The following is a 56,832-nucleotide window of genomic DNA, read 5'->3' as shown; positions in this document are numbered from 1 at the left end:
GGCCATGTAGGCCTGGGCGTTTTCATACTGCTGCATGCGCCCGGTGCGGATCAGCACCACGTCGCCCTGCTGCAGCGCCACGCCCTGCTTGTCCAGCGCCTCGCGCAAGTCCTTGCGCGTCACGCGATAGTTGTCGGGCAGCATGTCCAGCCCCTTGGCCGCAGCCACATCGATCAGCACACCGCGGGCGACGATCGGGGGCAGCTTCTCCGCGCCGGTGACTTTCCAGCCGCGATCGCCCAACTGCTCGGCCGCGGAATAGCCGTTCCAGATCTTGCCGTTCAGACCGAAGTGGTTCAGCGCATCGATATGCGTGCCCATGTGCGCGTACATGGAAACCGCCGAGCCGCTGTAGCTGACATGCCGGTTCATCGCCTCGCCCACCTGCATGGAGTCGGCCACCAGGTTGCCATGCGGGGTATGGGTCATCCACATCTGATAGGGCGGATCGCCGGCGGCCTGCCAGCTAGGCATGCCGATGAAGTAGTCGACCGCGAGGTCGTAGGCCTGCGTGCCGGAAACGCGCGCCATGATGGCCGCGCGCGAGGCCGGGGTGATCAGGTTGAGGCGGCCGATCTCGTCCTTGGGGCCCCAGGGGCTGACGCCCACCTGGGGCGCCGCGCCGGCGGTACCGCTCAGTAGCGCGAACAGCAGCGGCAGGGAAAAAGCGGCCAGGCGGCGCGTGGCGCCGGCGGCAGGGGTAAGGCGGAAGGACATGGGGGACTCCTGACAGGATTGGCGGTTTCCACAGCAACGTGGAACGCATGTCACCATCCTATTAGGGATCTAATAGTAGATAATCTGCCAATTCAGACAAACATATTCAACCAGCTGGAAAATATATGGATCTGCTCGCGGCGATGCGCACCTTCCGGCGCGTGGTGGAACGCGATAGCTTCAGCCAGGCCGCCGCCGATCTCGGGCAGTCGACCGCCGCGGTCAGCAAGCAGGTGCGCCAGCTTGAGGCGCGTCTGGGCGCGCTGCTGATCCAGCGCACCACGCGCCGCATGCGCCTGTCGGAAACCGGCCGCGCCTACTTTGCCGAGTGCTGCAGGCTGCTCGACGAGCTGGATGCGCTGGAGCGGGCCACGGCCGCTGGCACGGACGAGATCAGCGGGCGCCTGCGCGTGAACGCGCCGCTGTCGTTCGGGCTCAAGGTGCTCTCGCCCCTGCTGGTGACGTTCATGGCGCGCTATCCGCAAGTACAGGTCGAGCTGACGCTGGACGACCGCTTGCTGGACGTGGTTTCGGAGGGCTTCGACGTCTCGCTGCGCATCCGCTCGGCATTGACGGATTCGTCCCTCATCGCGCGGCGGCTGGGCGAGGTGGAGCAAACCATCTGCGCAGCCCCCGCCTACCTGGCGGCGCGCGGCACGCCGCGCACCGTGGAGGACCTGCGCGGCCACGACTGCCTGGCCTACCAGTTGGCCGACTATCCCGGCAGCTGGCATCTGGAAGGGCCGCAAGGCACAACCAGCATTGACATGCCGGCGCGCTTCTCGGCCAACAACAGCCTGCTGCTCAGCGATATGCTGCTGGCCGGGCTGGGTATCGGCGCGCTGCCCTCGTTCATTGCGCTGCCCTTGCTTGCGCGTGGCGAGCTGGTCAGGGTGCTGCCCGAACACGCGCTGGCCAGCCGGAGCATCTATGCGCTCTACGCCAGCCACCGGCACCTGCAACGCAAGGTGGGCGCGTTCGTGGCATTCCTGGCCGAGGCTTTGCAAGGCCCGCGGGACGCCGCGGCGCAAGCTGCGCCGGACGGACGCTAGCTCAACGACGCCGCCACCATCGCCCGCAACTGGGGCTTGAGGACTTTGCCAAGCGCGCTCTTGGGCAGGCTATCCACCAGCACCACCCGCTGCGGCAGCTTGAACCGCGCGATCGACAGCGCCAGCCGCGACCACCTCGATGCAACCGTCGGCATTGCGATGCGCAAGATCGCCTGAACGGAACCAGCCCTCGCGAAAATCCGGATGGTCCGGCTGGCGCCAGTAGCCCTGCATCAGGTTAGCGCCGGCGAGCCAAAGCTCGCCCACTTCGCCGTCGGCGACCGCAATGCCTTGCGCATCGGCCAAGCGTACCTGTACCTCCGGCTGGGGCCAGCCAGCATAGCCGGGCCGGGCCATCGCCTGGTCCAGGCGCAGCACGACCGATACGGGACCGGTCTCGGTGGCGCCGTAGACCTGCCCGAGCGGGACGCCGCGCGCATGGAAGGCATCGATGTAGGCGCGGGGAATGGGCGAGGAACCAGCCATCACGCCACGCAGCGAAGAGAGATCCGCGCTTGGCCAGCCGGGATGCTCCAGCACGGCGCGCAGCGTGGCTGGCACCATCAGCGACAGCGTGGGCTGCGTTTGCGCGCACGCATCGAGCCAGGCATCCGGCGCGAAGCGCTGGTGCAACGTCACCTGCGCCCCGGCCAGCAATGCCGGCAGCGTCTGGATGCACAGGCCGCCCACATGGAACAGCGGCAGCACGGACAGGACATGGTCCTCCCGCGTCATGCGGTGCGCCCACCAGCTCGCGCGCGCGTTGGCCAGCAAGCCGGCCTGTGTATGCAGCGCGCCCTTGGGGTAGCCGGTGGAGCCCGAGGTGTAGACCAGCAGCAGCGGCGCCTGGTCAGGCGGCTGCAAGGGCCGCGCCAACGGTGTGTCCAGCGGCGCCGGCCGGTCGATCAGGCTATCGATCGGCGCCCACGCGGCGGGCTCCGGCAAGGCGGCCGCCACCGCCGCCGCAGCCGACGCGTGCGGCGCATCGTGAAACAGTACGCGAATGCCCGCATGCGCGGCGATGGCGCTCAGCTCCGCCACAGCCAGCCGAAAGTTCAGCGGCACGAAGATGGCCCCGAGCCTTGCGCACGCGAACAGCATGGCGAGCTGCAGATCGTGGTTCAGGCACAGCGTGGCCACGCGATCGCCCGGCTGCACGCCCCAGGTGCCGGCCAGGTGCGCGCAGACTCTTTCCACGCGGCGCCACAGCTTGCCATAGCCAATGGTATGGCCGAGGCTATGCAGCGCCGGGCGCTGTGGCGCGGCGCTGACATGCGCATGCAGCGTGCGCAGCAGCGCGCCCGGCTCCGGCGTGCCGGCAAACAGCCGGTTGGCGCGCTTGCTCATTCGTCGCGCTCGCCCGACTCGTACAGGGTCTCGCGGCCCATGCGGTCCAGGATCAGCTCGGCAGTCCAGGGCAGCATCAGCGCGCCGCAGCGCGAATCACGATAGAGCCGCTCCAGCGGCAGGTCCTTGAGCATGGACTGGCCGCCGCAAGTGCGGATCGCCAGCCGGGCGAGTGGGCGGCGTACAGCCGCATGCGCGCATCCTTCCCCGGACTGGCGCAGGCTTCATGAATCACGCGCCAGAAGATCGAGCGCATGTTCTCCAGCTGGATGCGCATCTGCGCCACCGCGATCTGCTTGGTGGGATACATGCGGCGCTTCACCGGCGGCTGGCCTGGCACTTCGCCGCGCAGGTACTGCACGGTGAAGTCGTACGCGGCCTGCGCCACGCCGAGATAGGTCGGCGAGAGCGTGAAGAACATGGCCGGCCAGGTCTGTGCCGCCTTGTAATAGACACCGCGCGGCATCAGCTGCTCCTGGTCGGAGACGAACACGTCCTTGAGCAGCAGCGTGCGCGACACCGTGCCGCGCATCCCCATCGGATCCCACTCGCCGGTCACGGTGAGGCCTTCGGCCTTGCCCGGCACCGCGATATAGAGCGTGTCGCGCATATCGGGCGAATGGTCCGCGCACTCCTCCGTGCAGAGGATGCCGTAGTAATCCGCCGCGCCCGACAGCGACGCAAAGATCTTGCGGCCATTGAGGACCCAGCCGCCTTCCACCTTGCGTGCGCTGGTGCCGAAGGGCGCGCGCCCGGCCGCGGCGGCCGAGCCCTCCGAGAAGGGCTGGGCGTAGATCGCGCCGTCCTTCACCACGCGCGCAAAGTGCAGCTCGCGCCGGGCCTCGTGCTCGGCGCGCTGCGCGGGCGTCATGGCGATGCCGTCGGCCAGCATGCCGATCCACATGGTGGAGCAGATGTGCATGTTGTAGGTCAGCGCAGTGGCGCCACAGTAGCGGCCGATCTCCGCGCCCACCATGCAATACGTGGCAAAGTCCGCACCCTCTGCGCCAAACTCGCGCGGCACGCACAAGGCCAGCAGGCCAGCCTCGCGCAGATCATCATAGTTGGCAAAGGGGAAGCTGGCCTCGCGGTCCCACTGCGCCGCGCGCGGGGCAAAGCGCTCGCGGCCGAGCCGGTTGGCGAGCGTCAGCAGGCGCTCCTGCGCTTCGGTGAAATCGGCGCTGCCGACGGCGGGGATGAAGTCCAGTGGCATGATCGTGTCTCCCGGGCATCGGCCACGCGCGTGGCAATGCCTCGATGTTCTTGTGGATTCAGTGCAGCGGGAAATGCCGTCCCAGGAAGCCGAGCACGGCGGCGTTGAAATCCGCGGGGCGCTCCATGCAAGCCAGGTGGCCCACCGCGGCCAGGCACAGGTACTCGGCGCCAGCGATCTTCTGCGCCATGCGCTCCATCACGGCGGGCGCTGCGTTGGCGTCGTGCTCGCCGGCCAGCGCGAGCACCGGCACGGTGATGCGCGCCAGCGCTTCGCGCCGGTCAAAGCGCACCAGCGCCTGCAGGGCGGCGCGATAGGTGTCGGGCGGCACGGCCGCCATCACGCTGGCAGCGAACGCCACCGCGCCAGGCTCGGCCTGCGGCGCGACCATGGCGCGCACCAGCCCGCTGGCCAGCTCCGCCATGGTCTTGCCGGCATCGAGCGGCGCCGTGCGCGCGGCCACGAAATCGCGTTGCCACTGGCCATCGGCCTTGCCGAATGCGGGCGACGTACCGGACAGCACCATTGCGTCGATCAGTCCTGGCATGGCTGCGTAAGCTTCCTGCGCGACCATGCCGCCCATGCTGTGGCCTAGCAGGACCACACGCCGGCCCGCATCGCGCTCAGCCTGCAGCACCGGCTGCAAGGCGCGCGCCAGCCCGGCGAAATCATAGGGATCGATCATGGCGCTGTCGCCGTAGCCAGGCATGTCCCAGGCCACCGCGCGATAGCCCGCTTGCACCAGCGCAGCGATCTGCGCCGGCCACGCGGCCTTGCCGCCGCCGATGCCATGCAGCATCAGGACGGCCACGGGACCGATACCCTGCGCGATGGTGGACATGCCGTTGGCATGGGTCCGGGTCGTGCCGGGTTTCACGTTCTCGTTCATGCGTTTGCCTTGTTGTTGGAATGGGCCACTTCGGGCGTGGCCGGGCCGGCGAGCCGGCCCTCGTCCACCTCGCCCACGCCATCGAGCGTGATCGTGCAGTTGCGCAGCGGCAGGTCGAAGTGGCCCAGCGTGTGGCGGCCGGCGACCTCGTTGGCGCCGGTGGAGTAGAGGAAGTTGCCGGCAAAGGCGCGCAGCTCCGTGCCGTTGCAGTCGCGCTTGTCGTAGAACGTCATCGCATCCCAGCGGGCCTGCGGGTTCAAACCCCAGCCCACGTGCGACACCGCGTAGGCGTCGCGCGTGCCTTCGCGGTCGGCCCACGCCGCGTAGTAGCCGCGCATCATGTCGGCGTCCATGCCCTGCCCTTCGATGCCGACCATGTAGTCATCCTCGATATGGCAGACGATGGTGTCGCGCAGGTAGGTCTTGAAGGTCAGGTTGACGTCGCCCGGTGCGAGCACCAGCGTGCCGTTGACCTGCCCGCCGGCGGGGAAGGCCAGGCACAGGCCGCCCGGCCAGTGCGCGACCTGGCCCGGCTTGTTGCAGTAGCCCCAGACGCCGCCTGCGCGCGCGCTGGCGAGCCCAACGCGCAGCTCGGTGCCGGCGGCCGAATGCACGCGCATCTCGCCTGCGCCGCGCAACCGTTTCATGGCCGCGCGCACGCTGCCCTCCAGTGCTGGATCGGGCAGGCAGCGCTCCAGGATCTCGGGATGTTCGTTGCTGACCATCAGCAGGCGCGGCACGATGCCGTCGGCGCCTTTGAGGATCAGCGGGAGTTCGGGTGCATGCAGCAGGCCCTCCACGGTGCAATCGATCACCAGGTGGCAGCGCTGCAAGGCGGCCACCACCGGGGCGAGCTGCTGCAAGGCATCGCTGGCGCCGGTGGAGCGCACGGGCGCGGGCGCGGTTAGCGCCGGCGACGGCACCTGGATACGTACGGGCGTGGCGCCCAGCGATTGCACCGCCAGTTCCGCCAACTCCACATTGACGCGTCGGGATTGGGACTCCGTTACAATCCCAACCACTTCCTTGGCGGACAAGGCGCACAGTTCAAGGGTGCGCCGAAAAGCCGCCAGCCAGCGGTGCTCGATTTGCTCGATGAGCATAGGTCTCCTCCTGGTGCGATCTGCTGCGGTCCTGGCAGGGTCCCGGGGGAATGGCCTTGGTGCGCCAGCCCACCGATGCCTCCCGCCGGACGCATTAGCTTTGTGCTTGTGATTCTTGTCGCTGGCGCAAATAATATATGAAATTTCATGGATCCCAGTGGAACCCGCGCTATGGGCATGCCTGAGGCCACGCCAAGCATCATCGGCAAGGCCGCTTCTCCCGATTTCGATACGCTGCACTTCCGGCGCACGCTGTCCCAGTTCGCCACCGGCGTAACGGTGATCACCACCCGCGCGGGTCCTGGCTCGCCGCCTGGCGCGCCGTTCGTGGGCATTACCGCCAGCTCGTTCAACTCGGTCTCGCTCGATCCGCCGCTGGTGCTGTGGAGCATGGCCACGCGCGCCAACAGCCTGCCGATGTTCCGCGACGGCTCGCACTACATCATCAATGTGCTGTCGGCCTCGCAACTGGACCTGTGCCAGCGCTTCGCCACGCTCAAAGGCGACCGCTTCGCGGGCGTCGACTACCGCCTGTCCGAGAACGGCCTGCCGATCCTGGCCAACGCGCTGGCCTGGTTCGAATGCCATAACCGCAGCCGCTACGACGAAGGCGACCACGTCATCTTCGTGGGCGAGGTGGAGCGCTGCGGCGTGCACGACAACGCGGGCAACCCGCTGGTGTTCCACGACGGCCGCTTTGCCACCACCGATCCGCTGACGGACTGAAGTCCGGGCGCCACAGCCATGAAGGATTCGCCCAAGCCGGCCCCGGCGGCCCCAGCCCCAGACGCTTTTGTGGACGGCTACCTGCCCTACCTGCTGGCGCGCGCCAGCCACCTGGTGTCAGGCGAGTTCCACCGGCAGGTCGAGGCAGCCGGGTTCTCCGTGCCCGAATGGCGCGTGCTGGCCACGCTGGCCGACCGGCCCGACTGCACCATCGGCGCGCTGGCCGATATCACGCTCACCAAGCAGCCCACCCTGACCAAGCTGATCGACCGCATGGCCGCCGACGGCCTCGTCACGCGGCGCAACGGCGCCCTGGACCGTCGCCATGCGCTGGTGTCGATCACCGCGCGCGGCCGCAGCCGCGCCCGCGCCCTGCTGGACCGGGCCGCTGCTCACGAGCAACAAGTGCTGGACGACTTTGGCGTCACGCAGGGCGACCAGCTCAAGGACACCTTGCGCCGCCTGATCGCGCTGCACGCGCCGCGCTGAGCGCCGGCACCGTTCAGGCCCGCGGCGGCTCGCCCTTGATGACCGCCAGCGGCGAGCCATCCGTCTTGATCCTCTGCAGCACGATATTGGAGCGGATATCCATCACGCCGGGCGTGCGGTAGAGCCGGTTGACGATGAAATCCGAGTAGTGCTTCAGGTTGCGCGCCTGCACCGTCAGGATGTAATTGCTGTCGCCCGTGATGATGTAGGCCGACACCACTTCGGGCCAGGATTGCACCGCCGCGTTGAAGGTATCGTGCCAGCCCTCGGTTTCGGGACGCATGGACACCTGCACGATCGCCTCCAGTTCCAGGCCGAGCCGCTCAGCGTCGAACCATGCCCGGTAGCCGCCGATCACACCGTCCTCCTCCAGCAAACGCACACGCCGCAAGCAGGCCGAAGGCGACAGCGCCACGCGGTCCGCAAGGTCCTGGTTGCTGATGCGCCCGTTCTCCTGGAGGCAGGTCAGGATGCGCAAATCGATGGGATCAAGGTTCATTTCGCAGATTCTTCCATGATTCTATTCATAAATGAAATTCTATGCGAAATCCATCGGAATCAACTGGTCATTTCGCAAGCCTCTTGCCCGTAATATTGACTATCATGCCGTCATCCGCTCCACGATGAGCCTTGGAACGCCACCCCAGGCGTCAGCCCCCGATGACGAACCGCCCCGCCCCCGATACCTACGATAGGCCGCGCCAGCTCTGGGACATCAGCCCCGCGCTCTCGCCGGACACGCCGGTCTGGCCGGGCGACACGCCATTCCGGCACGAGCGCAACTGGCAGATCGGCGAGCATTGCCCGGTCAATGTCGGGCGCATCACCTTGTCCCCGCACACCGGCGCCCATGCCGACGCCCCGCTGCACTACGCCGCGGACGGCGCGCCCATTGGCGCGGTGGACCTGGCGCCCTACCTCGGCCCGTGCCGGGTGATCCATTGCATCGGCGCTGCCCCGCTGGTCGAGCCCGGCCATATCGAACATGCCCTGGCAGGCACGCCACCACGCGTTCTGCTGCGCACTTACCAGCAGGCGCCACTGGCCCGGTGGGATCCGGATTTCTGCGCGGTCGCGCCCGAGACGATCGCCCTGCTCGCCGAGCACGGCGTGATGCTGGTCGGCATCGATACGCCCTCGCTGGATCCGCAGGAGTCCAAGACCATGGACGCGCACAACATGGTGCACCGGCATCGCCTGGCCATCCTCGAAGGACTTGTGCTCGACGCCGTGGCCGAGGCGGACTACGAACTGATTGCCCTGCCCCTGCGCTTTGCCGGACTCGATGCGAGCCCGGTGCGCGCGGTACTGCGCAGCCTGACCTGAACGACCCGAACCCAACCTCCCCCCAGGAAACCTCTCACACATGACCGCACTGACTCGCGAGCACTGCCTCGCCCTCGACCAGCAAGATCCGCTGCGCCACCTGCGCGACCAGTTCGCGCTGCCGCAAGGCGTGATCTACCTCGATGGCAACTCGCTGGGCGCCCGCCCGCGCAGCGCCGCGGCACGCGCCGCCGCGGTCGTGAGCGAGGAATGGGGCACGGGGCTGATCCGCAGCTGGAACACGGCCGGCTGGTTCGAACTGCCGCAACGCCTGGGCAATATGCTGGCACCGCTGATTGGCGCCGGCGAGGACGAAGTCGTGGTGACCGACACCACCTCCTCCAACCTGTTCAAGGTGCTGGCGGCAGCGCTGCGCGTGCAGCAAACCCGCGACCCCAAGCGCAAGGTGATCGTGTCGGAGGCCAGCAACTTCCCCACCGACCTCTACATCGCCCAAGGACTGGCCGACCTGTTGCAGCAAGGCTATTCGCTGCGCTTGGTGAATGCCCCCGAGGAAATCGATGCGGCGGTTGACGCCGACACCGCCGTGCTGATGCTGACCCACGTCAACTACAAGACCGGCGAAATGCTCGACATGGCCGGCGTGACCGAGATGGCGCACGCCCGCGGCGCGCTCACGGTGTGGGACCTGGCCCACTCGGCCGGCGCCGTGCCCGTGGCGCTCAAGGCATCGGGCGCGGACTACGCGGTCGGCTGCACTTACAAATACCTCAACGGCGGCCCCGGTTCGCCCGCCTTCCTGTGGGTTGCGCCCTCGCTGCGCGACGCCTTCTGGCAACCGCTGTCCGGCTGGTGGGGCCACGCCGCGCCGTTCGCGATGGAACCCGGCTACCGCCCGCGCGAAGGCGTGGCGCGTTTCCTGTGCGGCACCCAGCCCATCACCTCGCTGGCCATGGTTGAATGCGGGCTCGATATCTACGCCCAGACCGACATGGCGGCGCTGCGGGCCAAGTCGCTGATGCTGACCGACCTCTTTATCGCGCTGGTGGAAGCACGCTGCGCGGCGCATCCGCTCGAACTGGTGACGCCGCGCGCCCATGCGCGCCGCGGCAGCCATGTGAGCTTTGCCCATCCGGACGGCTTTGCCGTGGTGCAGGCCCTGATCGAGCGCGGCGTGATCGGCGACTACCGCGAGCCGCGCATCGCGCGCTTTGGCTTCACCCCGCTCTACACCAGCTTCACCGAAGTCTGGGATGCAGTGGAAATCCTGCGCGACGTGCTCGATAGCGGCACTCACAAAGCCGAGCGTCACCAGACCCGCGGCCTGGTGACCTGAAGGAGCATGCCATGAGCAACCACAAGGGATGCCCGATGTCGGGCACGGGCGCCACCGGGACCAGCGAGGCCAGCGAGGCCAGCTGGCACGACGCCCAGATGGATTTCGCCAAGGACATGAGCTACGGCGATTACCTGGCGCTGGACCAGATTCTCAACGCCCAGCATCCGCTCTCGCCCGAGCACAACGAGATGCTGTTCATCGTGCAGCACCAGACCAGCGAGCTGTGGATGAAGCTGGCGCTGCACGAGCTGCGCGCCGCGCGCGAATGCGTGCGCCAGGACCAGCTGCCGCCAGCCTTCAAGATGCTCACGCGCGTCTCGCGCATCATGGAGCAACTGGTGCAGGCGTGGAGCGTGCTGGCCACCATGACGCCGCCGGAGTACTCGGCGATGCGGCCTTACCTGGGGATGTCGTCGGGCTTCCAGTCCTTCCAGTACCGCGAGATCGAGTTCATCCTGGGCAACAAGAACGCGGCCATGCTGCGCCCGCATGCGCACCAGCCGCAGCACCTAGCGCTGGTGGAAGAAGCCCTGCGCACGCCCTCGCTTTACGACGAAGCCATCCGCCTGATGGCGCGGCGCGGCTTTGCCATCGATGCGGCCTGCACCGAGCGGGACTGGACCCAGCCGGCCGGCGAGAACGCCTCGGTGGAGGCTGCATGGCTGGAGAGCGACGGGTCCGACAGCCGCGCCGCCAGCGCGCGCAAGGCCGGCGCCAGCTTGTCGTGGAACACCGCTTCCTCGACCGAGCCATAGGACGCACTACAACTCAGCATGTGCAGCTCCTTCTCCCCCACCGGACGGAATGCCACCGCGCATGCGTGGATGGCCGGGTGCCAGTCGCGGAACGACGCCGCATAGCCCAGGGTAGACGCCTGGGCCACCGTGGCGCGCATGGCTGCCTCCTGGGTTTTCCATTGCTCGGGATAGGCCAGGGCAAACTCCGCCAGCACCCGGTCGCGCTTGGCCGCCGGCAAGGCCGCGAGGTAAGCGCGGCCCATGGAGCTCGATACCAGCGAAAGCCGCGACCCCACTCCCAGCCCCAGCATCACGCCCGCATCGTTGCGGATCGATTCAAGATAGATCACCTCCATGCGCTCGCGCTTGCCCAGCGAGACCGACACCCCGTAAGCCTGGGCGAACGCCAGCATGTGCGGGCGCGCCAGCGTCACGACATTGGACGCGGACAGGTAGGAATAGCCTAGCGCCAGCACGCCAGCATCGAGTGCGTACTTGCCCAGGCTATCGTCGTAGCGCAGGTAGCCCAGTTGCACCAGCGTGCCGGCCAGCCGGCTCACGGTGGCTTTGGGAAAGCCCGTGCGGCGCACGAAATCCTGGTTGCCCAGCATCGACTCCCCAGTGCGAAAGCAACGCAGCAGCTCAAGGCCGCGCGCCAGCGCGGCAACAAAATTGGGATCGCTTTCGCGCGGTGTGGCGCTGGCGGCATCCGCCGCAGGCGTGGCTTGCGATTCAGTGGCCAAAAGTGATCTCCGCGCAATGGATGAAGGCGGCGCGCCCTATTGCATGGATCGCGCATTGCGATATACTACATCATCGGAACAGAGTTCCGCAATGCGGAACCGAAGAAGCAACTCGGCGGGCCGCGGAATGCGCCGATAATTCCTGAATTCAGGGCTGGCCCGCGAGGCTGCCCATCCCGATCTGCACTAGACCTGCACTACCGAAGGAGACCTACATGGCTGCCAACGCCGAATTCCACTGGGCTGACCCGCTGTTGCTGGACGACCAGCTGAGCGCCGACGAACGCATGGTGCGCGACGCCGCCCTGGCCTATTGCCAGGACAAGCTTGCCCCGCGCGTGCTGCAATCGTTCCGCAACGAGAAGACCGACATCGAGATCTTCCGCGAGATGGGCGAGCTCGGCCTGCTCGGCCCCACCATTCCCGAGGAATACGGCGGCCCCGGCCTGAACTACGTGGCCTACGGCCTGATCGCGCGCGAAGTGGAGCGGGTGGATTCGGGCTACCGTTCGATGATGAGCGTGCAGTCGTCGCTGGTGATGGTGCCCATCCACGAATTCGGCAGCGAAGCGCAAAAGCAGAAGTACCTGCCCAAGCTGGCGACCGGCGAGTGGATCGGCTGCTTCGGCCTGACCGAGCCGAACCACGGCTCCGACCCGGGCTCCATGATCACGCGCGCCAAGAAGGTGGCGGGCGGCTATGAGCTGTCCGGCGCCAAGATGTGGATCACCAACTCGCCCATCGCCGACGTATTCGTGGTGTGGGGCAAGCTGGTCGGCGACGACGGCAAGGAAGCGATTCGCGGCTTTATCCTGGAGAAGGGCTGGAAGGGCCTGTCGGCACCTGCCATCCACGGCAAGGTTGGCCTGCGCACCTCGATCACCGGCGAAATCGTCATGGACCAGGTGTTTGTCCCGGAAGAGAACCTGATGCCGGGCGTGTCCGGCCTGAAGGGTCCCTTCACCTGCCTGAACTCGGCCCGCTACGGCATCGCCTGGGGCGCCCTGGGCGCCGCCGAGTTCTGCTGGCACACAGCGCGCCAGTACACGCTGGACCGCAAGCAGTTCGGCCGCCCGCTGGCCGCCAACCAGCTGGTGCAGAAGAAGCTGGCCGACATGCAGACCGAGATCACGCTGGGCCTGCAGGGCTGCCTGCGCCTGGGCCGCATGAAGGACGAAGGCACCGCCGCGGTGGAAATCACCTCGATCATGAAGCGCAATTCCTGCGGCAAGTCGCTGGACATCGCCCGCGTGGCGCGCGACATGCTCGGCGGCAACGGCATCTCGGACGAGTTCGGCGTGATCCGTCACGTGGTCAACCTCGAAGTGGTCAACACTTACGAAGGCACCCATGACATCCACGCGCTGATCCTGGGCCGCGCCCAGACCGGCATCCAGGCGTTCTTCTAAAGCACGCCGCCCGGGCCCGCCCGCTCTCTCGCAAAAAATAAAAAGGCCCGGCTGCAAAGCCGGGCCAAGCACACTACCAAGGAGAGACGACGGGCGAGCCCATCGTTGTACAACACCGGTCAGCCGGCCCGGCGCTACGCGCCCCGGCCGGCTGCTTGCTTACTTGTTGGGTTGCGGCGTCAGCCGCAGGTAAGGCCGCACGGCCTTGTATCCCTTCGGAAATTTCTGCTTTATCACGTCCTCGTCCTTCAGCGAGGGCACAATCACGACATCGTCGCCGTCCTGCCAGTTGCCTGGCGTGGCAACGCTGTGGTTGTCGGTGAGCTGCAGCGAATCGATCACCCGCAGGATCTCGTTGAAATTGCGTCCAGTGCTGGCCGGGTAGGTGATGGTCAGCCGCACCTTCTTTTTCGGGTCGATCACAAACAGCGAGCGCACCGTCAGGGTCTCGTTCGCATTGGGGTGAATCATGTCGTACAACTCGGAAACCTTGCGGTCGCCGTCGGCGATGATGGGGAAATTGACCGTGGTACCCTGGGTGCCGTCGATATCCTTGATCCACTCGCGATGGGACGCGACAGAATCGACCGACAGCGCAATGACTTTGACATTGCGCTTGGCGAAATCGCCCTTCAGCTTCGCCGTCAGGCCGAGTTCGGTGGTGCAGACCGGCGTGAAATCGGCCGGGTGCGAAAAAAGCACACCCCAGCTGGCGCCTAGCCATTCGTGGAGGCGGATCGGGCCCTCACTGGAATCCTGTTCGAAATCCGGCGCGATGTCGCCCAAACGTAGAGCCATACTCGTCTCCTCAAAAGGCAAATTAGGGTTGAACCAGTGTAGTGAGATTGCGATCCAACCCAAACGAATATAAAGTCACTACAAAATCACCTTTTTGTCTTAAGACCTTTGTCCTGCGTCACCGTCCTACACGCTGTGTCGGACTCGTGGTGTTGAAACCACGGCGGTTCCCCGCATATGCTAGTAAAGAGGGCGAGAAGCTGCCCGACAACGTGCGAGGAAGGCAGAATGTCACAATCCGAAACCACCGCCCGCAAACAGGAGAAACTGATGAGCGATGTCAAGACCGTTTTGTCCGATGCCGAAGAACTGCTTAAGCAAGCGGCCTCGACCACAGGCGAGAAAGCTGCCGAACTGCGCGAGCGCGGCATGGGCCTGCTGAAACAAGCCAAGGAAAAGGCCCAGGATCTGCAGGACGCCGTAGTCACCAAGAGCAAGGCGGCCGCACGCGCCACCGATGACTATGTCCACGACCACCCGTGGCGCGCCGTCGGCGTGGCCGCCGGTGTTGGCCTGCTGATCGGCCTGCTGCTGAACCGCAAGTAATTCGCAAGGCCACGAGCCTCGCGTATGAAGCCGAACGCCCCGCACTCAGTCCTCAGTAGGTCGCGAGGCGGTGCAGGGCAACGCCCCGCCAGTGGCCCGACACCACTGGCGGGGCTTCCCGTCTGTAGCTGGTGCAGCGCATTGCCGCTGCACGCCTTCGCCGGAATTGCATGAGCGACCCCACCTCCTCCCCCAAGTTTATGGATGCCCTGCGCAGCCTGGCAGGATCATTGGTGGCGATGGTGCAGACGCGCCTCGAACTAGCCAGCGTGGAACTCGCGGAAGAACGCGCGCGGCTGATGAAGATGGCCTTGCTGGCCTGTTTCGGCCTGGTGTTCTTTGGCCTGGCCCTGGTGACGCTGACCGTGCTGATCGCCATCCTGTTCTGGGACACTTACCGCTGGCAAGCCCTCGGCGTGCTGGCTGCGTGTTACCTGGCCGCCTGCGTAGCCTGCCTCGCATTCGCCCGTCATCTGGCGCGCAATGCCCCGCCCCTGTTCGAAGCCACGCTGGCCGAGATCGATAAAGACCGGGAGATCCTGCGCCGATGAGCACACCGCACACCCCAGGCGAGCCGGCCGACAACGCGGCCGGCTCCCCATCCACCGCCAAAGCGCCTCGCCCGCACCAGCGCCCCGCACGTTTCGCGCGGGAGGTGCGCCTGCCCCTTGCCATTCGCAAGGAGTTGCTGATTACGCGGGCCGCGCTCGAGCGCTATGACTGCGCCCAGGCGCTCGATCACGTCCGTGGCAGCGCGTCCCGCCTCGGCCGCTTCACCACGTGGCTGCCGCGTATGACCCGGCCCGCCTCGTGGCTCAAGCTGCTCGGCCTGGCCAAGGACTATCCCATTCTCAGCTCGGCCGTGTCCCTGGCGCTGCCATTGCTGCGCAAGACCCCGGTGCTGCGCTGGACCTGGAAGCTGTCCAAGTTCGGCGCGCTGGCCGCTGCCGGCTACTGGGCCTACGAGACTTTTCAGAAAGGCTCCGCCCAGGCCGCCCGCAAGACGCCCTCCGACACCGTCGACACGGGGTTTCGCGACCCGCTGGTGCGTTAGCGCGGCGCATCGCCATGCAGGGCCGCCGCCTGCGCTGGCCTTGCCCCCCTAAGGGTCCGCCACGCGATGGCAAGCCGCCGTACGCCACCATCGCGGCGCGCGCTCCAACACTTTTTCGACGCGAGGTGACAGCGCAATGACCCAACGAGCGGAAATGCAGCAGAAGTCGTTCTACCTGCTGCTGGCAGTCGTCTCCGTAGCCTTTTGCTTCGTCCTGTGGCCGTTCTCCGGCGCCGTGTTCTGGGGCACCATCCTGGCCATCATCTTCACGCCGCCCAACAACTGGCTGACCCGGCGCATCGGCGGCCGACGCAACCTGGCATCGCTGACCACGCTGACGCTGTGCCTGCTGATCGTGGTGCTGCCACTGATCTTCGTCACGGGCGCCCTGATCCAGGAAGGCAGCACCGTCTACCAGCAGATCAAGTCGGGCCAGCTCAATTTCGGCGCCTACTTCCAGCAAGCCGTGCATGCCCTGCCACCGTCGGCGACAAAGGTGCTGGACCGCTTCGGGCTGACCGATATCAGCGACCTGCAGCAAAAGCTCACCGCGGGGGCCACCCAGGCCAGCCAGATCATCGCCACGCAGGCGCTCAGCATCGGGCAGAACACGTTCCAGTTCATGGTCAGCTTTGGCGTGATGCTGTACCTGCTGTTTTTCCTGCTGCGCGATGGCCCGCAGGTTTCCAAGCTCATCATGCGGGCCATCCCGCTGAGCGAGCCCCACAAGCAGCACCTGCTGCGCAAGTTCACCACTGTGGCCCGCGCCACCGTCAAGGGCAATATTGCCGTGGCCGCCGTGCAGGGCGCGCTGGGCGGCCTGATTTTCTGGTTCCTGGGCATCCAGGGCTCGCTGCTCTGGGGCGTGCTGATGGGCTTCCTGTCGCTGCTGCCGGCGGTGGGCGCGGCGCTGATCTGGGGGCCGGTGGCAATCTACTTCCTACTGACCGGCGACGTGGGCAAGGGGTCCATCCTGATCGGCTTCTGCGCACTGGTGATCGGCGCGGTGGACAACGTGCTGCGCCCCATCCTGGTCGGCAAGGACACCCGCATGCCCGACTGGGTGGTGCTGATCTCCACGCTGGGCGGCATGGCGCTGTTCGGGCTGAGCGGATTCGTCATCGGTCCGCTGATTGCCGCGCTGTTTATCGCCAGCTGGGACCTGTCCACATCCACGCGCGAAGAAATCGAGCGCCGGGACGCCGCGCAGGACAAGGAGCCGAAGCCAACCGCACCGCCCGAAAGCACGACCGGGCAAGCCACGCGCACGGAGCGGGCCCCGCCACCGCTTGCCGGCCCCGAACACACCAAGGAGTGAGCATTGCGTCAAGACAACCCAGCATCCGGTGCAGCGGCGCCGGCAAAGGTGAAACGCTATAGCGTGCGCGAGCTGTTCCGCAAGCCGGACCGTTCCCAGTTCTCGATCTCGCCGGATGGCCGCCACCTGTCTTTCCTCGCCCGGCACCAGGGCCGCCAGAACGTTTTCGTGCAGGCCATCGACGCGCAAGGCAACCTGCTGGGCGAAGCCCGGCCGCTGACCGGCGAGAGCGAGCGCGACCTGCCCTTCCACACCTGGAAGGGCAACGCGCACATCCTGTACGCCAAGGACTTTGGCGGCGACGAGAACTTCCACGTGCTGTCGGTGCCGATCGACGGCGGCGAGCCGCTCGACCTGACGCCTTATCCGGGCGTGCGCGCGGAGATCGTCGACGATCTCGAGGACGATGACCGCCATATCCTGCTGTCGCACAACAAGCGCGACCCCGAGGTATTCGACGTGCTGCGCGTCGATGTCGTCACGGGCGAGTCCGTGCAGATCGCGCAGAACCCCGGCAACGTGATGAGCTGGGGCACCGACCACACAGGGCGCCTGCGGGTGGCGACCGCCAGCGACGGCGTGAACACCACCCTGCTCTATCGCGATACCGAGGACGAGCCATTTCGCCCGATCCTGACCACCGACTTCCGCGAGACGGTCTCGCCGCTGTTCTTCACCTTCGACGACAAGCAACTGTATGTGCAGTCGAATCGCGGCCGCGACAAGACGGCGATCTTCGAATTCGACCCGCAGACGGCCCAGGAAGGCCACCTGGTCTTCGAGCACGACGAGGTGGATGTCGGCGGCCTGTCCCACTCTCGGCATCGCCGCGTGCTGACCGCGGCCTGGTACACCGACTGGAAAACGCACCGCCACTTCTTCGACACCCACGCCGAGCGGATCCATGCCGACCTGGAGCGGCAACTGCCGGGCTATGAGCACCACGTCACCAGCATCACGCGGGACGAGACCCGCATGATCGTCTCCGCGTCGAGCGACAAGACCACCGGCACGCGCTACCTGTACGACAGCGGCACGCAAAAACTGGTCACGCTCGGCAAGGTGCAGCCCTGGCTCGATGAAGCCGACATGGCCGGCATGCAGCCGATCCGCTTCACCTCGCGCGACGGCCTGCAGATCCACGGCTACCTGACGCTGCCGGTGGCCAGTGCGGGAGAGCCTGCGCCGCAAGGCCTGCCACTCGTCGTCAACCCGCACGGCGGCCCGTGGACCCGCGACGTGTGGGGCTTCAATACCCGAGGTTCAGTTGCTGGCCAATCGCGGCTACGCGGTGCTGCAGATCAACTTCCGCGGCTCGACCGGCTACGGCCGCGCGTTCTGGGAGGCGAGCTTCAAGCAGTGGGGCAAGACGATGCAGCACGATATCGACGACGGCGTGGACTGGCTCGTCGCGCAAGGCATCGTGGACCCCAGGCGCATCGCCATCTACGGCGCCAGCTATGGCGGCTACGCGACCCTTGCGGGCGTCGCCTTCACGCCGGAGCGCTATGCCGCGGCCATCGACTATGTCGGCGTATCGAACCTGTTCACGCTGCTGGAGACCATTCCCGCCTACTGGAAGCCGATGCTCGACATGCTGTACGAGATGGTCGGCAACCCGAACGTCGAAGCCGAGCGCCAGGCGCTGCACGATGCGTCGCCGGTGTTCTTCGCTGACAAGATCCGCACGCCGCTGCTGGTGGCGCAGGGCGCCAACGACCCACGCGTCAAGCAAGCGGAGAGCGACCAGATCGTCCAGGCGCTGCGCTCGCGCGGCGTCGACGTGGAATACCTGCTCAAGGAAAACGAGGGCCACGGCTTCCACAACGAGGAAAACACCTTCGACTTCTACGAAGCCATGGAAGCGTTTCTCGCCAGGCACCTGGCTAAGGACGGCGCCAAAGACGGCACCAGGCAAGGCTGATCCGCGCCGGAAAACCAGACGCGGGGCATGAAACAAAAAAGGCGTAACGGTTGCCCGCTACGCCTTTTCGCAATGCTGGTGGGTCGTGCGTGACTCGAACACGCGACCAACGGATTAAAAGTCCGCTGCTCTACCGACTGAGCTAACGACCCGGAAAAACTGAAGCCGCGATTATAGGAAGATCTTGGCTTCAATGTCAACCTTTGAACGCGAACGGCCCGTGCTAGATCATGCGCTCAAGGCGCCATATCTGATAGCGGAAGCCCAGCACCGAGCCAACCAGGATGCCGGCCAGCGCGATAAAGGAGCCGATCGCCAGGGTGGACACGCCTGACAGGCCCTGCCCGATGGTGCAGCCCAGCGCGGTCACGCCGCCGACGCCCATGAGGATGCCGCCCACCAGATGGTTGCCCACGTCCTCGGCATTGCCGAAGCCTTCCCAGCGGAAGGTGCGGGTCACCAGCGCATACGCGGCAGCGCCAGCCACCACGCCGAATACGCTGACGATGCCGATGGTCAGCACCTTGCTTTTGTCGCTGAACATCATCAGCCAGTCGAGCGTGTAGGCGTAAGGGGCGACGAAGCTCAGGCTCTCCATGCGGCCGCTGTTGCTGGCGACGAAGAGTTCCTCAAGCGTATTGGGATCCTCGGCAACATAACCCAGGTGCCCGGAGACGTACCACATGGCCACGATGATCAGGCCCACGGCCAAGCCACCCAGCAGGTTATCGAAGGTACGGAAACCACGCCCGGCCAGCGCCCAGATCACCAACGCCCCGCCCAGCACCAGCGCGATGCCGATCTGCAGGGTGGCGCGCGCCATGCCGCTGGCGTGGGCCAGCACGGAGGGCAGGTCCTGCGTGGTGGGCAGCGTGAGCGCCACGGCATCGACGGTATTCACGCGAATCACGCCAAACAGGCCGCGCAGCGTCATATAGGCCGACAGCCCCAGGAAGACGAACACCACCAGCGACTTCAGGTTACCGGCGCCGATGCGCACCAGCGTCTTGCTGCCGCAGCCCGAGGCCAGCACCATGCCAAAGCCGAACATCAGCCCGCCCACCAGGGCGGAGAGCCAACTGAGCTTGCTCGCGGCATAGATGGTCTTGGTGGGATCGATGTAGCCGCCCGCGGCCAGCGTGGCGGTGCCGATCATGGCCACGCCGATGGCCAGCCCCCACATGCGCATGCGGGTCCAGTCGCCCATGTTGACGATGTCGGAGACCGCCCCCATGGTGCAGAAGTGCGTGCGCTGGAGCACCACCCCAAACAGGAAGGTCAGGATGAAGGTGCTCGCCAGTACGGTACTGCTGAGCGCGGCAATGTCGATTTCGGGCATGGGTGTCCGGCGGGGGAAGCGGAACGGGTGGGTGGGTGCGCAAGCACGCTGGTGGCAATGGCAACCGTCAGGCGGCGCCCTGGTAGCGGGTGGGATCGGGTACGCCAGCGGCCTCGAAGCCCGCGCGGCGGATGCGGCAGGAGTCGCACACGCCACAGGCGCGGCCGTCGTCGTCGGCCTTGTAGCACGACACTGTCATGCCGTAGTCCACGCCGAGCCTGACGCCGGCGCGAATGATTTCGCCCTTGGTCATGTCGATGATGGGCGCGTGCACGCGAATGCGCTCGCCTTCCACACCAGCCTTGGTGGCGAGGTTGGCAAGCGCCTCGTAGGCGGACACGTACTCGGGCCTGCAATCCGGATAGCCGGAGTAGTCGACCGCGTTGGCGCCGAAGAACAGGTCGCGGCCGCCGACGGCCTCGGCCCAGCCCAGAGCCAGCGACAGCATGATGGTATTGCGGGCCGGCACGTAGGTGACGGGAATCCCGCCGACGGCGCCGTCAGTGGGCACGTCGAGGCTATCGTCGGTGAGCGCGGAGCCGCCGAAGCGGCGCAGGTCGAGGTCGATGATCTCGTGGCGCACGGCGCCCTGGGCTGCGGCCACGCGCTTGGCGGCCTCCAGTTCCGAGGAGTGGCGCTGGCCGTAGCGCATCGACAGCGCATAGGTCTCGAAACCCTGCGCATTGGCCATGGCAAGGACGGTGGCGGAGTCCAGGCCGCCGGAAAGCAGGACGATAGCGCGTTTTTTCATGATGGCAGGGCGCGGCGCCAGTCGGCGCCACGCAAAATTCGAGGCGAATCGGGTATTTTAGCGCGGCCAGGACAAAAGGCCCGCGGATGCGGGCCTTTTGTCCTGGCTGCTACCTGGGCCGCTTACCAGCGCCCCGCCCTCCCAGTCGCTTACTTCAGCGTCTTGAGGCGATTGCTCGCTGCCTGCGCGCCCTCGGTGCCGGGGTATTTGGCCACCACCTGCTCCAGGGTCTTGCGGGCCGCGGGCTTCTGGCCCGACTCGATCTGGTTGTTGGCGATGGCGATCAGCGCATCCGGCACCTTGGGGTGATCCGGGTACGCCTGCACCATGTTCTGCAGCACCGCGGTCGAGCCGCGGTAGTCCCGCTGCGCGTACAGCGAGTTACCGAGCCAGTACTGCGCCAGCGGCACGTACGGGCTTTGCGGGTATTTCTTGATGAAGGCCGAGAATACGCTGCCCGCGCCCTTGAAGTCCCCGGTCTGGAACTGCTTGAGCGCGGCATCGTACTCGGTCTTCTCGCCTGGTTGCGAGAGCCCTTCGCGACCATCCACGGTGACCTGCTGCGGCTCGAATTTCTTCAGGCGCGCATCCAGGTCGGCGTAGTAGTCCTTCTGCTGCTTTTGCAGCGTCGTCACCTCGTTCTGCAGCATCTCGTTCTGGCCGCGCAGCCGCGCCACTTCCTGGCGCAGGCCCTCGAGCTGGTTCTGCATCTCGAGCTGCGCGCGGCTGTTCTGGTCGATACGCTGCGAAGCGGTCGCCTGGAACCCATTGAACTGGTCGCGCATGGTAACGATGGCGCGACGCGCCTCGTCATCGTCAAACACGCCAGCCCGCGCGTGGGCGGCCAGGGACAGGCCGCCGCAAGCCAGCGCGGTGAGCAAGAACAACTTGGAGACGCGTGCGTTCATGAGATGGCTATCCGCAGATTAGTACGTGATGTCCGCGCGGCGGTTTTCTGCCCAGGCGGCTTCGTCGTGGCCGGTTGCCTTGGGCTTTTCCTTGCCCAGGCTGACGGCTTCCATCTGGCTTTCCGGCACGCCCAGCGAGGACAGCGAGCGGCGCACGGCTTCGGCGCGCTTCTGGCCCAGAGCCAGGTTGTATTCGCTGGTACCGCGCTCGTCGGTGTTGCCCTGGATCAGGATGCGGCGGCCCTTGTTGGCGCCCAGGTACTTGGAGTGCTCCGAGAGCATGCCCTGGTAGTCGGACTTGACGCTGTAGCTGTCAAAGTCGAAGTACACGCTGCGCTTGGCCAGCGGGCTGTTCGGATCGTTCAGCGGATCGCGCGAGACGTCCACCGGCGCCACGGCGCGAGCGTCGGTCGAAGGCGTACCCTTGCCGGCACCGGCGTTGGCGGTGTCGTCCAGCTTCACGCCGGAGCTGCAGGCGCCGAGGGCCAGCAGAGCGGCGACGGCAAGGGTTTTGGTCATCATATTGGTCATGGCTGGAACTCCTCGTTTATTGCATGAATGGACCCCAGGACGGCTCGCGAACCTCGCCGGACTGGAGCGACAGAACCTGCCGGGTACGCCCGTCAGTGGACACTGCCGCCAGCACCGAGCGACCTCCCACCCGGGTGGCATACAGAATGTACTTGCCGTTGGCGGCGAAGCTGGGCGCCTCGTCGTTAGCGGTATCGGTCAGCGACGTGACATCGCCGTTGCCAAGATCCATCAACTGCAGCTTGAAACCACCGCTGCGGGTGATATAGGCCAGTTGCTTGCCATCCGGGGAGATGCGCGGGCTCACGTTGTAGCTGCCCTTGAAGGTCACGCGCTGGGCTGCGCCGCCTTCTTCGCCGCCGGCAGGCATGCGGTAGACCTGCGGCGCGCCGCCGCGATCGCTGGTGAAGTAGATGCTGCGGCCGTCCGGCGCGTACTGCGGCTCGGTGTCGATGGCGCTGCTGCGGGTGAGGCGCTTGAGCCCGGAGCCATCGGCGCCGACCTGGTAGATCTGGGTATTGCCGTCGCGCGACAGTGCCACCGCCAGGCGCTGGCCATCGGGTGACCACGAAGGCGCGCTGTTGTTGCCCTTCTGGTTCGACACCAGCGTGCGGCGGCCGGTCGCCAGATCGTGCACGTAGACCACGGGCTTCTTGGCTTCAAAGGACACGTAGGCAACCTTGCTGCCGTCCGGCGACCACGAAGGCGAAATGATCGGCTCGTTGCTGGTCAGCGCCACCTGGGAGTTCTGGCCGTCGGAGTCCGAAATCAGCAGCTGGAAGCGCCCGCCCACCCGCGAGACATAGGACAGCCGCGTGGCAAACACGCCGCGCTCGCCCAGCAGCTTCTCGTAGATGTAGTCGGCGATCTTGTGGCCGGTCACGCGCAGCTGGTTCCCGCCGACGGTGAAGGCCAGGCCGCCCAGGCTGGTGCCCTTGACGGTGTCGTAGAGGCGGAAGCGCACGTCGTACTGGCCGTTGCCGGTGGGTGTCACGCTGCCCGCCACGAAGGCATCGGCGCCGCGCGCCTTCCAGCTGCCAAGGTCGGCATTGGCGGACTCCGCCACGGTAGCGCCGCCCGGATCGACATTGCGGAAGCGGCCGCTGCGCTGCAGGTCGCTGCGGATGATGGCAGTGAGATTCTGCGGGGCCTGCGCTTCGCCCTGGAAGTTGGCGGTGGCGATCGGGAACTGGCTAGCGCCGACGCCAGTGATTTCAACGTTCAATTGCGCCTGCGCGCTGCCGGCCGAACAGGCCAGCACCACGGCCAGCCCGGCAAACAGGGCGTGCGCGCGGGTGCTGTGCCGCCGCGCGGCCAGCCAAAGGGGGGCCCAAAGCTTTCGCATGCTGCTCCTCAGTCGAGATCAATATTCATATCGAACGCGGCCGGCAAAACCAAGGGCAAAGGTAGGGGTACGCAGACTGGAGGCATGTCGCATGCCTGAATCGGGTGCCCCGGGCACATTTGCCGGCTGCGTCAGGCAACCTGTCATCGTAGCCTTGGGACTATGGCGCATCGACGTAGGTTGCAATCTGTTGCAATTCGAATTATTCCTTGCTAGTGCCGTCGCCATCACCTCTCCCCTTAATCCTTAGGCTTGAAGGTGATGGTGAAGCTGGCCGGCGCCTTGCCGTTTTCGTCGCGGGGCAGCGGATCCGAGCGCTCCACGGCGCGCAGCACCGCGTTGTCCCAGCTCGAATTGCCGCTGGACCTGGACACCCGCGCGGACATCAGCGAGCCGTCCGGCGCCAGCTGGACGGACACCACGGCGGCGGGATTGCCAGGCACGTCTTCGGTGAACACGATATTCGGCTTGACGCGGCGGCGCACGCGATCCGGGTAGCCGGGCGAGGCCTTGCCGCCCGAACCGGCGCCGCTGCCGGCGCTGCTGCCGACACCACCGGCGCCGCCGACTGCCGCCCCGCCACCGGCCAGGGCCTGCAGGCGCGCCAGCTCGCTGTGGCGCTGGGCATTGGCGGCGGCGTCGCGCTTGGCCTTGGCATCGGCATCCGCCTTGGCCTTCGCGTTGGCGGCGGCCTTGGCTTCTGCGTTGGCCTTGGCCTTCGCGTCAGCGGCGGCCTTTGCCTTGGCGTCAGCCTCGGCATGCGCCTTGGCATCGGCCTCGGCACGGCTCCTGGCTTCGGCGCGGGCCTTGGCGTCGGCCTCCTTGCGCTCGCGCTCAGCCTGCTCCTTGCGCTGCTCCTGCAGCGCGGCCTGCTTGCGCGCATCTTCCTTACGCTGGGTTTCCTTCTTCAGATCGTCCTTCTTCTGCTCTTCGCGGCGTTGCTCTTCGCGGCGCAGGTCGTCCTTGCGGGCGGCTTCCTTGCGGGCCGCTTCCTGCCGGTCGGCTTCCTGGCGCGCGCGCAGGTCAGCCTGCTGGCGCGCCTCTTCGCGGGCCGCGGCCTCGGCCTGGCGGCGCTTTTGCTGCTGAAGGGCGATCTCGGCATCTTCCTCCGCGCGCGACCTCACCGCAGGCGCGGGGGCTGCGGGCCGGGCTTGGACGATGGGCTGGGGTTCGGGCAACGGCGGGGGCGGGGGCGGCGCGGTGGTGGCGGGAATCTCATCCCAGAGTTCGGCTTCGGCGCCGACCGGGGTGCTGCTCTGCCAGTGCACGCCGAAATACAGCACGATGCCCAGCAACAGATGCATGAAAACCGCGAGCAGGAAGGAACGCAGGGTTCCCCGCTCCGGGGCCGGCTGATAAGGATAGGCGGCGGTCTTCATCGCGTTGGGGCGGTGCTTACTTGGGCTTGACCATCAGGCCGACGCGCTTCACGCCGTCAGCCTTGAGCACCGACATGACGTCGAGCACGGCCTCGTACTTGACCGAGCGGTCGGCGGCGATCACCACCGGCTGGTCGGGATTCTCGTTCTGGCGCTGATGCACGAAGTCAATCAGGCCCTGCTTGTCGAGCTTGCGCTCGAAGCTGGTGCCGGCGTTATCCTTGCCGCGCGCGGTCAGTGCGCCGTCCTCGTGCACGGTTACGACGATGGGAGGCGCCTTTTGCTGCTGGGTGGCGTTGGCCACGCTGGGCAAGTCAACCACGGCGGGATTCACGATCGGTGCTGCCACCATGAAGATGACGAGCAGCACCAGCATCACGTCGATGTAAGGCACGACGTTGATGTCGGCGCTGGCCCGGCGGCGCGAGCCGCCACGGCGCTGTATCGCTGCCATTGCTGGTTCTCCTTGACCGAAGACGTTGGTGGCTTCGGCGCTTTAGCGGGTCTGCCGTTGCAGGATGTTCAGGAACTCTTCCATGAAACTCTCGAAGCGGATGGCCAGGCGATCGACTTCGGTGGCGTAACGGTTGTAGGCAATCACCGCCGGAATCGCCGCGAACAAGCCGATGGCGGTGGCGACCAGCGCCTCCGCAATGCCGGGCGCCACTGCCGCAAGCGTTGCCTGCTGCACATTGGACAAGCCGCGGAAAGCGTTCATGATCCCCCACACGGTGCCGAACAAGCCGATATACGGGCTGACCGAACCTACCGAGGCCAGGAATGGAAGGTGCGATTCCATCACATCCATCTCGCGCTGATAGGCCGCGCGCATGGCGCGCCTCGCAGCGTCGAGCAGCGCGCCGGCGTCATTGTTGCGCTCGCGCGCCTTCAGGTACTCGCCCATGCCGGATTCAAAGATCCGTTCCAGCGCGCCCGTGTTGTGACGGTTGTTGGCCGCGCTCTGGTACAGGGCCTGCAGGTCGCCACCGGCCCAGAAATCGCGCTCGAAGCCCTCGGTCTGGGTCCGCGCGGCGCGCAGGGAGAAATGCTTGCGGAAGATATATGTCCACGAGAACAGGGACATCACCAGCAGCAGGGCCATGACGGCCTGTGCCAGCACACTGGCGTGCAGCACCAGCGAAATGATCGACAGGTCTTGCGTGACGGTCACGGGATTCATCGAGCGGTCTTGATGGTTGCAAGGACGGGAGCGGGAATGGGAGTCGGGCGAAATGTGCTACGATCAACACACCCAACCCGGATGGCGCCAGTAGCCAGCAACTGCTCACCTCGCCAGGCTTCTTGGGCGAATCGGACCGACGCCGGGCCAACCCGTTCAATCTGTGTCCGGATCTCAAGCAAGTCGTCCAGACGGGCGGGGGCAGTGGTAGTCCACCGCCGTGCTTCTGACGATGAAGACGACGCCGGCCTCATCGGCCAGCGCTTGCTGTTCGATGCCCAGCGAGCGCAGCCACTCGGTACGGGCGCGCTCGAAGAATTTGAGGTAATTGGCGTAGAACACTACGCCGCCCGCGTCGGTGTCTTCCCAGTACGTACACCCGCAAGGCCCACACATTGTTGCTCATGGCCGCGATTGTAACGGGAGCCGGCCCGACCCGGTGTAAACCCTTGTCTGACATTACAACAATTACATTGCCTGACAGACGAGGCATTGACTTTCAGCCTTGCGCCCGGCCGCACCGTCTTGCAGCGAGCCAGCGCCTCGCGTTAAACTGCCGCCAACCATTCCATCTTGCGCGACTGGCGAAGTCAGTGGGCACTACCACGAGGAAGCGCAAAGTTCTCTGGCGCGATGTTTCAAGCGCCTGCCGCTCGCCTGGGCAGCGAATGGGAAGCAGGGTGCGCCCTGCGCCGGATAGCTAACGCGACCGGCGCCGGTCGCCTGTGCCTTCCCCGCGCGCCCTACCCCGAAGCCTATTCGGAATTCCCTTTTTTCAGACGAGTTTTCGCCATGTTCGAACGCAGCCGCTATACGATCGACCAAATCGACCCCGAGCTTTTTGCCGCCATCCAGAAGGAAGACCAGCGCCAGGAAGAACACATCGAGCTGATCGCCTCGGAAAACTACACCTCGCCGGCCGTGATGGCCGCACAGGGCTCGCAACTGACCAACAAGTACGCCGAGGGCTATCCCGGCAAGCGCTACTACGGTGGCTGCGAGTACGTCGACGTCGTCGAGCAGCTCGCCATCGACCGCGTCAAGCAACTGTTCGGCGCCGAAGCTGCCAACGTGCAACCCAACTCCGGTTCGCAAGCCAACCAGGGCGTGTTCTTCGCCGCCCTGAAGCCGGGCGACACCATCATGGGCATGAGCCTGGCTGAAGGCGGCCACCTGACCCACGGCATGGCCCTCAACATGAGCGGCAAGTGGTTCAACGTGGTCAGCTACGGCCTGGACGCCAACGAAGACATCGACTACGACGCGCTGGAAAAGCTGGCACAGGAAAAGAAGCCCAAGCTGATCATCGCCGGCGCCTCGGCCTTCGCCTTGCGCATCGACTTCGAACGCATCGCCAAGGTCGCCAAGTCCATCGGTGCCCTGTTCATGGTCGACATGGCCCACTACGCCGGCCTGATCGCTGCGGGTGAGTACCCCAACCCGGTACCGCACGCCGACTTCGTCACCACCACCACCCACAAGAGCCTGCGCGGCCCGCGCGGTGGCGTGATCCTGATGAAGGCCGAGCACGAGAAGGCCATCAACTCGGCCATCTTCCCCGGCATCCAGGGCGGCCCGCTGATGCACGTGATCGCCGGCAAGGCAGTCGCGTTCAAGGAAGCCCTGTCGCCCGAGTTCAAGACCTACCAGCAACAAGTGGTCAAGAACGCCCGCGTGCTGGCCGAAACCCTGATCGAGCGCGGCCTGCGCATCGTCTCCGGCCGTACCGAAAGCCACGTGATGCTGGTCGACCTGCGCGCCATGCAGATCACCGGCAAGGAAGCCGAGAAGGTCCTGGGCGAGGCACACATCACCGTCAACAAGAACGCCATCCCCAACGACCCGGAAAAGCCGTTCGTCACCTCGGGCATCCGCCTGGGCTCGCCGGCCATGACCACCCGCGGCTTCAAGGAAGAAGAAGCCCGCCTGGTGGCCAACCTGGTCGCCGACGTGCTGGAAAACCCGCACGACCTGGCCAATATCGCCAGCGTGCGCGAGCAAGTGGCAGCCCTGACCAAGCGTTTCCCGGTCTACGGCTAAAGCCCGGCGCCACCCGCCACGCGCGGGTGGCCGGCAGCCCCGCCGCGGCGCGCAAGCGCCGCCGGCGGGCCTTGCCAACCCAGCCCGGCGCGACACAGAATGACAAAACGCTGCCTGCGCGGCACGCGTCCCGGCTCAAACTTCTAGGTGGTCAGGCATGAAATGCCCTTTTTGCGCCCATTCCAACACCCAGGTCCTGGACACGCGCATGTCGGAAGAAGGCGATACGGTACGCCGGCGCCGCCGCTGCGAATCCTGCGACCGCCGCTTCACCACCTATGAGCGGATCGAGTTGTTCTTCCCCGCCATCGTCAAGAAAAACGGCTCCCGCGCGGACTACACCCGCGACAAGCTGAAAGACTCGATGCGTCTGGCCCTGCGCAAGCGCCCGGTCTCGGCTGAGGCCATTGACGCCTCCATCACCCGCATTGAAGAAAAACTGCTCGCCCTTGGCGAAAAGGAAATCCCCAGCAGCCAGGTCGGGGAACTGGTCATGCGCGAGCTGCGCCGGCTCGACAAGATTGCTTATATCCGGTTTGCTTCGGTGTATCGGAGCTTTGAGGACGTGTCGGAATTCCGCGACATGCTGGATGAATTTTCGGCGTCCACCCCACGAAAGCAGTAGAAAAAGTAACGTGAACGTTGTTTAATTCTTCCCAAATTGTGTCCTAGGCGGCAATTCTTATATCTATACCTCCACCTGGGTTGCAGTTAAAAAAAATAGAAAGAAGCCAAAAGAACAACGTAGTCTTTTCGGACGAGGGTCAAGATGGGTCAGTCAAGCTGTCGGGAGACGGCCGGCTTCACCATGCTCGAAGCATTGGTGGCAATCGTCGTGCTCGCCATCGGCGTGCTCGGCGTGGCAAATCTTCTTATCAAATCCTTCCGCTTCTCCCAACAAGCGTCCTATGACACGCTGGCACTGCAGCTCGCCAGCGATATGGCAGACCGCATGCGGGCTAACAACGCCCAAATGCTCGCCAGTAACAGCGGCTACTTCTTCGACACGAGCACCGGCGCCCCAGCGGTGCCGACGGGCGCCAATTTCTTTACCACCCCGTGCGCGTCCGGCAGCACGGTTTGCGCAGCCAACATGGTCACGTTCGATTTGGCCGAATGGACGCGACGTGTCCAGACGGCCCTGCCGGGTGGGCGTGCGGTAATCTGCCGTGACTCCAGTATTTATTCCAACGCCGCAGGCTACACCTGGGCGTGCAACGCCACGGCCGGCGGCACGGGCCAAGCCAGCGATAGCCCGATCGTCATCAAGATGGGCTGGGTATCTCGGTTCACCGACAAGCCGGGGGTGGATGTCGCGACCGGAACAGCCATGCCAGACACGCAAGCTGCCAACGGCTCGGCAACGCCACAAATCGTTATTGTGGCCAACCCGGGAGTCAGCAATTGAAGACGCCCATGGCCGGCTCCGGACAACCAACCCATCGTTGCCAGCGAAGCCCGGGCTTCTCCATGATCGAGTTGATGGTGGCACTGACGCTCGGCATGCTGGTGCTGGTTGCATCAACTTCCTTTTACTTACTGACCCGCAGCACTTACGGCAGCATCAATGACAGCGCCAACATCGAGGAGCGCGGTCAGTTCGCGATCGGCGTTGTTTCACGAATGTTGCGTCAGATTGCCTACACGCCTCCAGCCAGCGATGGTGGTTCAATGCAGATCAGCTCGCAGATGCTGATGGGACTGGACAACTGTTCAACCCCCTCGGACAGCGAGACGCTGGGTTGCGACGCTGGCGCCGCCGTCAATGCCAGCGACGTGTTGCTGACTCGATTCTTCGGCGTCGGGACGGCGGCTGACCCGACCGTGAGCGATGGCTCCATGGTGGATTGCTCCGGACAAGCCGTCGCCGCGCCGTCCAACATCGACAATGCGGCAAGTCAACGCGGACTCTCCATTCTCTATGTGCAGAACGGCGCCGATGGCCTGCCCTACCTGATGTGCAAATACCGGCGGCGTGCAGCCGGCAAGGAGACCTCTACCTTTGTCGCCCAGCAGCTTGTCCCGGGCGTTGAGAATTTGCAGGTGCTCTTCGGCATATCCACAGATGACGATGAAGTGGCGGACAAGTTCGTTCCCGCCAGCCAGGTCGGCGCGGCCGAATGGGCACGCGTCTTTGCGCTGAAGGTGGCTTTGGTGGTACGCGGCGACAATACAAGCGCAGCCAGTTCCGGGCAGCCCGCGATCCAGCTCTTCGGCCCCATGTACAACGGCGCCGATGGTACGTTCACGCCGACTCAAAACCCACAATCCGCGCGCCGTCTCTTCACTGCGACGGTACAAGTGCGCAACTACCTGAGTTGCATGCAGGGAGACCCTTCGTGCCTCTGATCCATCCAGCAGTGACATATCCGGGCCGCGGCTTTGCCTTGCTCACCGCTCTGATCATGTTGCTCGTCATATCCGTGCTGGCATTGGGTGGCGCGAGATTGGCACTGGACTCAAAACGTACGACCCGCAATCAACGCGATTTCGAGATTGCGTTCCAGGCAGCTGAGGCCGCCTTGCGCGATGCCGAAATGGACATCCAGAACACCACTGGCCCCAAGAGCCGCTCGGCAATTTTCCAGCCGACAGCGGCGACGGGTTTCACGGTCGAAGGTGGATGCAATATCGGGACAACGGTGGCCGCCCCCTACCAGGGCTTGTGCAATACATTGGCAAATATCAACGCGCAGATATGGAACACCGTTAGCTGGAGCGCTTCTGCCACCAACCCGCAGACGGTGGCCTACGGCACTTTTACGGGCCGGACCTTCCCGACCGGGACGGGCCTGACTCCAAGCCAGAAGCCTCGCTACATCATCGAGTTGCTTCCTGACCAATCCATTGGCAGCGCCGTTGACAACACGCGCTATATGTATCGGGTGACCGCGGTTGGCTTTGGCCCGAATAACGCTACCCAGGCGATGGTTCAGTCGCTGTACCGCAAGACCGACAACTAGAACAGCCAGCATCGAATCGGGAACGAACTCATGAAGACACTCCGACGCCTGTTGCCTCTGTGCGCGATGCTATGGGTTACCCCGCTTTGGGCGGCAAGCACGCCAAGCGTGCCAACCGTGACGATTGCGCAGACCCCGCTATTCGGGCAATCGCAGAACATTCACCCAAACCTGATGATGACGCTCTCGGTAGAGTTCCCGACTACGGGTACTGCCTACCGCGGCCCCCTGAATTCGAAGAACGTCGACACGTCATATAACTACAATACAACTTACCTCGGCTACTTCAATGCAGCCAAGTGCTATACGTACGACAGCACCAATGGCTATTTTGTAAGCAGCGGCAACGCCTCCGGCAATGGAGCCCATGAGTGTTCCGCCGCATTTAGCGGAAACTTCATGAACTGGGCCGCGTCGTCCTCGATCGACGAACTGCGGATGGCGATGACCGGCGGCGACCGCGTGGTGGACACCGCTACCCAGACGGTCCTGCAGCGTGCCGTGCTCCGATCGGACTTTTTCCGTAGCAACAGTTACTTCCCGGTCAAGAGCGTCACGGCCGTCAACAACACCAGCAGCGCGCCAAGTGCGGTAACGCCATTCACATACAGCACGATCTATATTGCTTCGTGTGGTAACCACATCTTCTTCTCCGATGCGGACGATAGCAGTGGCAACTGCGCGAGTCCGGGGAAATATGCTGACGTCTACCAGAACAGCAAGCTGACGGAACGACGTAGCTTCCGTGTCCAGGTTCAGGTTTGCGATGGCAACGAGGCAACTAAGCGCACCGACCTCTGCTACAACTATGGCAGCAATTACAAGCCCGTCGGCCAGATGCAAAGAAATGCCGATCGCGTGCGCTTTGCGGCTTTTGGCTATCTGAACGACGGCACCAACGACACCAGCAAGACACCGAACGAACGCTACGGTGGGGTTCTGCGGGCCCCGATGAAGTATGTTGGCACTACTGCGGTTGACTCCAACCTGAAAACAATTGCAAATACCGCAATGGAATGGGATCCGGCAACGGGCGTGTTCTATCGGAACCCGCTCAACCGCACGGAAGGAATCAGCGGGGTTATCAACTATCTCAATCAGTTTGGCCGCACGAGCACACAACTCGGTGGCAAGGCGATGGGCGACCTTGGCGGCCCCACGGATAACCCGCTCGGCAACTACAAGACGTATGACCCGATCAGCGAATTGTTCTACGAGAGCATCCGCTACCTCCAGTTTCATAAGGACGGCCCCACCCCACAAGCTATCAGCGGCCTTCCGAATACGACCTATGCAGACAACTTCCCCGTCTACACGACCTGGGATGCCGACCCGATGCTCAACAGTTGCCAGCGCAACTACGTCGTGACGATTGGCGACATCAATACGCACGAGGATCACTACATTCCAGGCAACGTCGACACCTCGCACGGCGACCCTGCCCGGGCAGTGGACAGCTATAGCGGATTCGACGTGCGAGCGTGGACCAACAAGGTCGGAGCACTGGAAACCAACACGCCGGCGACAGGCAATGCCAATCCTCTGCCGTCCTCCTTCACGAATCTGGGCGACATCCTGCATCCGACCTCGCACTGGTCAGCCTATTACATCGCGGGGGTCGCCTACTGGGCGCATACCTCGGCGTTTCGCCCCGACATGCCCTCTGCGCGCGTCACGACGTTTGGCATCGACGTCAATGAAGCCGGGAACGGAACGGTCGGCGCAACCCAGCGCCAGAGCCAGATCTTTCTCGCGGCAAAGTACGGCGGATTCAAGGACGACAAGATCGACGGGGGCAATGCGGACGGAAATCCCTTCAAGGCAGGCGGCCAGGGCGGAACAACCGTTACCAGCAATACGGAATGGGAAGCTGCGCCCACGGGATCAAACGTCCCATCAAACTGGTTTCTCGCAAGCCAGCCGCAGGCCATGATCGATGCCATCAAGAAGATCTTCGTGCAGATCACGAGTTCCGCGGGCACGCTTTCCGGCATTGCGCTCACCAGCAACCGCATCGTGCAGAATGGTTTTGTCTACACGCCCGGATTCGACCAGAAATGGAACGGCCAACTGGGCGCCTATGCTATCTCCAAAAGCACCGACGGTATGGCCGTAACGATCGCGCAGACCAAAACGTGGGAGGCAGGAAACCGGCTCGCCGGCAAGAGCCCGAGCACGCGCTCCATCTTCACCCTCAACCCGGTCAGCGGCGTGGGAGTTCCCTTTCAGTTCACCGGAAACGCCATCTCGCCCCCCCAGCAGGCGCTGCTCAATCTCAATCCTGACTCTGGCTTGAGTGATGGCAACGGCCAGAATCGCCTCAACTATCTTCGTGGCGACAGGACACTGGAAAGCAATGGGCAAGGCGGTGGCGGTCCGTTCAGAGCCCGCGCGACCGTCTTCGGCGACATCATCGGATCAGGCCCGGTCTTTGTGGGTGACCCTGCCGCAACCCGCACCGATAGCGGCTACAGCAGCTTCCTGAGCACCTACACCGGCCGCACCCCGCTGGTCTATGTCGGAGCCAACGACGGCATGCTGCACGGCTTCAATGCGAATACCGGCGACGAAGTCTTCGCTTACGTGCCCAATGCCATTTTCAGTGCGCTGCCGCAACTCACATCGCCGAGCTATTCGCACCGCCCTTATGTGGATGCCACGCCCCTGGTCGCAGAAGCACAAGTCAACGGCGCCTGGAAATCCGTACTCGCTGGCGGTTTCGGCGGCGGCGCACAAGGCATCTACGCACTGGACGTGAGTGATCCGGATGGCGGCAAGAGCGGCGCAGCCTTTAGCGGCGCCAACGTCCTATGGGAGTTCACCGACAAGGATGACGCCGACCTGGGCAATGTCATGGGCCCGCCGATCGTCGCCAAGCTGCAGACTGGTACGGATACCAGCGGCAGCCCCATCTACAAATGGTTTATTGTGGTCGGCAATGGCCTGAATTCCAACCAGAATGACGGCTACTCGAACGCCAATGCCCCAGCTGCCTTATTCTTGCTCTCATTGGACAAGGCACCTGGCACCGCGTGGACCCTGAATAGCAATTACTTCAAGATAGTCACGCCCGCGCCCGCGACGGCGCCGCCTTACGTTACAGCGAACGGCTTGAGCACACCAGCTTCCGTTGGCGCTCCCAATGGCCGTGTCACAAGCTTCTACGCTGGAGATCTGCAAGGCAATTTGTGGAAGTTCAATGTGGCCGGCACGCCAAGCACGTGGAATGGCAACGCAACCGCCGGTGCCCTGCCGGCTTTCGGCGGAACACCTGGCAAGCCAATGTTTGTCGCCACCGACTCGTACGGGCGCCGTCAGCCGATCACAGTCCAGCCGCAGGTGGTCTACGCGCCCGGCGGGTACATGGTGCTGTTCGGCACAGGCAAATATTACGAATTGTCGGACACGTCCTCCACAGTTGGCCAGACCAACTCGTTCTACGGCATTTACGACGGCGGCGGCACCAACTACGTCCCCGACCGCAGCAAGCTTAATGCCGTAACGATGCAGGCGACCGCCGACGGAAAATCGTACACCTTCAATTCCTCATCTTACGCTCCGGGCTACGCCGCGCCTCGCAAGCCGGGCTGGGTTCTGGACTTCCTTGACTCGACGGAGAGGCAAGTCACTTCCGTGGTTGTGCAGGACGGGATCGTGTACTTCAACTCCCTCTACACAGGCACGGATTCATGCGGCACCAGCGGTGGCAGCAGGAGCTACGCGCTGGGCGCGCTGACCGGCACGCCGGGCAACGGGGTTTCGGGCTATCTGTCCAGCATCGGCCTGCTCGGTGCGCCGTCGGTAATCGTCATTAACGTCACGAACGCGAATCGCAGCGCGGTCGGCGGCATCGTCGAAACGAAGACCACCCAGGTCATCTCATTTGGCGCATCCGGCACTGCATCTATCGGAGCCAATGGCCAGAGCGGAAAGAGCGGAAATTCGACCAATTCAAATATGCGCAAGGCCCGTGCCGGATGGCGCGAGATTCGAAATTTCCTGCTGAACTAGCATCGAAAGGGATTCGCTATGCAACGCGTCAATAGGACATCCCAGCGCGGCTTCACATTGATTGAAGCCTTGATCACGGTGAGTATCATTGCCATTCTTTCCGCGATTGCTTACCCGAATTACTCGAGTTACATCACAAAGGGCAGGCGTGCCGAAGCCAAGGCCGCCCTGCTAGAAGACATGCAACTCTTCGAGCGGAATTTTTCGCAGGTAAACAGCTACTACGGCGCAGGTACGACCGCGCTCTGGACCGGCTACAAGACCTGGTCCGGAGATTCGCCCACTACCGGCAGCTACCAGATCCTGGCAGTTCAATGTGGTGCATCGAATGGACAGTGCGTGGAGCTGCAAGCTAGCCCGATCAAACCGGACTCGACATGCGGCACCCTGGTCTATCGCAGTACCGGCGAGAAGTACAACATGCTTACCAGCGGCGTGTATGCAACGACCGCGGGCTGCTGGTAGGCAAAATGCAAAAGCGCCGGAACCAGCCCCCCTGTGCGAGCGGATTCACGCTCATCGAGTTGGTGATCACGATGACGATTGCCGCTATTTTGCTTGCCATGGCAACGCCCAACCTGAGCGACTTCCTGCGGCGGCAGCGCCTCATTTCCGCGGCCGATGGTTTCGCCTCCGCCATCGCGCAGGCGCGCTCCGGCGCAGCCGCGACCAACAGCTATGTCACCATCGCTCCCATCGGTGCGGCGTGGAACAATGGCTGGCAGGTATTCTCTGAACACAGTACGCCTGACGGTGCTTTCACGACGAGTGACACGTTGATTTCGCAATACGACCCGATCCCCAGCGATATCGCCATCACCTTCAATACCAACCCCGATGCAACGGGATATGTCGCCTTTTCGCCGGTCGGTTATTCGATCACGGCGGCTACAAGATCCCAACTCACGGCGACCGCGACGTTCACGCTGGGTACCCTGCAGCGCGTGGTGGAGATCAATGCGCTCGGCAGATCACGAGTCTGTGACCCGTCGCGGGATACCACCTGCACCGCGAGCGCGTTGGCACCGCCCTGATCCATCCGGCGCGGCAACCGGATGGATCCGATTGCCGCCGCCTCGCGCTTCGCCGCTGCGGGCACGCAGAATTAACAAGCTGCCCCACAACCTCTACAATCTGGAACATTTTCCGGCACGCACCGTGGCTACTCTTGGGCATAACGCTTTCCAAGTGAGCCTTTCATGTCAATGCGAGCAGGACCGCGTATCCGTCAAGCTACCTTTCCCCCGATTGGCATAGGCAACCGCGGCTTCATCCTCATCGAATCCCTCACCGCCCTCGCCGTCCTCGGCGCCGGCCTGCTGCCGCTCGCCGCTCTGGCTCCGGTTGCGCTTGGTGCGCTGCGCGGCTATGAGGCTCTCGGCCATGCAACACGTGCAGCCGCGGAACTAGCGGAGTTGGGGGATCCTGCCCTCGCGCTATCGCCGCTTCAGGCGCGCGGCATTGCCCCGGATCACCTCCGGCTGTGCCAGTCGCTTGCTTCGGCGGGGGACGAGCCCGTCCTGGCCGGGTGCTCGCCGGGATCCAGGCTGGCGGTCGTCGGGCCGCTGTCTTTGGCTTCGTCGCGGCGCGCCGGCAGCGCGCCGGATGCGGCCACGCTGCGCATCGTTGTCCTCTGGCTCCGCCCATGAGGTCCCGTCGCGCGCAAGGATTCTCATTGATCGAACTGATGGTTGGCCTGGCGCTTGGCCTGCTCGTCAGCGCGCTGGCCGTGTCCACCTTCCATGCCGTGCAGCTCGCGTACCGCACCGCCGTGGATCTCGTGCTGCTGGAAGAACGCGGCCAGCGGGCGCTCGCCATCGTCACTCACCTGGTCCGGCATAGCGGCTGGCATCCGGTCGGGCCGGCCTTGCCGGCCAAAGCGCCGCCGGCGCTGTCAGGGCGCGACGATTGCGGCCAGCCGGGCATTGCCGCGCTGCCTACCTGCGCTCGCGGTGGCGTCAATGGCAGCGATGCACTGCTGGTGCGATTCAGCGGCAGCGGGCGCGCGCAAGATCCGACCCTGCCGGACCAGACCATGATCGATTGCAGCGGATACGCGTTGCCGGCGGCAAGCGTTGGCGATTCGCCTGATGGCGCGGCCCGCGCTTATGCGGGGGCGAGCTTGCTCTATATCGCCATCGGCGCGGATGGCGAGCCGCAGCTGTTGTGCCGCTATGCCAGCCGGCGCGACGGGCGGGTGCTGGCGGGAAGCTGGACTTCGGGCGCGCTGGTGCGCGGCGTGGAGACCATGCAGTTGCGATACGGCATCGATACCGATGCCGATGGCAAGGCCGATGCGTTCCTCCGCGCCGAGGAATTGCGCGCCAGGGGCGACGCGGCCTGGCGCGAGGTACTGGTGGTGCAGGTGGCACTGGTACTGCGTGGTGAGCGCCCACTGGCGCTGGCGGCAGCGCCAGCCGTGCTTAACTTGTTCCCGCCGGGCGCCCTGGGCGCGCATGGCGGCGACCTCGTCTTCTCGCCGCGTGACCGGCCTGCCCTGATCCGCCGGGTGTACTCGGCGTCCGTGCGGCTACGCAACCCCCGGCCCTGCATGGAGACGCTGTGCTGAGCGGCGCCGCTGCGCTTTGCCTGCTGCGCCGCAACAGGGCCGAAGGGAGTACCACGCTGCTGCTGACGGCCACAATGCTGCTGCTTGTGGCCGCCACGACCCTGGCGGGCCTGCAATTCCTGCTCGCCAGCAGGCAAGTGACCACTTACCAGCTCGAGCAGGAGATTGCCTTTCGCGCGGCGGAGACGGCATTGCTCGACGCGGAAGCGGAGTTGATGGCGGCGCTCAGAAACGGCGCGTCCGGGGTGGATAGCCGCCTTGCCGCGTGGCCGCTCCCAGGCCGATGTGGCGCTGGCGCGCAGCGGGGCCTTTGCCGGCCTGCCGCGAACATTCAGCCGCCTTGGGTGGATTGGCTCGATTCCCGCCGGCCCGACGCGGCCATCGGCATCGCGATGGGCACGTTCAGCGGCGCTACCCTGCCGGCATTGCCAGCCGGAGCGGCTGGCGCGGGTGCCATGCCGCGGTACGTTGTCGAGTTGCTGCACGAGCGCCCTCCTGGCGAATGGCTGGGATCCGACTACGCGTCGGGCAAGGGGCCGCGCCTGCGTTTCCGCATTACTGCGCTAGGCATCGGGCGCGATGCGGCAGTACGCAGCTTGCTGCAAAGCGAGCTCCAGCCATGACGTGTTGCGCCTGGTTTCACGACTCACTGACCGCGCTCGCCGCCGGACTGCTGCTCGCTGGCGCTGCGCAGGCCGCGGCCCTGGTGCCGCCTCCCACGTGGATGCCTGGCTGGCCGGGCCACGCCGAGTTCGTTGTTCAGCACGGTGCACGCGCTGCGCTGGTCTGGCTAGGCATGCGTGATGGCATGCTGCGCGCGTTCAATGCGAGTTCCGGCGAGGAGGTACTCGCTTACTTGCCGCGCCCAATGCGAAAACGGGGCCCCACACCCTGCCCCTACCCGGAGGCGGCCGATGTCTCGATCGAACCGGGTCGCTGGCGCACTGTGTTGCTGTGTGGCCTTCCGGCGAACATGACCGATCCGCAGGCGGGCGTCTTTGCCCTCGACATCACCAATGCAGCCACGCAGCCGCCTGTAGAGGCACTCTGGAGGGCCGAGGCTTCTGACGTACTGCCGCTGGCCCCGTCGGGCCCGGTCCGCGCATTGGCGCTCTCCACGCCTGAAGGCGCGCGCTGGTATGCCATGGTGACGCTGGGCGCCTCACCCGGTCGCCAAACCCGTCAAGGCGGGCCGCATCACGACGCGCCCCGTCACCAAGCCGGCATCGCCCTGCTGCCCATGGACAAGCCCGCGCACGCACCGTGGCAAGGCCGGCACGCGGTCGTGCGGCTGCTCCTGCCGGCCGGTGGTTGCGGCATCGCCGAACCCAACCCCGCGCTGCTTGCCGCGAGCATCCTGCCGGACGCTTCCGGCATGGCCCTGGCGGCGTATGCAGTCGATGCCGCCGGCGGGCTCTGGCGTTTTGATTTGCGCGGAGCGATGCCATGGCACGATAGCGGCCAGCGCGTCAGCTGCATACACAGGATGGAAAACCCGACGCCATCGTCATGCGCGATCGTGCCGCCAGTGCTAATCAGCGCCGCCGGCGGCTACCTGGTGGTGTACGGACACGGCAACCATGTCAGCGCTGTCTTCGACGGCGCGAGCTTTGCGGACAACGGCAAGCCGAGTAGCGGCGCCGCGCGCATTGTGGCCCAGCCCCAAGGAAGCGGCGTGGTGCTGCGCCGGCAGGCTGGCACAGGGGATACGCAAGGCCGGCCAGGCGTTGCCGCCGGCTGGCACTTGCTGCTTCCAAATCCCGGCGAGCGACTGGACCGGCTTCTGCCCGCCGATCCGGGCTACCTTGGCGTTGTCACCCGGACACCCGACGCGCGCCAACGCGCATACCTGATCCACGCGCTGAGCGGGGAATCCGCTACCAGCGCGCAGGCGGGCGGCTCTCTCAATCACGTGGCGACCGGGTTCCGAGCCAGCGCCAGGGCGGCAATCGCTCTCGAACGTACAGCGCTACCGCCAGAGCGTGCGGCGTCACCGGGTGTCACATCGATCGAGGCCGTGGCGCTCACGCTCTGGTCCCGGGAGGACGGACGCGCCGTGCCACTGAACCGCACCATCGCCAGCCGCCGCACCGGCCGCCTCAGGTGGCGCGAGCTGACCCGCTCCGGCTCGCCGTGAGGCTCCGATGCGCCCGATCGATCCACGGCCAACCGCGCCAACGCATCCCGGAGACCCATCCATGACGCCCTGCCCCCGCCCGACCGGCTTCACCCTGCTGGAGTTGCTGGTCACGCTGACTGTCTCCGCGATCCTCGTGGCGATGGTGATGCCTGCCTGGCACCAGCACCTGGCGCGCGGCTGGCGCGCCGAGGCGCGCAGCGCACTAGTCGGGGTAATGCTCGACCTGGAGCGCCACGCACTCGCCACCATGAGCTTCGCCGCTCAGCCGGGAGGCGCCGTGGTGGCCGGCAGCTGGCCGCGGCCGGTACCCGCGCAACCGGCGCGCCCGCGGCATTGGATCAACGCCAGCGCCTGCCCGGGCAGCGGGCTGGCGCAATGCGTGGAGCTGCGCGCAGTGCCGCAGACGCCGGATGCGTCATGCGGCACGCTCATCCTGCGCAGCACCGGCGAATGGCTTGCACAGCCCGCCTTTGCCACGGAGCCGGTGCCGCTGCCGCCGGCTTGCTGAGGTGGCCTGCGGTCGGTTCTGGCACCGGCAGCGGCGTCGCGGTGCAACGCTTGCCGAACTGCTGACCTGCGTCGCCGTGCTGGCCATCCTGGCAGCACTGGCCTACCCGTCCTGGCAGCGCCTGCAGGCACGGCAGCAGGTGATGCTGGCGGCGGATCGCCTGGCCGGCTCGCTGGCGCTGGCGCGCGCCAGCGCCGTGGCCCGCCGCGCGAAAGTGATACTGGCGCCCTTGCCCGGCGCGTCGACGCTGGACGGTGGATGGCGCCTGACACTGGAGCCGGGGAGCGCGTCTGACCAGGGTGATGCCGGCTTGCTTGCTGTCGTCGAACTGCGCGATGCCTGCCTGCGCATTGCCCTGCGCTCGACCGAGCAAGGCAGCAATACGCTGCGCATGACAGCTGTGGGATACTCTCGCTCAGAGCAAGGCGGGTTTCTCGCCGCCACCTTCACCGTGACCTGCCGGGGCGAACAGCGGCAGCTAAGGCTCGGTGCCCACGGCCGCGTCCGCTTGTGCACGCCGGGGCAGGATGCCGATTGCGACGGCCTCGCACAGTCCGAGCCGCCCTGACACCTGATGACTGTAACCCTATCCAACTCACCGCCCGCGCGGCAGGAAGCACCAGGCCCCATGTTCTCCGATACCGACCACGCAGCCATGGCACAGGCTCTCGCACTCGCCGAGCGTGGCATGTACACCACCACGCCCAACCCGCGCGTTGGCTGCGTTTTATCCAAGGACGGCAAGATCATCGGCCAGGGATTCACCCAGCCCGCCGGACAGGATCACGCAGAGATCCAGGCGCTCAAGGATGCCGCGGCGCGCGGGAACGATCCCAAGGGTGCCACGGCCTTTGTCACGCTCGAGCCCTGCAGCCATTTCGGCCGGACGCCGCCCTGCGCGGACGCGCTGGTGCGCGCCGGCATCGCGCGCGTGGTGGCGGCCATGGAGGACCCCAACCCGACGGTTTCCGGCCGTGGCTTGCAGCGACTGCGCGAAGCCGGGGTGGACGTACGCTGCGGCCTGCTCGAAAAAGAAGCACGCGAACTCAACATCGGCTTTGTCAACCGCATGACGCGGGGCCTGCCCTGGGTACGCGTCAAGGTGGCCGCCTCGCTCGACGGCGGCACCGCGCTGCACGACGGCAGCAGCCAGTGGATTACCGGCCAGGCGGCCCGAGACGACGGCCACGCCTGGCGCGCGCGCGCCAGCGCCATCCTGACCGGCATAGGCACCGTGCGCGACGACAACCCGCAGCTCAATGTGCGCGCCGTGGACACGCCGCGCCAGCCGCAGCGCGTGGTGGTGGATTCCCGGCTGGAGATTCCCCTGGACGCGCGCCTGCTGACGCCGGACACCGGAGACTTTGCCAAGCCCGTGCTGGTGTTCTGCGCCTTTGACGATACGGCGCGCCGGCGCGCCCTGGAAGCCCGCGGCGCGGAAGTCGTGGTGTTGCCCAATCCGCACGGCAAGGTGGAACTGCGCCACATGCTGGAAGAACTCGGCAGGCGCGGCATCAACGAGCTACACGTGGAAGCGGGCTTCAAGCTCAACGGATCGCTGATCCGCGAGCATTGCGCGGACGAGCTGCTGATCTACCTCGCGCCCAAGCTGTTGGGCGACGCACAAGGCATGTTCCAGTTGCCGCCCCTGGCGCGGCTGCAGGACGCCACGGCCTTCCGCTGGCACGACGTGCGCATGATCGGCGAAGACCTGCGCCTGATTGCGCGCCGCGCCGATCACGCCTGACCACTTGCCGGCAAGCCGCGAGAAAAACGCATCGGCTCCGCACCTGCTAGCATGCGTGTTTTCCCATTGCATCGCGCATCGATCATGTTCACTGGCATTGTCGCGGCCGTCGGCCGCATCGAAACCGTTTCCCCGCTGGGCGCCAGCGAAGCCGCAGCCGATGCCGGCGTGCGCCTGCGCATCCGTGCCAACGGGCTGGACCTGTCCGATGTCATCCTTGGCGACAGCATCGCCATCCAGGGTGCCTGCATGACGGTCATCGCGCTGGACGGCGACGCCTTCGACGTCGACGTTTCCCGCGAATCGCTCGACAAGACCGCTGGCCTGGACAAGCCCGGCCGGGTCAACCTGGAGAAGGCACTGACCCTGGCCGACCGCCTCGGCGGTCACCTGGTCTCGGGCCATGTCGACGGGCTGGGCGAAGTCACCCACTTCGCGCCGGTGGGCGAATCCCACGAATTGCGCGTACGCGCCCCGCGCGAGCTGGGACGCTACCTGGCCTACAAGGGGTCAGTGGTGGTCAACGGCGTGTCGCTGACGGTCAACAAGGTCATCGACGACGAACAAGGTTGCACGTTCTCGATCAACCTGATTCCCCACACGATTGAGGTCACCACGCTGCAGGATCTGAAGCCCGGCGCGCGCGTGAACCTGGAGATCGACCTGATCGCGCGCTATGTTGAGCGCATGTTGAGCGCGCCGAAACCCGCCTGACACGCGTGTCTTCGGTGACCTGCCAGCCTGCCAAGGTCACCCGACTAGCTGCCGCCCACCGTCACACGAGGGCCGTCGGCATTGACCCGGCTGGCGCCGCGCGCCCTGCGGCGTCCGGTTGACGTACAATATTGGGCCAGACCGCTGCCGCGGCCAGCCGGTATACCCCGGAGCGGCAGCCGGCCAGCAAGCCATCCCGCCCGAAATTCAGCCAGAATTCCAGCCCAAACTCCAGCCAGCTTCCCAGCCTGCAAGCCATGACAATCGCCCGTACAGAAGAAATCATTGCCGAAATCCGTGCCGGCCGCATGGTCATCCTGGTTGACGAGGAAGACCGCGAGAACGAGGGCGACCTGGTTCTGGCTGCCGATTTCGTCACACCGGAGGCGATCAACTTCATGGCCAAGTACGGCCGAGGCCTGATCTGCCTGACGTTGACCGCCGAACGCTGCCGCCAGCTCGAGCTGCAACCCATGGTCAGCCGCAACGGCACGGTGCACGGCACCAACTTCACCGTGTCGATCGAGGCAGCCGAAGGCGTCACAACCGGCATCTCGGCAGCCGACCGGGCCCGTACCGTACAAGCTGCAGTGGCCAAGGATGCCCGTGCCGCCGACCTGGTCCAGCCCGGCCATATCTTCCCGTTGACGGCCCAGCCCGGTGGCGTGCTGATCCGCGCCGGCCATACCGAAGCCGGATGCGACCTGGGTGCCCTGGCTGGCCTGACGCCCGCGGCGGTGATCTGCGAGATCATGAAGGACGACGGCACCATGGCGCGCCTGCCGGACCTGATCGAGTTCGCACAAGAGCATCACATCAAGATCGGCACCATTGCCGACCTGATCCACTACCGCAGCCGCACCGAGAGCATCATCGAGCGCGCCGGCGAGCGCACCATGCAGACGCCGTACGGCACGTTCCATAGCATCATCTATCGCGACAAGCCGAGCGGCCGTGCTCACCTGGCGCTGGTCAAGGGCACCCCCCAGGCCGATCGCGAAACGCTGGTGCGCGTGCACGAGCCACTTTCCACGCTGGACCTGCTGGAAGTGTCGCGTACCACGCACTCCTGGAGCGTGCCCGCCGCGCTCGAGGCCATTGCGCAGTCCGAGCACGGCGTGATGGTGCTGCTGAACTGTGGCGACACGGCGGAACAGCTGTTTACGCAGTTCTCGGCGCTCGACGCGCCGCAAAACCGCCCGCGCGTGAAGCCGGACCTGCGCACCTACGGTACCGGCGCCCAGATCCTCAAGGATCTCGGCGTGGGCAAGATGCGCGTGCTGGCATCTCCGCTGAAAATGCCGAGCATGACCGGCTATGACCTTGAAGTGACTGGCTACCAGCCCATGAGCGGCGGCCAGGCTAACTGAACGACCGAATACCCGGCGGCCGCGAGCCTGTCGCGGGCCGCCACCCCGAACCCAGGAGAAGATAAGATGGATCACGGTTTCTACCCCAGCAACCTCGAAGGTGAAGGCCTGCGCATCGGCATCGTGCAAGCGCGCTTTAACGAGCCGGTTTGCGCCGAGCTGCTCGAAGCCTGCGTCGCCGAGCTGGAAAAGCTAGGCATTGAAGGCGAGGACACCCTGGTGGTGACCGTGCCGGGCGCCCTCGAAGTGCCGCTGGCATTGCAAAAAATGGCTGAAAGCGGCCAGTTCGACGCACTGGTCGCGCTGGGCGCGGTTGTGCGCGGCGAGACCTATCACTTCGAGCTGGTCTCGAACGAATCGGGCGCCGGCATCAGCCGCGTCGGCCTGGACTTCAATGTGCCCATCGCCAACGGCATCCTGACCGTCGACACCGACGCCCAGGCCCATGCCCGCACCCGCGAGAAGGGCCGCGACTGCGCCCGCGCCGCGGTGGAAATGGCTAACCTGGTCTCGGCGCTGGATTCGCTGCGCAGCCAGGAAGCCGAGGAAGACGAGGACGACGATGAGTGACGCGCCCGATAGCAACCCCGCCGGCAAGCCGGCGGACGACGCCGGCGCGAAGCCCATCGCCAAGGCCGAGCCCAAGGCGGCGCCCAAGAGCGCGCGCCGCCGCTCGCGCGAACTCGCGCTGCAGGGTCTGTACCAGTGGCTGCTGAACCGCAACGATACCGATGCGATCCAGGCCCATCTGCACGACGCCCAAGGCTTCAACAAGGCTGACCGCGAGCACTTCGATGCACTGCTCAATGGCGCGATCCGCGAAGAAACCCGGCTGACGGGCGCCTTCGAGCCGTTCCTGGACCGCCCGGTAAGCGAGTTGTCGCCAGTCGAGCGCGCGGCCCTGCTGATCGGCAGCTACGAGCTGATCCACTGCGTGGATATCCCGTACAAGGTCGTCATCAACGAAGCCGTGGAACTGACCAAGACCTTCGGCGGCGTGGAAGGCTACAAGTATGTCAACGGCGTGCTGGACAAGCTGGCCGCCAAGGTGCGCGCGCCGGAACTGGCCGCCCGACGCTGAACGACGGCAACCGGCGCCGTTCACGGTGCCATGCTTGCCGTACCGACACCCGCTCCGGCGGGTGTTTTTACTTCTACCGCACCGAACGCCCGACCAACACCCGATCAACTCCGCCCTACTCCCCTCAACCCAACTTATCAGGCCCACCAGGCCTGTCCTAGCCATGGATCTGCAGCGCCTCGCCACTGCCTCCCGTCTTGCCAATATCGACGCCTTCCACGTGATGGAGCTGGCCAAGCAGGCCGCCGAACTCGAGCGTGCCGGGCGCCACATCATCCACATGGGGATCGGTGAGCCCGACTTCACCGCCGCCGAGCCCGTGGTACCTCTGATGCCCGACCCCAGCTACCCCTGCAACCGGCATTTCGTTGCCGCCTTCGACGGCCGCGCGAAGATGATCCCGAGCGGGCCGGCCCAGCGCTTCCAGCTCACGGCGGAGCAAGTGCAGGCGCACTGGGGCGAGCAGACCCGCGGCGTACTGCTGGCGTCGCCCTCCAACCCCACCGGCACTTCGATCCTGCCGGACGAACTGGCGCGCATCCTGAAGGCCGTGCGGGCCCGCCAGGGCTTTGCCATTGTCGACGAGATCTACCAGGGGCTGTCGTATGATGCACCGCCGGTATCGGCGCTGAGCCTGGACGACGACGTGATCACCGTCAACAGCTTCTCCAAGTACTTCAATATGACCGGATGGCGCCTGGGCTGGCTGGTGGTGCCGGATGAACTGGTAGGCGCCTTCGAGAAAGTGGCGCAGAACCTCTTCATCTGCGCGTCGGCCGTCGCCCAGCACGCCGCGCTAGCCTGCTTCTCCCCCGAAGCGCTGGCGATCTACGACGCACGCAAGGCGGAATTCCACCGCCGCCGCGATGCTATTGTGCCGGCGCTGGAGTCGCTGGGCCTGCGGGTGCCAGTCAAGCCGGATGGCGCCTTCTATGTCTACGCGGACTGCCGCGGCGTCAACCACCCGTCCGCAGGCGATGCCGACGCCCTGACCCAGGCCATGCTGCACGATGCCGGCGTGGTGCTGGTGCCGGGCCAGGACTTTGGCCCATACACGGCGCGCGACTATATCCGGATCTCTTATGCAACCTCGATGGAGAACATCGAGGAGGCCATGGCGCGCCTGGCCAAGTTCTTTGCCTGAACACCGGGCATAGCCGTCGCTGCAACGAAAAAAGCACCCCGGAGGGTGCTTTTTTTCTGCGCTGCCCGAGCTACGAGGATCCCTCGATCAGGCGCTTTTCGGGATGTTGCCCGCCGCTTCCAGCTTGTCACCGGTCGTGCCTTGACGATGCTCGGCCTGTGCCTTGGCATCCGCCGACACTTCCGGCTTGGCCGACACCGGCTCCGCAACGACGCTGCGCACACCCGGTAGTTGGCGCAGGCGTGCACGCTCTGCCAGCACCTTGGCGCCATATCCGCCATCGGTGTTGGTGGTCGCCGCACCCACAGCGAACCGGCGCGGGCGATGCAGTCCTTGAGCACCAGCGCACCTATCTTGATGTTGGCGTACGGGTTCAGCGCGGCTGCCACGCCGCCCACGGCCTCGTACTTGTCCTGATGGACCTTGGTCATCACCTGCATCAGGCCCTGCGCGCCCACGCCGCTCTCCGCGTACGGATTGAAGCTGGACTCGATCGCGATCACGCCCAGGATCAGCAGCGGATCGATGCCGACCTCGCGCCCCGTCAGGTAGGCGGCCTTCACCAGTTTGCGCGGTGGCCTGCGCCGCCACGCGATACTTGCGCGCGATGTACTCAGCCACCACAGCCTGCTCGCGCGCGCTGCCGAGCGTGGCCGGGTTGCGCGCATCGAGCGCCACGCGCTGTGCCGGGATCTGCGCGGCCAGGTGGGCCACGGAGGGAATCTTGCCAGCGGGCTGCTGGCCCCAGTCGTCGGTGCCGGACACGGTCGGCAAACCTGCGGGCTTGGACTGCGCCATCGTCAGCCCCAGCTTGGCCGCGGCCACATCGGCCGTGGAAGCTGGCACTGCCGCTTCCATCAATACCGCGGGCGCTTCCTCGCCGGCCAGCGCACCGGCCAGGGCCGTACGCCATTCCTGGCTGACAGACAGCGATACCGCTGCGACTACAGACACGACCCCGAGACTGTTCAGGGCATATTTCAATGTTGCGCGGCCGCTCCGTAAAGCGCGGCCAGCGACCGGATGCGCAAGGCGGACCTGCAACGCCCGACTCACTCCGGGTACCGGGTGTCTGAAACGGACCTGCAATGCCCGTCCGACTCCGGGAAGATGAAGGGTTTTCCAACCACTCATACTTACCTCCATCCGCTGTCCGCTTCGTGCCGCGCTGTTGCGCCACACGCCCGTTGACCGCGTATTCAAGTAAGGATGCCGCGCCGCCTAGCAAAGACGTCCAGCACCTGTTGGTGGGCGCTCCCCATGCGCCCAACGAGAAACAGGGTAGGCTCTTGGGGGAGCCTGCCCTGCCGCGAACTACTCAAAGCACCCGGCCACGGCCGGGGCGATCGATCGAATCCGTCCTGCTCAGACGCATCCGCTCATATGATCAGATATGGATAATTCCCCACTAATCCCCTTGACAGGGCAGAAGAAAATGTGCTGCACCGCAACACTCCAACGAGCAGAACCGGATTGTAGGAACCCTTTTATACATCGTCAAGAATAACGTTTCAAATTAACAAAGCTTTTGGTTATATGTAACAAGGGGCTTTGATGCACTTCCGCGCCCCCTCCATTGGGTGAAACTCAGTACTGGCAATGCATGGAGGCGATCCTTGCCGACCGCGGCATCGTCGTAAAATTTACAATTTGGACATGAAAATTAAGACGATTTTTTTGTGCCCCATCACATTCATGTGATGATTACATCATGCCATTTGCATGGACAGGTGCGCTAACGTGCCTGCGCCTCAATCGAATAAATCATGAAATACAACGACTTGCGCGATTTCCTGGGCCAACTGGAAGGCCTTGGCGAACTAAAACGGATCGATGCGCCGGTGTCGCCCAACCTCGAAATGACCGAAATTTGCGACAGGCTGCTGCGCGCTGGCGGACCGGCAGTCGTGTTTGAAAACCCGAGCGATCCCCATCGGCCTGGTCAGACTTATAGCGTGCCCGTACTGGCCAATCTGTTCGGCACGACACGCAGAGTGGCGCTCGGCATGGGTGCCGAAAGCCTGGCCGACCTGCACGACATTGGCCGCGTCCTGTCGGCGCTCAAGGAACCCGAGCCACCCCGCGGCCTGCGCGAAGCCGGCAAGCTGTTCACCCTCGTCAAATCGGTGTGGGACATGGCGCCCAAGCGCGTCAGCAGCCCGGCCTGCCAGGAGGTGGTGTGGGAAGGCAACGACGTGGACCTGGCGCGCCTGCCGATCCAGACGTGCTGGCCGGAAGACGCAGCGCCGCTGATCACCTGGGGCCTGGTGATCACCAAGGGGCCGCACAAAAAGCGCCAGAACCTGGGCATCTACCGCCAGCAGGTGATCAGCCGCAACCAGGTCATCATGCGCTGGCTGGCGCATCGCGGCGGCGCGCTGGATTTCCGCGAGCACGCGCTGGCCAACCCCGGCAAGCCGTTCCCGATCGCGGTGGCGCTGGGCGCGGACCCGGCCACCATCCTCGGCGCCGTCACCCCGGTGCCCGACACCTTGTCGGAATACCAGTTTGCGGGTCTGCTGCGCGGCAGCCGCACCGCGCTGGCCGGCTGCATCACGCCAACGCTGTCCGAGCTGAGCGTGCCGGCCTCGGCCGAGATCGTGCTGGAAGGCCACATCCAGCCCGACCCGGATCACCCATCCGGCTACCAGCATGCGCTGGAAGGCCCCTATGGCGACCACACCGGCTATTACAACGAGCAAGACTGGTTCCCTGTCTTCACCATCGACCGCATCACCATGCGGCGCGACCCGATCTACCACTCCACCTATACCGGCAAGCCGCCCGATGAGCCCGCGGTGCTTGGCGTGGCGCTCAATGAAGTGTTCGTGCCGCTGCTGCAAAAGCAGTTCCCGGAGATCACCGACTTCTACCTGCCGCCGGAGGGCTGCAGCTACCGCATGGCCGTGGTGCGCATGAAGAAGCAGTTATATGAAGAAGCAGTACGCTGGTCACGCCAAGCGCGTGATGTTCGGCGTCTGGAGCTTCCTGCGCCAGTTCATGTATACGAAGTTCATCGTGGTGGTGGACGACGATGTCGACGTGCGCGACTGGAAGGAAGTGATCTGGGCCATCACCACCCGTGTCGATCCCGCGCGCGACACCGTGCTGGTAGAGAACACGCCGATCGACTACCTCGACTTTGCCTCGCCGGTGTCGGGGCTGGGTTCAAAGATGGGCATCGATGCCACCGATAAATGGCCCGGCGAAACCACCCGCGAATGGGGCCGTCCGATCCAGATGGATGCCGCGGTCAAGGCCCGGGTCGACGGCATGTGGGACGCCTTGTTCGAAGCCCGCGCCAAGGCGTGATGGCGGGCAGCATGTAAGATCACACCAAATACCGCATTGCAACCCATCCGCACGTCCGCGCGAGACGGACCCGAGGAGGAGACATGACCACCCTTGAAGAAGGGCAACTGAGATGGACGCCGTCACAAGCGTTCCGCGACGGCAGCCGCATTGCGCACTTCATGCGCTGGCTGGAGAACGAGCGCGGCCTCGCCTTTGCCGACTACGCCGCGCTGTGGCAATGGTCGGTGACCGACCTGGAAGCCTTCTGGGACGCCATCCGCGCCTATTTCGACCTGCGCTTCGATACCCCTGCCGAGCGCGTGCTCGGCAGCGCTCAGATGCCCGGCGCGCGCTGGTTCGAAGGCGCCCGCCTGAACTACGTGCAGCAGGTGTTCCGCCATGCCGGCAGCGGCGCCGCGCGCGAGCGCACGGCCATCCGCTACGCCGGTGAATCCATCGCGGTCACCGACCTGAGCTGGGATGCGCTGGAGCAGCAGGTTGCCTCGCTGGCGCATGCCTTGCGCGGCATGGGCGTGGCGCGCGGCGATCGCGTGGCGGGTTACCTGCCGAACATCGCCGCCACGGTCGTCGCCTTCCTGGCCACCACCAGCCTGGGCGCAATCTGGTCTGGCTGCGCCCCCGACATGGGCCAGGTAGCGGTGAGCGACCGTTTCCGCCAGATCGAGCCCAAGGTGCTGATCGCCGTCGATGGCTACCGTTACGGCGGCAAGGCCTACGATCGAGCGCCAGTGCTGGCCGACCTGGCCGCCGCCCTGCCCTCGCTCACAGACCTGGTACTCGTACCCGGCGAGCACACCGATGCGCTTGCCGCCCCCGACGCCATCCCGCTTCCCGCCAACGTGCGTCGCCACGCATGGCAGGCGGTGCTGGCGCATCGCGTACCGCTGGCGATCGAATCCGTGCCGTTCGACCACCCGTTGTGGATCGTCTACTCGTCCGGCACCACCGGCATGCCCAAGCCCATCGTGCACGGCCACGGCGGCATCGTCATCGAGCAGCTCAAGCTGATGGCGTTTCACAACAACCTCGGGCCGGATGACGTCTTCCACTGGTACAGCAGCAGCGGCTGGATCATGTGGAACGCGCAGATCGCGGGGCTGCTGCTGGGCAGCACCATCGCGCTTTACGACGGCAATCCCGCCTGGCCCGATGCCGGCGTGCTGTGGCGCTTCGTGGATGCCGCGCGCGTCACCGCCTTTGGCGCTGGCGCCGCGTTTTTCACGGCCGGCATGAAGGCCGGGATCGAGCCCGTGCGCGTGGCCGACCTTTCCCGGCTGCGCGCGCTCGGCTCGACCGGTTCGCCGCTTGAACCTGACCTGGATCGGTATCGCCGGCGGTGCCGACGGCCCCAACCCGTTCAATTTCATGAACCTGATACAGCGCGCCGCTGACGGCATCTGCATCACCTCGGAATCCCTTCTCAGGAACGTCCTTCCGCTCAACATGATGTCCTTGGCGATGGGCTTCCATCCGCGCGTGGGCACCGAAGACACGCTGACCGACCAGCGCGACAATCGCATGACGTCGGTCCAGCAGGTGCAGCAGTGCGTGCGCGTTGCCAACGAACTGGGTCGCGAGATCGCCAGCGGCAAGGAAGCGCGGGAGATTTACCGCATCGGTACCTGGTACGACAGCATCAACGAGACGCTCGCTGCCAATGGCATGGCGCCCAACCGCCAGCCCGGCGTACGAGGCGTTCCGCTGCGCGCGGCCTGATCCCGGCGTCGCCCGGCCCCGCTTCCGAAGGGGCTGGGCCGTATTCAGGCTGAGAAGCCACCCCCGCCGATGCGAAGTCGGAAGACATCAAAGGTAGCTTTCCATGAAAAAGCTCCCGAGCTGGAGACACAGACCATGAACCCGCATTCCGCCGCCTCGGGTACAGAAGGCAGTGATGGCTATCTCGTCGGCCGGCCCAAGGCCTGGTTCGCCTTCGCGATGACCTTCGCGCTGATGTTGTTCGACTACATTGACCGCCAGGTCATCGTTTCGCTGTTCCCCCACATGAAGGCTGCCTGGGGCTTGTCCGACATGCAACTCGGCGGCCTGGTGTCGATCATTTCCATCGTCGTCGCCGTGGGCGGCCTTCCCGTCGCGCTGCTTGCTGACCGCTGCAGCCGGGTCAAGAGCATCTTCATCATGGCCACGGTGTGGAGCCTGGCCACGATCTCCTGCATGTTCACGCGCAATTACAGCCAGCTCTTCCTCGCGCGGGCCGTCGTGGGCGCTGGCGAGACCGGCTACGGCTCGGTGGGCGGCGCCCTGATCGCGAGCCTGTTTCCCAAGCGCCTGCGCGCTACTCTGCTCGGCGCGTTTCTCGCTGCGGCATCGATCGGCTCTGTGCTCGGCGTGGTGTTGGGCGGCGTCGTCGCGGCCCACTGGGGCTGGCAGGCCGCGTTCGGTGTGGTGGGTATCCCAGGACTGGTCCTGGCATTTCTGTACCTGCTGGTGCCAGACTACAAGACCGTCGAACTCGCCCCGCGCATGGATCGGGCGGAGCGGCAATCCGTGCAGGGGTTCGCCAGGCAGATCGTCACGGCCTTGACCAGTTCACCGACCGTCTGGTGGACATGCCTCGGCGCCGCGTTCCAGCTCATTGTCGTGTCGACTATCTGGTCCTGGTTGCCCAGCTATTTCCACCGGTACCATGGCGTCGCCGCGGACAAGGCCGCCATGCAAGCCGCGGTCGTCGTGCTCTGCGGCGCGGCAGGCTCTTTCATCTGGGGCGTGGCCGCAGACGCCGTCGGGGTACGCCGGCCTCGCAACAAGCTCGTGCTGATGGCTACGCTCGCCACGGCGACGCTGGTGGTCTTCGTGACCGCGTTTGGCGGCTCGATGGCCGCCAACCAGCAGTTCCTGCTGATCGCGCTTGGCGGCCTGATGATGATGTGCTCGGTGGCGCCGGCTTCGAGTGTGGTGTTCAACGTGATCCATCCGGGCGTGCGCTCCACCGGCGCGGCCATGCTGTCCCTGTTCCAGAACCTGTTTGGCCTGGCTGTCGGGCCCTTCGTGGGCGGCCTCGTATCCGATGCCTGGGGCCTGCAGACGGCGCTCGCTGTCATGCCCGCGTTTGGCCTGCTAGCCGCACTGTGCTTCCTGCGCGCCATGCGCACCTACGAGTCGGAACTCGCAAACTTCGCCAATATCAGGCTGGATGTCGCTCCCACTGCGGCATCGCCTGTGGCGGTATCTGCCTGACCTCGCACTGCATCCACACCTCCAGGCTGCGTCGCGACAGGACGCAGCCAAGATGAGTACCCAGCAATGAGCATTTCCAGCACTTCGATATCCGCCGCCGGCTTGCCCGAAGCCGCAGCAACGGCCGTGCCCGCATGGTCACCGTCATCCGATACCGTCCGCCGCGCACGCGTCACGGCATTCATGCAGTGGCTCGAGCGGGAGCGCGGCCTGTCCTTCGCCGACTACGACGCCCTGTGGCGATGGTCAGTCGACCATATCGGCGCCTTCTGGCTGGCACTGTGGGAATGGGCAGACATTGTGTCACCGCAGATGCCCATAGTCGCGCTTGCCAAGGCCAACATGCCGGGCGCCACGTGGTTCCCGGGCGTTCAGATGAACTATGTCGAGCAGGTGTTTCGCCATGCCACGACCGATCACCCCGCTATCGTCTTTCGCAATGAGGCCGGTGAAGCCGGGGAGATGAGCTGGGCCGAGCTCGAACGGCAGGTCGCGTCGGTGGCGGCATCGCTGCGCGGCATGGGCGTGGACTGCGGCGACTGCGTAGCAGCGTTCCTGCCGAATACGCCGCAGGCCATCGTTGCATTCCTGGCGGTGGCAAGCATCGGTGCGGTGTGGTCGGCATGTGCGCCCGACATGGGCGAGTTGGCGGTCCTGGATCGCTTCCGCCAGATCGAGCCCAAGGTGATGATCGCGGTCGACGGTTATCGCTACGGTGGCAAGGCGTTCGACCGCCGCACGCTCCTGCACTCGCTGCTGGAGCAGTTGCCGAGCGTGGAGCGGGTCGTGCTGGTGCCCGGGCTCGCTGATGAATCGTCGTGCTACGCGTTTCGCGGCGGCGTAGCCTGGGCGGAAGCGATCTCATTGGACGTCCCGCTCGATCCCGAGCATGTGCCGTTCGACCATCCGCTCTGGGTTGTCTATTCCTCGGGCACCACCGGCCTGCCGAAGCCCATTGTCCATTCGCAGGGTGGCATCGTGCTCGAGCATGTCAAGCTCACCACGCTACATCTGGACCTGCATCCTGGCGACCGCTTCTGCTGGCAGGCCAGCACCGGCTGGATCATGTGGAACCTGCAGGTAGGCGGATTGCTGGCCGGGGCGACCGTGTGCCTGTTCGACGGCAATCCGGGCTACCCGAACATGGAGACGCTCTGGCGGTTCATCGACGAGGCGAAGGTCGACTTCTTCGGCGCCGGCGCGGCGTATTTCCAGTCGTGCCTCAAATCCGGTGTCGAGCCGCGCGCGGCAGCCGATCTCTCGCATCTGCGTGCGATCGGGTCGACGGGATCGCCCCTGTCGCCCGAGAGCTACCGCTGGATTCTCGACCGCGTCGGCCCGGTGTGGATCAATGCGCTGTCGGGCGGGACAGATTTCGCGGGCTGTTTCGTCGCCGGCGTTCCCACGCTGCCGGTCTACCTCGGGGAAATGCAGTGCCGCTGCCTCGGCGCGCGGGTCGAGGCCTTCGACGAGGCCGGAAGATCGGTGATTGACGAGGTAGGAGAACTCGTCTGCACGGCGCCGATGCCATCGATGCCCCTCTATTTCTGGAACGACAAGGACAACTCGAGGTATCGAGACAGCTACTTCGATACCTATCCCGGCGTGTGGCGCCACGGCGACTGGATCAAGATCACTGCGCACGGCGGCGCCATCATCTACGGCCGCTCGGACGCGACCATCAACCGCCACGGCATCCGCATGGGCACCAGCGAGCTGTACCGCGTAGTGGAGGACCTGCCGGAGGTGCTCGACAGCATGGTGGTGGACCTGGAGTACCTGGGGCGCGACTCGTACATGCCGCTGTTCGTGGTGCTGCGCGAGGGCATGGTCCTGAGCGATGCATTGCGCGACACCATGCGCGCGCGCATCCGCAGCGCGCTGTCCTCGCGCCATGTGCCCAACGAGATCCTGCAGGTGCCCGGTGTGCCGCGCACGCTGTCGGGCAAGAAGATGGAAGTGCCCATCAAGAAGCTGCTGCTGGGCCACGCGCCCGACAAGATCGCCAACCGAGACGCCATGGCCAACCCGGAAACGCTGGACTGGTATTTCGCCTACGCCGAGCGCTTTATCGCCGCACGCGCGCGCGAATCCGCCGCGGTGTAAGACGAACAAGGGCGCACCGTGGTGCTGAACGCCGCGGCGCGCCCTCTTCTTTCCCCTGGCAAGAACGTCAGAACTCCACTTCGAGTTCGCTGATTTCGTCGGGCTCCTTCTTCGCCGCGGCGATCCATTCCTGCAACTCCGGCATGGCGAGGATCTGCTTGCAGTACTCCACCGGCGCCGGATCCAGCATCACGCCGTAGGTCACGAAGCGCGTCACCACCGGCGCGTACATCGCATCGGCCATGGTGCGCGTTGCGCCAAACAGATAGGGGCCACCGTACTGCGTCAGGCACTCGGTCCAGATCTGCGCGATGCGGTCGATGTCGGCCTGTGCACGCGACCACACCTTGAAGCCAGGAAAGTGCCCCTTCAAGTTCATCGGCAACGCCGCGCGCATGGCGGCGAAGCCCGAGTGCATCTCGCCGCAGATGGCGCGGCAATGCGCGCGCGCGGCACGATCATCGGGCAGCAATCCGGCCTTGGGGCGAACCTCGTTGAGATACTCGGCGATGGCCAGCGTGTCCCACACGGTCACGCCCTGGTGCAGCAGGCGAGGAACGAGAATCGAAGGCGACAGCAGCAGGATTTCCGCGCGCGCCGCGGCGTCGTCGGGGGGCACCAGCACCTCCTCGAATTCCAGCCCCGCGAAGCGCACCAGCAGCCAGCCACGCAACGACCACGATGAATACGTCTTACTGCTGATGGTGAGTGTCGTCCTTGCCATCCCGCCTCCTTGCCACCTGGAAAAGCCGTTGCACGGCGGGCGCACCCCGTGCTCTGTGTGCCAGCAGACGGTGCGCCCGTGCCTGTCGCTGCAGTGTCGCGCTATCCATTGTGTGCTTTGCGCTCGCTGCTTCTACTATGAATTTGTACTACATCATGGCGGGGACATTGGTGCTGCTTGCGCTTGCCTAGCGCTTAGCTTGAAACGACGCAAAGGATTGCGTCGCACCTGAAGCAGGCACGCATCGGATACGCGGTTTCATGCTCAAACATGCTGCGGCCACGCCGGCACCGGCACGGTGCGCCGCGCAGCACCAGCATGAAGCAGATGGTCTGGCGAAGCGCCGCGTGCGTTGTCCGCGCGCGGCGCCTGCGCCGCATACGAACCAGAACGGATCACCCCGTTCCGCCATACGGGCAGGCCCGCAAGCCTCATGCCAACGGGATTCGCCGTGGCACGCATATTGCGGCTGATGAGGTCAACGCATAAAAAGGGGCGAGCCATGCTGTATCAGGTGTACCAGACTTATGCGGATATCATGCAGCCCGCCTGCAGCCTGGCCGACATGGTGTCGAGCACGCTTTGCGCCAACCCGCGCCTGGCGGAAAGCGAGCCAATGCGCGCCACGCGCGCCGCCTGCGACGTGCTCTCATTAAGCCGCTTGACGCACCATCGCCCGCCCTTCGCCATCGACAGCGTCATGGTGAACGGCATGCCGATACAGGTCACGGAGGAAGTGGCAGCGAGCACGCCGTTCTGCTCACTGCTGCACTTTCGCAAGCACGGTGTCTCCGGCCAGCCGCGCGTGCTGCTGGTAGCGCCGATGTCGGGCCACTTTGCCACGTTGCTGCGCGGCACCGTGCAGACCATGCTGCGCGATCACGATGTCTATATCACTGACTGGCACAACCCGCGCGACATCTCGCTGGCGCACGGCCGCTTTGGCTTTGACGAGTACGTCTACCACCTGATGGATTTCCTGCGCACGCTAGGCGGTGGCACGCACCTGATGGCGGTATGCCAGCCCACTGTGGCCGCGCTCGCCGCCGTGGCGTTGATGGCGGAGGATAACGATCCGGCG

General features: G+C 65.3%; 48 protein-coding genes, 1 tRNA gene, 9 pseudogenes and 1 riboswitch (1 of these 59 only partly in view). Of the genes and pseudogenes, 37 read left to right on the top strand and 21 right to left on the bottom strand.

Going from position 1 to position 56,832, the window contains the following annotated elements:
- Nucleotides 1–717, bottom strand: partial view of a cyclase family protein gene (locus tag OR16_RS32450; RefSeq protein ID WP_006162974.1) — the 5' portion only. Its footprint begins 294 nt before the window's first position; the window shows 717 of its 1,011 coding nt (coding positions 1–717); the start codon lies at nucleotides 715–717; the stop codon falls past the left edge of the window.
- A 125-nt stretch (nucleotides 718–842) separates the two neighbouring features.
- Here OR16_RS32450 and OR16_RS32445 point away from each other — a divergent pair, with 125 nt between their 5' ends.
- Entirely contained in the window at nucleotides 843–1,769 is a 927-nt protein-coding gene (locus OR16_RS32445) for a LysR family transcriptional regulator (protein ID WP_006162972.1), read from the top strand.
- 69 nt (nucleotides 1,770–1,838) lie between these two features.
- Here OR16_RS32445 and OR16_RS32440 read toward each other — a convergent pair whose 3' ends face one another.
- The 4 genes and pseudogenes from OR16_RS32440 to OR16_RS32425 form a co-directional block, all read right to left on the bottom strand.
- Nucleotides 1,839–3,116: a class I adenylate-forming enzyme family protein gene (locus tag OR16_RS32440; RefSeq protein WP_006162968.1), complete on the bottom strand. Its 1,278-nt coding sequence runs from the start codon at nucleotides 3,114–3,116 to the stop codon at nucleotides 1,839–1,841.
- Nucleotides 3,113–4,329: pseudogene (locus tag OR16_RS32435) on the bottom strand (acyl-CoA dehydrogenase family protein). Before OR16_RS32435 ends, OR16_RS32440 begins: the two are co-directional and overlap by 4 nt.
- Nucleotides 4,330–4,387: 58 nt before the next feature.
- Nucleotides 4,388–5,218, bottom strand: a complete 831-nt coding sequence (locus tag OR16_RS32430; protein ID WP_006162966.1) for an alpha/beta fold hydrolase — start codon at nucleotides 5,216–5,218, stop codon at nucleotides 4,388–4,390.
- Nucleotides 5,215–6,321, bottom strand: coding sequence for a hypothetical protein (locus OR16_RS32425; RefSeq protein ID WP_006162964.1), 1,107 nt, complete (start codon nucleotides 6,319–6,321; stop codon nucleotides 5,215–5,217). Before OR16_RS32425 ends, OR16_RS32430 begins: the two co-directional genes overlap by 4 nt.
- 171 nt (nucleotides 6,322–6,492) lie before the next feature.
- Here OR16_RS32425 and OR16_RS32420 point away from each other — a divergent pair, with 171 nt between their 5' ends.
- Nucleotides 6,493–7,047: a flavin reductase family protein gene (locus OR16_RS32420; protein WP_006162962.1), complete on the top strand. Its 555-nt coding sequence runs from the start codon at nucleotides 6,493–6,495 to the stop codon at nucleotides 7,045–7,047.
- 18 nt (nucleotides 7,048–7,065) lie between these two features.
- Nucleotides 7,066–7,536, top strand: a complete 471-nt coding sequence (locus tag OR16_RS32415; protein ID WP_006162961.1) for a MarR family winged helix-turn-helix transcriptional regulator — start codon at nucleotides 7,066–7,068, stop codon at nucleotides 7,534–7,536.
- A 13-nt stretch (nucleotides 7,537–7,549) separates the two neighbouring features.
- On the opposite strand, the gene OR16_RS32410 is transcribed toward OR16_RS32415, so the two are convergent.
- A complete protein-coding gene (locus OR16_RS32410) occupies nucleotides 7,550–8,035 on the bottom strand; it encodes an Lrp/AsnC family transcriptional regulator (protein ID WP_006162960.1) in 486 nt (161 codons plus the stop codon).
- Nucleotides 8,036–8,196: 161 nt separating this feature from the next.
- Between OR16_RS32410 and kynB the strand changes: the two genes are divergently transcribed.
- The 3 genes and pseudogenes from kynB to OR16_RS32395 all read left to right on the top strand — a co-directional run.
- Nucleotides 8,197–8,862, top strand: a complete 666-nt coding sequence (kynB, locus tag OR16_RS32405; protein WP_006162956.1) for an arylformamidase — start codon at nucleotides 8,197–8,199, stop codon at nucleotides 8,860–8,862.
- 40 nt (nucleotides 8,863–8,902) lie between these two features.
- Nucleotides 8,903–10,159 (top strand): kynureninase, encoded by a 1,257-nt coding sequence (gene kynU, locus OR16_RS32400; RefSeq protein ID WP_006162954.1) that lies wholly within the window; start codon nucleotides 8,903–8,905, stop codon nucleotides 10,157–10,159.
- Nucleotides 10,160–10,170: 11 nt separating this feature from the next.
- Nucleotides 10,171–10,788, top strand: a pseudogene (locus OR16_RS32395) (tryptophan 2,3-dioxygenase); the annotation flags it as partial.
- On the opposite strand, the gene OR16_RS42065 reads toward OR16_RS32395, so the two are convergent.
- On the bottom strand, nucleotides 10,710–11,642 hold the full coding sequence (locus tag OR16_RS42065; RefSeq protein WP_237717305.1) for an IclR family transcriptional regulator: 933 nt from the start codon (nucleotides 11,640–11,642) through the stop codon (nucleotides 10,710–10,712). The pseudogene OR16_RS32395 and the gene OR16_RS42065 sit on opposite strands and share 79 nt — an antisense overlap.
- A 215-nt stretch (nucleotides 11,643–11,857) precedes the next feature.
- Between OR16_RS42065 and OR16_RS32390 the strand changes: the two genes are divergently transcribed.
- Nucleotides 11,858–13,051 carry an acyl-CoA dehydrogenase gene (locus OR16_RS32390; protein ID WP_006162948.1) on the top strand — a complete coding sequence of 398 codons (1,194 nt, stop codon included), beginning with the start codon at nucleotides 11,858–11,860 and terminating at the stop codon, nucleotides 13,049–13,051.
- 159 nt (nucleotides 13,052–13,210) lie between these two features.
- Here OR16_RS32390 and OR16_RS32385 read toward each other — a convergent pair whose 3' ends face one another.
- Complete coding sequence (locus tag OR16_RS32385) at nucleotides 13,211–13,849, bottom strand: peroxiredoxin (RefSeq protein WP_006162947.1); 639 nt, start codon at nucleotides 13,847–13,849, stop codon at nucleotides 13,211–13,213.
- Between the two features lie 228 nt (nucleotides 13,850–14,077).
- Between OR16_RS32385 and OR16_RS32380 the strand changes: the two genes are divergently transcribed.
- The 5 genes and pseudogenes from OR16_RS32380 to OR16_RS48530 all read left to right on the top strand — a co-directional run bounded on the left by OR16_RS32380 (nucleotide 14,078) and on the right by OR16_RS48530 (nucleotide 18,691).
- Nucleotides 14,078–14,395, top strand: coding sequence for a DUF883 family protein (locus tag OR16_RS32380; protein WP_324291756.1), 318 nt, complete (start codon nucleotides 14,078–14,080; stop codon nucleotides 14,393–14,395).
- A gap of 170 nt (nucleotides 14,396–14,565) precedes the next feature.
- Nucleotides 14,566–14,946 (top strand): phage holin family protein, encoded by a 381-nt coding sequence (locus OR16_RS32375; RefSeq protein ID WP_006162944.1) that lies wholly within the window; start codon nucleotides 14,566–14,568, stop codon nucleotides 14,944–14,946.
- Nucleotides 14,943–15,449, top strand: coding sequence for a DUF3318 domain-containing protein (locus tag OR16_RS32370; protein ID WP_006162943.1), 507 nt, complete (start codon nucleotides 14,943–14,945; stop codon nucleotides 15,447–15,449). The genes OR16_RS32375 and OR16_RS32370 overlap by 4 nt, the downstream gene beginning before the upstream one ends.
- Before the next feature lie 136 nt (nucleotides 15,450–15,585).
- On the top strand, nucleotides 15,586–16,767 hold the full coding sequence (locus tag OR16_RS32365) for an AI-2E family transporter (protein WP_081488940.1): 1,182 nt from the start codon (nucleotides 15,586–15,588) through the stop codon (nucleotides 16,765–16,767).
- A gap of 3 nt (nucleotides 16,768–16,770) precedes the next feature.
- Nucleotides 16,771–18,691, top strand: a pseudogene (locus OR16_RS48530) (alpha/beta fold hydrolase).
- A gap of 76 nt (nucleotides 18,692–18,767) precedes the next feature.
- Here the strand turns inward: OR16_RS48530 and OR16_RS32355 are convergent.
- The 10 genes and pseudogenes from OR16_RS32355 to ybgC form a co-directional block, all read right to left on the bottom strand.
- Nucleotides 18,768–18,843, bottom strand: a tRNA-Lys gene (locus OR16_RS32355).
- A 71-nt stretch (nucleotides 18,844–18,914) separates the two neighbouring features.
- Complete coding sequence (locus OR16_RS32350) at nucleotides 18,915–20,030, bottom strand: YeeE/YedE family protein (RefSeq protein WP_006162941.1); 1,116 nt, start codon at nucleotides 20,028–20,030, stop codon at nucleotides 18,915–18,917.
- A gap of 67 nt (nucleotides 20,031–20,097) precedes the next feature.
- A complete protein-coding gene (gene queC / locus OR16_RS32345) occupies nucleotides 20,098–20,781 on the bottom strand; it encodes a 7-cyano-7-deazaguanine synthase QueC (protein ID WP_006162940.1) in 684 nt (227 codons plus the stop codon).
- 149 nt (nucleotides 20,782–20,930) lie between these two features.
- Nucleotides 20,931–21,689 carry a tol-pal system protein YbgF gene (gene ybgF / locus OR16_RS32340; RefSeq protein ID WP_006162939.1) on the bottom strand — a complete coding sequence of 253 codons (759 nt, stop codon included), beginning with the start codon at nucleotides 21,687–21,689 and terminating at the stop codon, nucleotides 20,931–20,933.
- Between the two features lie 18 nt (nucleotides 21,690–21,707).
- A complete protein-coding gene (gene pal / locus OR16_RS32335) occupies nucleotides 21,708–22,220 on the bottom strand; it encodes a peptidoglycan-associated lipoprotein Pal (protein WP_192816472.1) in 513 nt (170 codons plus the stop codon).
- A gap of 16 nt (nucleotides 22,221–22,236) precedes the next feature.
- Nucleotides 22,237–23,565 carry a Tol-Pal system beta propeller repeat protein TolB gene (gene tolB, locus OR16_RS32330; protein ID WP_006162937.1) on the bottom strand — a complete coding sequence of 443 codons (1,329 nt, stop codon included), beginning with the start codon at nucleotides 23,563–23,565 and terminating at the stop codon, nucleotides 22,237–22,239.
- A gap of 239 nt (nucleotides 23,566–23,804) precedes the next feature.
- Nucleotides 23,805–24,944 carry a cell envelope integrity protein TolA gene (tolA, locus tag OR16_RS32325; RefSeq protein ID WP_006162936.1) on the bottom strand — a complete coding sequence of 380 codons (1,140 nt, stop codon included), beginning with the start codon at nucleotides 24,942–24,944 and terminating at the stop codon, nucleotides 23,805–23,807.
- 16 nt (nucleotides 24,945–24,960) lie between these two features.
- Entirely contained in the window at nucleotides 24,961–25,398 is a 438-nt protein-coding gene (gene tolR, locus OR16_RS32320) for a protein TolR (RefSeq protein WP_006162935.1), read from the bottom strand.
- 42 nt (nucleotides 25,399–25,440) lie between these two features.
- The gene (tolQ, locus tag OR16_RS32315; protein ID WP_043348531.1) at nucleotides 25,441–26,124 is read right to left on the bottom strand and encodes a protein TolQ; all 684 of its coding nucleotides are present in this window, start codon (nucleotides 26,122–26,124) and stop codon (nucleotides 25,441–25,443) included.
- Nucleotides 26,121–26,530, bottom strand: a pseudogene (gene ybgC, locus OR16_RS32310) (tol-pal system-associated acyl-CoA thioesterase). The gene tolQ and the pseudogene ybgC overlap by 4 nt, the downstream one beginning before the upstream one ends.
- A gap of 161 nt (nucleotides 26,531–26,691) precedes the next feature.
- Nucleotides 26,692–26,794, top strand: a riboswitch (ZMP/ZTP riboswitch).
- A 122-nt stretch (nucleotides 26,795–26,916) separates the two neighbouring features.
- Between ybgC and glyA the strand changes: the two are divergent.
- The 8 genes from glyA to OR16_RS32270 all read left to right on the top strand — a co-directional run bounded on the left by glyA (nucleotide 26,917) and on the right by OR16_RS32270 (nucleotide 36,172).
- On the top strand, nucleotides 26,917–28,164 hold the full coding sequence (glyA, locus tag OR16_RS32305) for a serine hydroxymethyltransferase (RefSeq protein ID WP_006162932.1): 1,248 nt from the start codon (nucleotides 26,917–26,919) through the stop codon (nucleotides 28,162–28,164).
- A gap of 157 nt (nucleotides 28,165–28,321) precedes the next feature.
- A complete protein-coding gene (nrdR, locus tag OR16_RS32300) occupies nucleotides 28,322–28,789 on the top strand; it encodes a transcriptional regulator NrdR (protein ID WP_006162931.1) in 468 nt (155 codons plus the stop codon).
- Nucleotides 28,790–28,933: 144 nt separating this feature from the next.
- Nucleotides 28,934–29,572: a type IV pilus modification protein PilV gene (pilV, locus tag OR16_RS32295; protein ID WP_043422023.1), complete on the top strand. Its 639-nt coding sequence runs from the start codon at nucleotides 28,934–28,936 to the stop codon at nucleotides 29,570–29,572.
- 8 nt (nucleotides 29,573–29,580) lie between these two features.
- Complete coding sequence (locus OR16_RS43185; protein ID WP_043422022.1) at nucleotides 29,581–30,513, top strand: PilW family protein; 933 nt, start codon at nucleotides 29,581–29,583, stop codon at nucleotides 30,511–30,513.
- On the top strand, nucleotides 30,504–31,127 hold the full coding sequence (locus tag OR16_RS32285) for a pilus assembly PilX family protein (RefSeq protein ID WP_006162928.1): 624 nt from the start codon (nucleotides 30,504–30,506) through the stop codon (nucleotides 31,125–31,127). The genes OR16_RS43185 and OR16_RS32285 overlap by 10 nt, the downstream gene beginning before the upstream one ends.
- A 30-nt stretch (nucleotides 31,128–31,157) precedes the next feature.
- A complete protein-coding gene (locus OR16_RS32280) occupies nucleotides 31,158–35,138 on the top strand; it encodes a pilus assembly protein (protein ID WP_043422020.1) in 3,981 nt (1,326 codons plus the stop codon).
- A gap of 18 nt (nucleotides 35,139–35,156) precedes the next feature.
- On the top strand, nucleotides 35,157–35,603 hold the full coding sequence (locus OR16_RS32275; protein ID WP_006162926.1) for a type IV pilin protein: 447 nt from the start codon (nucleotides 35,157–35,159) through the stop codon (nucleotides 35,601–35,603).
- Between the two features lie 5 nt (nucleotides 35,604–35,608).
- Nucleotides 35,609–36,172 (top strand): GspH/FimT family pseudopilin, encoded by a 564-nt coding sequence (locus tag OR16_RS32270; protein ID WP_063709623.1) that lies wholly within the window; start codon nucleotides 35,609–35,611, stop codon nucleotides 36,170–36,172.
- Nucleotides 36,173–36,340: 168 nt separating this feature from the next.
- On the opposite strand, the gene OR16_RS32265 is transcribed toward OR16_RS32270, so the two are convergent.
- Nucleotides 36,341–36,523 carry a hypothetical protein gene (locus OR16_RS32265; RefSeq protein WP_006162924.1) on the bottom strand — a complete coding sequence of 61 codons (183 nt, stop codon included), beginning with the start codon at nucleotides 36,521–36,523 and terminating at the stop codon, nucleotides 36,341–36,343.
- 260 nt (nucleotides 36,524–36,783) lie between these two features.
- On the opposite strand from OR16_RS32265, the gene OR16_RS32260 reads away from it, so the two are divergent.
- The 11 genes from OR16_RS32260 to OR16_RS32210 all read left to right on the top strand — a co-directional run bounded on the left by OR16_RS32260 (nucleotide 36,784) and on the right by OR16_RS32210 (nucleotide 46,411).
- Nucleotides 36,784–37,707: a PilW family protein gene (locus OR16_RS32260; RefSeq protein WP_043422019.1), complete on the top strand. Its 924-nt coding sequence runs from the start codon at nucleotides 36,784–36,786 to the stop codon at nucleotides 37,705–37,707.
- A complete protein-coding gene (locus tag OR16_RS32255; RefSeq protein ID WP_006162922.1) occupies nucleotides 37,701–38,330 on the top strand; it encodes a pilus assembly protein in 630 nt (209 codons plus the stop codon). Before OR16_RS32260 ends, OR16_RS32255 begins: the two co-directional genes overlap by 7 nt.
- A complete protein-coding gene (locus OR16_RS32250) occupies nucleotides 38,327–39,844 on the top strand; it encodes a hypothetical protein (protein ID WP_006162921.1) in 1,518 nt (505 codons plus the stop codon). The genes OR16_RS32255 and OR16_RS32250 overlap by 4 nt, the downstream gene beginning before the upstream one ends.
- Nucleotides 39,845–39,905: 61 nt before the next feature.
- Nucleotides 39,906–40,355, top strand: coding sequence for a type IV pilin protein (locus OR16_RS32245; RefSeq protein WP_006162920.1), 450 nt, complete (start codon nucleotides 39,906–39,908; stop codon nucleotides 40,353–40,355).
- A 1-nt stretch (nucleotide 40,356) separates the two neighbouring features.
- A complete protein-coding gene (locus OR16_RS32240) occupies nucleotides 40,357–40,923 on the top strand; it encodes a GspH/FimT family pseudopilin (RefSeq protein WP_006162919.1) in 567 nt (188 codons plus the stop codon).
- Nucleotides 40,924–40,983: 60 nt separating this feature from the next.
- On the top strand, nucleotides 40,984–42,102 hold the full coding sequence (gene ribD, locus OR16_RS32235; RefSeq protein WP_006162918.1) for a bifunctional diaminohydroxyphosphoribosylaminopyrimidine deaminase/5-amino-6-(5-phosphoribosylamino)uracil reductase RibD: 1,119 nt from the start codon (nucleotides 40,984–40,986) through the stop codon (nucleotides 42,100–42,102).
- A gap of 84 nt (nucleotides 42,103–42,186) precedes the next feature.
- Entirely contained in the window at nucleotides 42,187–42,816 is a 630-nt protein-coding gene (locus OR16_RS32230; RefSeq protein ID WP_006162917.1) for a riboflavin synthase, read from the top strand.
- Nucleotides 42,817–43,073: 257 nt separating this feature from the next.
- Nucleotides 43,074–44,186: a bifunctional 3,4-dihydroxy-2-butanone-4-phosphate synthase/GTP cyclohydrolase II gene (gene ribBA / locus OR16_RS32225; protein WP_006162916.1), complete on the top strand. Its 1,113-nt coding sequence runs from the start codon at nucleotides 43,074–43,076 to the stop codon at nucleotides 44,184–44,186.
- 66 nt (nucleotides 44,187–44,252) lie between these two features.
- Complete coding sequence (gene ribH / locus OR16_RS32220; protein ID WP_006162915.1) at nucleotides 44,253–44,756, top strand: 6,7-dimethyl-8-ribityllumazine synthase; 504 nt, start codon at nucleotides 44,253–44,255, stop codon at nucleotides 44,754–44,756.
- Complete coding sequence (nusB, locus tag OR16_RS32215) at nucleotides 44,749–45,267, top strand: transcription antitermination factor NusB (RefSeq protein WP_006162914.1); 519 nt, start codon at nucleotides 44,749–44,751, stop codon at nucleotides 45,265–45,267. The genes ribH and nusB overlap by 8 nt, the downstream gene beginning before the upstream one ends.
- Before the next feature lie 163 nt (nucleotides 45,268–45,430).
- Nucleotides 45,431–46,411, top strand: a complete 981-nt coding sequence (locus OR16_RS32210) for a pyridoxal phosphate-dependent aminotransferase (RefSeq protein ID WP_006162913.1) — start codon at nucleotides 45,431–45,433, stop codon at nucleotides 46,409–46,411.
- An 87-nt stretch (nucleotides 46,412–46,498) separates the two neighbouring features.
- Here OR16_RS32210 and OR16_RS32205 read toward each other — a convergent pair.
- Nucleotides 46,499–47,545, bottom strand: a pseudogene (locus OR16_RS32205) (transglycosylase SLT domain-containing protein).
- Nucleotides 47,546–48,177: 632 nt separating this feature from the next.
- On the opposite strand from OR16_RS32205, the pseudogene ubiD reads away from it, so the two are divergent.
- From ubiD to OR16_RS32180, 5 genes and pseudogenes are all read left to right on the top strand, one after another.
- Nucleotides 48,178–49,723 (top strand): annotated as a pseudogene (gene ubiD, locus OR16_RS32200) (4-hydroxy-3-polyprenylbenzoate decarboxylase).
- Between the two features lie 83 nt (nucleotides 49,724–49,806).
- Nucleotides 49,807–50,079 (top strand): annotated as a pseudogene (locus tag OR16_RS48525) (acetyl-coenzyme A synthetase N-terminal domain-containing protein); the annotation flags it as partial.
- Nucleotides 50,080–50,085: 6 nt separating this feature from the next.
- Nucleotides 50,086–51,442, top strand: a pseudogene (locus OR16_RS48520) (AMP-binding protein).
- A 135-nt stretch (nucleotides 51,443–51,577) separates the two neighbouring features.
- Nucleotides 51,578–52,921 (top strand): MFS transporter, encoded by a 1,344-nt coding sequence (locus OR16_RS32185; protein WP_006162910.1) that lies wholly within the window; start codon nucleotides 51,578–51,580, stop codon nucleotides 52,919–52,921.
- Nucleotides 52,922–52,987: 66 nt separating this feature from the next.
- On the top strand, nucleotides 52,988–55,027 hold the full coding sequence (locus OR16_RS32180; RefSeq protein WP_006162909.1) for an acetoacetate--CoA ligase: 2,040 nt from the start codon (nucleotides 52,988–52,990) through the stop codon (nucleotides 55,025–55,027).
- 67 nt (nucleotides 55,028–55,094) lie between these two features.
- Here the strand turns inward: OR16_RS32180 and OR16_RS32175 are convergent, their stop codons facing one another.
- On the bottom strand, nucleotides 55,095–55,751 hold the full coding sequence (locus tag OR16_RS32175) for a glutathione S-transferase family protein (protein ID WP_006162908.1): 657 nt from the start codon (nucleotides 55,749–55,751) through the stop codon (nucleotides 55,095–55,097).
- A 502-nt stretch (nucleotides 55,752–56,253) separates the two neighbouring features.
- Between OR16_RS32175 and OR16_RS32165 the strand changes: the two are divergent.
- A pseudogene (locus OR16_RS32165) lies at nucleotides 56,254–56,832 on the top strand (polyhydroxyalkanoate depolymerase); the annotation flags it as partial.

The sequence above is a fragment of the Cupriavidus basilensis OR16 genome (assembly GCF_000243095.1).
Classification (GTDB): Bacteria; Pseudomonadota; Gammaproteobacteria; order Burkholderiales; family Burkholderiaceae; genus Cupriavidus; species Cupriavidus basilensis_D.
Note: the sequence above shows the minus strand (reverse complement) of the source record. Positions and strands in the feature narration are given on the sequence as shown.

Coding starts and splice junctions, on each gene's coding strand:
- OR16_RS32445 (WP_006162972.1), top strand. CDS start 843: ATGGATCTGCTCGCGGCGATGCGCACCTTCCGGCGCGTGGTGGAACGC.
- OR16_RS32440 (WP_006162968.1), bottom strand. CDS start 3,116: ATGAGCAAGCGCGCCAACCGGCTGTTTGCCGGCACGCCGGAGCCGGGC.
- OR16_RS32430 (WP_006162966.1), bottom strand. CDS start 5,218: ATGAACGAGAACGTGAAACCCGGCACGACCCGGACCCATGCCAACGGC.
- OR16_RS32425 (WP_006162964.1), bottom strand. CDS start 6,321: ATGCTCATCGAGCAAATCGAGCACCGCTGGCTGGCGGCTTTTCGGCGC.
- OR16_RS32420 (WP_006162962.1), top strand. CDS start 6,493: ATGGGCATGCCTGAGGCCACGCCAAGCATCATCGGCAAGGCCGCTTCT.
- OR16_RS32415 (WP_006162961.1), top strand. CDS start 7,066: ATGAAGGATTCGCCCAAGCCGGCCCCGGCGGCCCCAGCCCCAGACGCT.
- OR16_RS32410 (WP_006162960.1), bottom strand. CDS start 8,035: ATGAACCTTGATCCCATCGATTTGCGCATCCTGACCTGCCTCCAGGAG.
- kynB (WP_006162956.1), top strand. CDS start 8,197: ATGACGAACCGCCCCGCCCCCGATACCTACGATAGGCCGCGCCAGCTC.
- kynU (WP_006162954.1), top strand. CDS start 8,903: ATGACCGCACTGACTCGCGAGCACTGCCTCGCCCTCGACCAGCAAGAT.
- OR16_RS32390 (WP_006162948.1), top strand. CDS start 11,858: ATGGCTGCCAACGCCGAATTCCACTGGGCTGACCCGCTGTTGCTGGAC.
- OR16_RS32385 (WP_006162947.1), bottom strand. CDS start 13,849: ATGGCTCTACGTTTGGGCGACATCGCGCCGGATTTCGAACAGGATTCC.
- OR16_RS32380 (WP_324291756.1), top strand. CDS start 14,078: ATGTCACAATCCGAAACCACCGCCCGCAAACAGGAGAAACTGATGAGC.
- OR16_RS32375 (WP_006162944.1), top strand. CDS start 14,566: ATGAGCGACCCCACCTCCTCCCCCAAGTTTATGGATGCCCTGCGCAGC.
- OR16_RS32370 (WP_006162943.1), top strand. CDS start 14,943: ATGAGCACACCGCACACCCCAGGCGAGCCGGCCGACAACGCGGCCGGC.
- OR16_RS32365 (WP_081488940.1), top strand. CDS start 15,586: ATGACCCAACGAGCGGAAATGCAGCAGAAGTCGTTCTACCTGCTGCTG.
- OR16_RS32350 (WP_006162941.1), bottom strand. CDS start 20,030: ATGCCCGAAATCGACATTGCCGCGCTCAGCAGTACCGTACTGGCGAGC.
- queC (WP_006162940.1), bottom strand. CDS start 20,781: ATGAAAAAACGCGCTATCGTCCTGCTTTCCGGCGGCCTGGACTCCGCC.
- ybgF (WP_006162939.1), bottom strand. CDS start 21,689: ATGAACGCACGCGTCTCCAAGTTGTTCTTGCTCACCGCGCTGGCTTGC.
- pal (WP_192816472.1), bottom strand. CDS start 22,220: ATGACCAATATGATGACCAAAACCCTTGCCGTCGCCGCTCTGCTGGCC.
- tolB (WP_006162937.1), bottom strand. CDS start 23,565: ATGCGAAAGCTTTGGGCCCCCCTTTGGCTGGCCGCGCGGCGGCACAGC.
- tolA (WP_006162936.1), bottom strand. CDS start 24,944: ATGAAGACCGCCGCCTATCCTTATCAGCCGGCCCCGGAGCGGGGAACC.
- tolR (WP_006162935.1), bottom strand. CDS start 25,398: ATGGCAGCGATACAGCGCCGTGGCGGCTCGCGCCGCCGGGCCAGCGCC.
- tolQ (WP_043348531.1), bottom strand. CDS start 26,124: ATGAATCCCGTGACCGTCACGCAAGACCTGTCGATCATTTCGCTGGTG.
- glyA (WP_006162932.1), top strand. CDS start 26,917: ATGTTCGAACGCAGCCGCTATACGATCGACCAAATCGACCCCGAGCTT.
- nrdR (WP_006162931.1), top strand. CDS start 28,322: ATGAAATGCCCTTTTTGCGCCCATTCCAACACCCAGGTCCTGGACACG.
- pilV (WP_043422023.1), top strand. CDS start 28,934: ATGGGTCAGTCAAGCTGTCGGGAGACGGCCGGCTTCACCATGCTCGAA.
- OR16_RS43185 (WP_043422022.1), top strand. CDS start 29,581: ATGGCCGGCTCCGGACAACCAACCCATCGTTGCCAGCGAAGCCCGGGC.
- OR16_RS32280 (WP_043422020.1), top strand. CDS start 31,158: ATGAAGACACTCCGACGCCTGTTGCCTCTGTGCGCGATGCTATGGGTT.
- OR16_RS32275 (WP_006162926.1), top strand. CDS start 35,157: ATGCAACGCGTCAATAGGACATCCCAGCGCGGCTTCACATTGATTGAA.
- OR16_RS32270 (WP_063709623.1), top strand. CDS start 35,609: ATGCAAAAGCGCCGGAACCAGCCCCCCTGTGCGAGCGGATTCACGCTC.
- OR16_RS32265 (WP_006162924.1), bottom strand. CDS start 36,523: ATGGCCGAGAGCCTCATAGCCGCGCAGCGCACCAAGCGCAACCGGAGC.
- OR16_RS32260 (WP_043422019.1), top strand. CDS start 36,784: ATGAGGTCCCGTCGCGCGCAAGGATTCTCATTGATCGAACTGATGGTT.
- OR16_RS32250 (WP_006162921.1), top strand. CDS start 38,327: ATGACGTGTTGCGCCTGGTTTCACGACTCACTGACCGCGCTCGCCGCC.
- OR16_RS32245 (WP_006162920.1), top strand. CDS start 39,906: ATGACGCCCTGCCCCCGCCCGACCGGCTTCACCCTGCTGGAGTTGCTG.
- ribD (WP_006162918.1), top strand. CDS start 40,984: ATGTTCTCCGATACCGACCACGCAGCCATGGCACAGGCTCTCGCACTC.
- OR16_RS32230 (WP_006162917.1), top strand. CDS start 42,187: ATGTTCACTGGCATTGTCGCGGCCGTCGGCCGCATCGAAACCGTTTCC.
- ribBA (WP_006162916.1), top strand. CDS start 43,074: ATGACAATCGCCCGTACAGAAGAAATCATTGCCGAAATCCGTGCCGGC.
- ribH (WP_006162915.1), top strand. CDS start 44,253: ATGGATCACGGTTTCTACCCCAGCAACCTCGAAGGTGAAGGCCTGCGC.
- nusB (WP_006162914.1), top strand. CDS start 44,749: ATGAGTGACGCGCCCGATAGCAACCCCGCCGGCAAGCCGGCGGACGAC.
- OR16_RS32210 (WP_006162913.1), top strand. CDS start 45,431: ATGGATCTGCAGCGCCTCGCCACTGCCTCCCGTCTTGCCAATATCGAC.
- OR16_RS32185 (WP_006162910.1), top strand. CDS start 51,578: ATGAACCCGCATTCCGCCGCCTCGGGTACAGAAGGCAGTGATGGCTAT.
- OR16_RS32180 (WP_006162909.1), top strand. CDS start 52,988: ATGAGCATTTCCAGCACTTCGATATCCGCCGCCGGCTTGCCCGAAGCC.
- OR16_RS32175 (WP_006162908.1), bottom strand. CDS start 55,751: ATGGCAAGGACGACACTCACCATCAGCAGTAAGACGTATTCATCGTGG.